Source organism: Pseudomonas sp. GW821-FHT03A09, assembly GCF_059421065.1.
The window spans coordinates 115,343-166,988 of record NZ_JBWKUX010000013.1 but is presented as its reverse complement, the minus strand read 5'-3'; the positions used below and the strand labels follow the sequence as shown (position 1 = coordinate 166,988).

Below are 51,646 nucleotides of genomic sequence, written 5' to 3'. Positions count from 1 at the left end.
CGAATGCGGTGTGTCAGCCAAAGATGTTGTGACTGATCCACCGCATTCGCGAGCAAGCCCGCTCCCACATTTGGATCTTTGTTTTGCCAACTAGGTATTCATGCTCTGGAAGTGCGCCAACATGCGGTCTGCATCCGGAGCCTCACCACTGAACAGCTCAAACGCCTTCACTGCCTGAAACACCGCCATGTTGCCGCCATCCAGGGTGCGGCAACCCAAAGCGCGGGAATCACGTAGTAGTTCGGTTTCCAGCGGGAAGTACACAATTTCCGCGACCCATAATTCAGCCCGCAGCAGGGCTGGCGGCACCGGCGTGCCGGGCAGCTTGGCCATGCCCATCGGCGTGGTGTTCACCAGGCCATCCGCCTCGGCCATAGCACTTTCCAGATGGTTGCCGACCTGGGCACGACCGACACCGAAGCGCTGCGCGAGGTTATCCACAAGGTCGCGGGCGCGGGTGGCGTCCACGTCAAAAATACTCAATTGCTGCACGCCCTCCGACAGCAGCGCGTGTGCTACCGCTGCACCTGCACCGCCAGCGCCCATCTGGACGACACGCTGGCGCGCCACATCGTTCATGTTGCGCCGAAAGCCTTCGGCAAACCCCAGGCAATCGGTGTTGTGGCCGATGCGCTTGCCATCCTTGAACACCACGGTATTGACTGCGCCAATGCCACGGGCCTCATCGGATAATTCATCGAGCAACGGCAGGATTGCCTGCTTGCACGGGTAGGTAATGTTCAGCCCGGTGAAGTGCATCAATTCGGCGGCGTGCAACAGGTCGGGCAGGGCGTTGGTGTCCAGGTGCAGTGGCGCCAGGTCGATCAGGCGATACAGGTAGCGTAGGCCCTGGGCGTCACCTTCCTGTTCGTGAAGCGCCGGGGTGCGGGAAGCCTGGATGCCCGAGCCGATCAGGCCGGCAAGGATGCGCGGTTTCATCAAGCTCATCCTTTTAACGTATGGCTGAAGTGTTCCAGTGCCAGGTGGTAACCATGGCTGCCGAAACCGGCCAGCACCGCCTTGGCGATGGGTGAAACGAAGGAGTGATGCCGAAACGCCTCGCGGGCATGCACGTTGGACAAGTGCACTTCGATCACCGGTACTTCACTGGCCACCAGTGCGTCGCGAATGGCCACCGAGGTGTGGGTCCAGGCGGCCGGGTTGATCACAATGCCGGCGCAACGGGCGCGGGCGCCGTGGATCCAGTCGAGCAATTCGCCTTCGTGGTTGGTCTGGCGGAACTCGATTTTCAGCCCGAGTTTTTCCGCGCTGCGCCCACACAGCGCGGCGACGTCAGCCAGGGTTTCATGGCCGTAGGTGGCGGGCTCGCGGGTGCCGAGCAGGTTGAGGTTGGGGCCGTTGAGCACCAGCACGATGGGCGGCATGGGAGGGTCTCCACAGTTATTGTTAGTTGTGGAGATAAAATGTACTGAATGGTTAATTTGGTCAATTGATACGGTGGGATGTGTTCGATTATCGAACCCTTCTCGATGTGCAGAACAATTTATCAACAGATGTGTGAAAGCCAATGTGGGAGGGGGCTTGCCCCCGATAGCGATGTACCAGCTACTGATAAGCTGGTTGATACACCGCCATCGGGGGCAAGCCCCCTCCCACATTTTTGATTTGCTGTGTTTTGCAGAGTTAGCGCCGGGTCAACAGCACGCCGGATTCCATATGGTGCGTCCACGGGAACTGGTCAAACATGGCGCACTGGGTAATGCGGTGCGTGTCATGCAGTTGCGCGATGTTGGCCGCCAAGGTCTCCGGATTGCAGGAGATATACAGGATATTGTCGAAGCGGCGGGTCAGTTCGCAGGTGTCTGGGTCCATGCCGGCGCGAGGCGGGTCGACGAACACGCTACCGAACTCGTAGCTTTTCAGGTCGATGCCCTGCAGGCGGCGGAACGGACGCACTTCATTCAGCGCCTCGGTGAGTTCTTCGGCAGACAGACGCACCAGGGTGACGTTATCCACCGCGTTTTCATCGAGGTTGCTCAACGCCGCGTTCACCGAGGTCTTGCTGATCTCGGTGGCCAGCACTTTGCGCACGCGAGTCGCCAACGGCAGCGTGAAGTTGCCGTTGCCGCAGTACAGCTCCAGCAAATCATCCGGGCGATCGCCCAAGGCTTCATACGCCCAGTTGAGCATCTTCTGGTTCACCGTGCCGTTGGGCTGGGTGAAGGCGCCTTCGGGTTGGCGATAGCTGAAGGTACGGCCGCCGACGACGAGTTTTTCCACGACGTAGTCATGGCCGATCACATCGCGCTTGCCCTTGGAGCGGCCGATGATGCTGACATTCAAGTCGGCAGCGAGCTTATTCGCAGCGGTGTGCCAATGCTCGTCCAGAGGACGGTGATAGCACAGGGTGATCATCGCATCGCCGGCCAATGTGGTGAGGAACTCCACTTGGAACAGCTTGTGGCTCAGGGCGGCGCTGGCTTGCCAGGCGGCCTTGAGCTGCGGCATCAACTGGTTGATGCGCAGGCTTGCGATGGGGAACTCTTCGATCAGGATCGGCGTGCGTTTGTCGTCCTGGGAGAACATCGCGTAGTGGCGTTCACCGCCTTCGCGCCACAGACGGAACTCCGCGCGCAGGCGGAAGTGTTGCAGCGGCGAATCAAAGACCTGCGGCTCGGGCGCGTCGAACGGTGCCAGCAGGTCACGCAAGCGCGTGACCTTGTCTTGCAGTTGAGCGGTGTAGCGTGCGGCGTCAAAAGTCATGCGTTGAACCAGCCCAGCTTGATCACGAACAGGATCGACAGGATCACCAATGCCGGGTTCAGCTCACGGTAGCGGCCCGAAAGCAGCTTGATGGCGGTCCAGGCGATGAAACCGAAGGCGATGCCGTTGGCGATGGAGTAAGTGAAAGGCATCGCCAGGGCAGTGACTACCACCGGCGCTGCAACCGTAATGTCATCCCAGTCGATTTCCGCCAAGCCCTGGGTCATCAGCACAGCGACGAACAGCAGCGCTGGCGCAGTGGCGTAGGCCGGTACGCTGGCGGCCAGTGGCGAGAAGAACAGCGCCAGCAGGAACAGGATCGCGACCACGATGGCGGTCAAACCGGTACGGCCACCGGCACTCACGCCGGCGGCGGATTCGATGTAGCTGGTGGTGGTCGACGTACCCAGCAGCGAACCGGCCATGGCGGCGGTACTGTCCGCGATCAGTGCACGGCCCATTTTCGGCATGTGACCGTCCTTGCCCATCAGGCCGGCGCGCTTGGCCACGCCAATCAGGGTGCCGGAGTTGTCGAACAGGTCAACGAACAGGAAAGCGAAGATCACGCTGACCAGGCCGATATCCAGCGCGCCCTTGATATCCAGTTGCAGGAACGTCGGGGCGAGGGACGGTGGTACCGAGGTCACGCCGATGAAGGGCGTGAAGCCCAGAACGATGGAAGCAATAGTGACCGCGAGGATGCCGATCAGCACCGCGCCGCGTACCGCGAGGGCTTCCAGTGCAACGATCAGCACAAACCCCAGGGTGGCGAGGATGGGGGCGGGTTGTTTCAGGTCGCCCAGGCCGACCATGGTGGCCGGGTTGCTGACCACGATGCCGGCGTTGTGCAGGGCGATCAACGCCAGGAACAGGCCGATACCCGCCGCAATCGCCGAGCGCAGTGGCAGGGGAATGGCGTTGATGATCCACTCACGGATACGGAAGATCGACAGCAGGAAGAACAGCACCGCCGAAATAAACACCGCCCCCAGTGCCACTTGCCAGGTATGGCCCATGTGCAGGACCACGGTGTAGGTAAAGAAGGCGTTGAGGCCCATGCCCGGTGCGAGGGCGATCGGGTAGTTGGCGATCAGACCCATGACGGTCGAGCCGATAGCGGCCGCCAGGCAAGTCGCGACAAATACCGCGCCCTTATCCATGCCGGTTTCGCCCAGGATGCTCGGGTTCACGAACAGGATGTAGGCCATGGCCAAAAAGGTCGTGATACCCGCGAGAATCTCGGTGCGCACGTTGGTGTTGTGTGCTTTGAGTTGAAACAGCTTTTCCAGCATGCCGGCTCCCTGTGACGCTATCTTGCGTCGTTATTTGTTGACCTCTAAGTCAAAGCACAAACTGCGCCAAGCGCCTGTGGTTTCAGAGAGGATCGGAAAAAGCGGCGCATCATACCAGCAGCCGAGGCCGTGTGCCCTACGGGCTGCATATTCTGAATCATGGCCTTGAGGCATACTGCGTCGACGTTCAAGACAAGGTCGTTAACAGCATGAAAAAAGCCAACGCGTGGAGTCTAGCTCTGATCGCCAGTATCAGCCTGTGGTGGGGCGTGGCACCGGTGTGGGGCGCGACTGCACCGCCCTTGAGCGAGGTGCGGGTGTTCAAGGTCGAGTCGGCGCGTTGCAGCGAGAAAGTCCCGGAGGGCGCCCAGAGCACTGAGATGTGCCAGCACCGTGGCCCGACCAAAGTCTCGGTGATGGAAGTCGGCCTGGGCAACAGCCCCATGGGTCGCTTCGATGGCGCGGAGCTGGATGGACAGCGCACGCCGATATGTCAGGTCGGCAACATCAGCGAGGCGTGCAATGGCGTGGGTACATTGATGGGCTACATCTATGTGTTCGTGGTGAATGTCGAGGCCCAGGGCTGGTTCGAGTTCAGCAACACCTCGATCAATGGCCCGCAGGTGACCTTGAAGACGATGTTCAACATCCGCTGATTCACACCTTCGTTTCTTCCTCTGGTACATGCATCCGGTCACGGTTGGCCAGGGTCGGGAACAGCTTGATCCACACCCCGGTCACCAACAATGTACCGATCCCGCCCATGACCACCGCTGGCACGGTGCCAAACCAGTGGGCGGTGATCCCGGATTCGAACTCACCCAGTTGATTGGACGCGCCGATGAACAGGCCGTTGACGGCACTGACTCGCCCGCGCATTTCATCCGGCGTCTCCAATTGCACGAAGGACGCGCGGATCACCATGCTGATCATGTCCGCCGCGCCCAGTACCACCAGCACCGCCAGGGAAAACCAGAACGAGGTCGACAGGCCGAACGCGATGGTTGCCACGCCGAACACGCCGACTGCAGTGAACATTACACGGCCTACGTGCCGGTCCACCGCGAAGCGCGCCAGCCACAACGACATCAACAACGCGCCCACCGCCGGTGCCGAGCGCAGCAGGCCCAGGCCCCAGGCGCCGGTCAGCAGGATGTCCTTGGCGAACACCGGCAATAACGCGGTGGCGCCGCCCAACAGCACGGCGAACAGGTCCAGGGAAATGGCGCCGAGGATGTCCGGGCGGCTGCGGATAAAGCGAATTCCGGCCAACAGAGAGTCCATGGTGGCCTTGGCTTTGTTCAGCGGCGTCTGGCGGGCGGGCAGGTTCAGGGTCAGCACGCAGGCGATCAGGTACAACGCCACAGTCGGGCCATACACCCACACGCTGCCGAATGCATACAGCAAACCGCCAAGGGCCGGCGCGACGATGGTCGCCAACTGCTGGGCCGATTGCGATGAGGCCACGGCGCGGGGGAACAACGCGGTGGGCACGATGCTCGGCAGCAGCGCCTGGGTGGTGGGCATTTCAAAAGAGCGCGCGGCGCCCAACAGGAAGGCGAGGATGAAGATCATCTCGCGGGTCACGTTGCCGGTCAGGCCGCCGATGGCCAGGCTCAGGGCAATCAGCGCCTGCACGGTCTGGCAGATGGCGGCCACTTTGCGCCGCTCATAGCGATCGGCCACATGCCCGGTGTGCAGCATGAACAGCACGCGCGGTACGAATTCGACCAAACCGACCAAACCCAGGTCCAGCACGTTGCCGGTCAGTTGGTAGAGGTTCCAGCCGATGGCCACGGTGAGCATCTGAAATCCGCTGGCGGTAAAGATCCGCGCCAGCCAGAACGCGATGAAAGGACGATGGTGACGCAACAGCAACGCGGGTTCGGTTGGCATCGGGAATTCAGGTCAGGGCTGGAGGATGGGCCGAGATTATCATCAAGCTGTAACAGATGGTTGCAAGAACTGAGCTGAGGCAGTCTGTCACGCGGCAAAAGACCACGCCGTCCTACACCGAAAATGGGACTACTCTTTCAGCAATGCTTGATCCAGATCAAAACCGGCCCCGGGATTGTTCTGGCGGCCTTAGGGCCAGATTCCCTGCGTGTTGGGTTAAAAAAGAAACGAATTGGAATTCGCCAGACTCCATATCCGTGGGGGCAGTGGGTGCAGGCTCCCGCCAGCAGCCGGTATTACCTGACAGAGGAAGACTTATGTTCGGTTTGGAGGCGCTAGATCTCGCCCGAATTCAATTCGCGTTCACCATCTCGTTTCACATCCTGTTCCCGGCGATCACCATCGGCCTGGCCAGTTACCTCGCGGTGCTGGAAGGCTTGTGGCTCAAGACCCACAACGACACCTACCGTGACCTCTACCATTTCTGGTCGAAGATCTTTGCCGTCAACTTCGGCATGGGCGTGGTTTCCGGGTTGGTCATGGCCTACCAATTCGGCACCAACTGGAGCCGCTTCTCGGACTTCGCCGGTGCCGTGACCGGGCCGCTGCTGACGTACGAAGTGCTCACGGCCTTCTTCCTGGAGGCCGGTTTCCTAGGGGTGATGCTGTTCGGCTGGAACAAGGTGGGGCGCAAGCTGCACTTCTTCTCCACCGTGATGGTCGCCGTTGGTACGTTGATCTCCACGTTCTGGATCTTGTCGTCCAACAGCTGGATGCAGACGCCTCAGGGCTTTGAAATCATCGACGGGCGCGTGATCCCGACCGATTGGTTCGCCGTGGTCTTCAACCCGTCGTTCCCCTATCGCTTGGCGCACATGGCCACGGCGGCGTTCGTGGCTACGGCGTTCTTCGTCGGCTCCTCGGCGGCCTGGCACTTGCTGCGTGGCAAGGACAACCCGGCGATCCGCACCATGTTGTCGATGGCCATGTGGATGGCCCTGATCGTCGCGCCTATCCAGGCGGTCATCGGCGACTTCCATGGCCTCAATACCTTGAAGCATCAACCGGCAAAAATCGCCGCGATTGAAGGCCACTGGGAAAATATCGGCAACGAGCCGACGCCGCTGATCCTGTTCGGCTGGCCGGACATGAAAGCCGAAAAAACCAAGTACGCCGTTGAGATCCCGTACCTGGGCAGCCTGATCCTTACCCACTCCCTGGACAAACAGGTGCCGGCGCTCAAGGAGTTCCCGCCTGAGGACCGCCCCAACTCGACCATCGTGTTCTGGTCGTTCCGGGTCATGGTCGGCCTGGGCTTCCTGATGATCTTCACTGGTCTGTTCAGCCTCTGGCTGCGCCGTGGCGACAAGATGTACACGTCCAAGCCGTTCCTGTACCTGGCGTTGTGGATGGGGCCATCCGGCCTGATCGCGATTCTCGCTGGCTGGTTCACCACTGAAATCGGCCGTCAGCCGTGGGTGGTCTATGGCTTGATGCGCACGGCGGATGCGTCCTCCGGGCATAGCCTGGCGCAGATGACGATTACTCTGGTGTTGTTCGTGGTGGTGTATTTCGCCCTGTTCGGCGCTGGCCTGGGTTACATGATGCGTCTGGTGCGCAAAGGGCCGCAGATTCATGACGGCAGCGAGCCAACCCATGGTGGCCCGGGCCAGAAACGCACACCGGCACGTCCGTTGTCCGCCGCTGATGACGGCAGTGATGACGACCACACCCACATCCAGCACAAGGGGAATTGAGATGGGTATTGATCTTCCGCTGATCTGGGCCGTGATCATCATCTTCGGCATCATGATGTATGTGGTGATGGACGGCTTCGACTTGGGTATCGGCATCCTCTTTCCGTTTATCCCGGGCAAAGTCGACCGTGACGTCATGATGAACACCGTCGCCCCGGTATGGGACGGTAACGAAACCTGGTTGGTACTGGGCGGCGCAGCGTTGTTCGGCGCCTTTCCGCTGGCTTATTCGGTGGTGCTGTCGGCGCTGTACCTGCCACTGATCCTGATGCTGATCGGGTTGATCTTCCGTGGCGTGGCCTTCGAGTTCCGCTTCAAGGCCAAGGATCACAAGCGTCATCTGTGGGACAAGGCGTTCATCGGCGGCTCAATCGCGGCGACGTTCTTCCAGGGCGTGGCGCTGGGGGCGTTCATTGACGGTATCCCGGTGGTGAACCGCCAGTTCGCCGGCGGCTCGCTGGACTGGCTGACGCCGTTCACGATGTTCTGCGGCGTGGCCCTGGTGGTGGCGTATGCCTTGCTGGGTTGCACCTGGCTGATCATGAAGACCGAAGGCAAGTTGCAGGAGCAGATGCACAACCTGGCGCGGCCATTGGCCTTCGTGGTGTTGGCGGTGATCGGTATCGTCAGCCTGTGGACGCCGCTGGCGCACCCGGAAATCGCTTCGCGCTGGTTCACCCTGCCGAATCTGTTCTGGTTCCTGCCGGTGCCGATCCTGGTGTTGGTGACCATGTACGGGCTGATCCGTGCGGTGGCGCGTAATGCGCACTACACACCGTTCCTGCTGACGCTGGTGCTGATCTTCCTTGGCTACAGCGGCCTGGGCATCAGCCTGTGGCCGAACATCATTCCGCCGTCCGTGTCGATCTGGGACGCCGCCGCGCCGCCGCAGAGCCAGGGCTTCATGCTGGTGGGCACGCTGTTCATCATTCCGTTCATCCTGGGTTACACCTTCTGGAGCTACTACGTGTTCCGCGGCAAGGTCACCCACGAAGACGGCTATCACTAGGAGGGTCGTTTTATGTCCGGCAAACCGACGTTGCACGAGATTGAACAGGCCGAGAAACAGCCATTGTGGCGGCGCCTGGGGTGGTTGGCGATGATTTGGACTGGCAGCGTGCTGGCCCTGTTCGTCGTGGCCAGCTTGATGCGCATGTTCATGAATGCGGCCGGCTTGACCACCCACTGACATCCCAATCCGGGCTTCACGGTCCGGTTTTTCAGCCCTGCCTTTCGCGAGAAAGGCAGGGTTTTTTATTTGCGCGCTTTGAGAATCACGAATTTTGGCGTGGTGGCGACTTGCTCGACGCCCCGGAACAACCGGGCCAGCTTGGTGTGGTAGCCCAAGTGACGGTTACCGACGATGTATAGGGCACCGCCTACCACCAGGCTTTCCCGTGCTTGCTGGAACATGCGCCAAGCGAGGAAGTCGCCGACCACCTGCTGCTGGTGGAAGGGTGGGTTGCACAGCACCACGTCCAGCGATTGCGGTTCCTGGCCGGCCAGGCCATCGCCGGCGCGCACCACAACATGGCGATCACCCAGCGCGGTTTGCCAGTTCTCGGTGGCCGATTGCACGGCCATGTAGGACTCGTCTACCAAGGTGTATTGCGCGTCGGGGTTTTGCAGCGCGCTGGCGATCGCCAAGACGCCGTTGCCGCAGCCCAAGTCCGCCACACGAGCGTTACCCAGATTTTTCGGCAGGTGGGGCAGGAAGGCGCGGGTGCCAATATCCAGACCCTCACGGCAGAACACGTTGGCGTGGTTGAGCAGCTCGATGGCCGGGGTGTCGAGGGTGTAACGGGTGGGGTAGGGTGAGGCTGCTGCTGGGCGATCCTCTACGGTCGCGATCAGCAGCCGGGCTTTTTTGACCGCAAGCGAGGCGTGCATCGGCCCGATGTAGCGCTCCAGCAGTTCACCCGCCGCCCGTGGCAAATGCTTGATCATCGCCCCGGCGATCACCTCGGCGCCTGGCGCCAATTGGCCTTGCAGACGGATCAGTTGCTCCTCCAGCAAGGCCAGGGTTTTCGGCACACGGATCAATACTCGGTCGAACGGCCCCATGGGTACCTGGCTGGCCGGGATGAACGGCACCGCATCAAACGTCTTGCCGTTGCGCACTAGGTTTTTTTCCAGCCCCAGGGCGGCGAGAAACGAATCGCCGCTGGAGGTGAGGTGTACTCGCCCCTCAAGGCTGGCCGCCAGGGCACCAAAGCTGTCATTGAGCACCAATACGCGGGTGGCAGCGGCCGGCTGTTGCTGCGCCAGGTAGCCGAGCAAGTACTCGTCGGCAGCATCGAAGGCCTGCAGCGGATCGTTATGTTGCTCGGGTTGGCGGATCAGATCGAGCTGGGCGAAGGGGCTGTCGAGCAGGGGCATGGCGGGGGAGGCTCTGGGTAATCATTGGCGGAACCGTCTGAGTGAACGGCGAGGTGACACCTGAAGGCGTAGCTCAACACTCAGAATGGGATCGTAAATGTTACTTTTTTTTGAGCCTGATGACATGCGGTGTTTCCGTGCCAGCTAAAAAAGATAGCCCTCTTTGTAGGCTCTGAGTACCGCGGCGATCTTGTTGTTGACCCCCAATTTGTTGAATGTGCTTTTGATGTGAAAGCCTACGGTGCGCTCTGATAGGCAAAGAATCACAGCAATGTCCCCGGCGGTCTTGCCCAGGGCTGACCATTTGAGTATTTCCGTTTCCCGTTTTGTCAATTTACAGCATGGCGACGCATTGGGCCCAGCGGCGTATTTGGGTGCAGTCACCGAGTGCAGCACATTGCAGAGCCATAACACTCGGCCGGCTTTTTCATAGAGTTCTTCCGGGCTCACTTCACTGTCACTGCGTGCCAGAGTCAGCATGCTGTACTTCCCTTGGGCGTCATGAAAGGGCTGCGTCCATGCCCTATGTACACCAAACGATTGGGCCAACGACCATAAGTCGGGTGCTGAAATGAATGTTTTTTCCTCCCATACGATGGGGAGTACGCTGCTTTTACAGTGGGTAACAACCGGATCTACATCGAAGAAGTGAGCCTGTTGATACAACGTGTTCCACTCGTTCGAATAGTTGTCGATCTGGATGGGTTTCGTTTGGCTATCCGCCAGTTGGGAACTCATTGTAAAGGAACAGAATGTGAAGCCAAGTTCATAGGTTTGAGTTAGGACCATCTCAAACACACTAGTGATCTCGTTTTCACCTTCCAGTTTGGGGAGCCGAGTATTGCGCCAGGTCACCATTTGTAAATCTCCATGGGGTTTGCGTGGCGTGGGTACGTCCTCATCCCAGCGGCACGAAAATCAGTGTAGGACATCGCCTACTTACAAACGTGAAAAAAATGTCATATGTAACTAGAGCTTAGTCTCTAAATAACCTGTACGATTTTTACAATGTTGTATAGGTGATTAGAGGGGGTAATAAATTCTTGATTGAATTTAAGGGGTTGTGGGTGGTGCCAAAGTGATAGCGCTTAGATGCGATGTTCCATCTATCAAAGGGTGGCAAGTGGGTTAATAGCCAAATGGTTGGTTAGAATTAGCTTGCTACTATGCGCTCAGTATTTTGAGGATTTAACGCATTCTCTCACTGCGGGTCACTGCCGCCTGCTCCTGTCGAAATACCACTACCAATCAGCGGTGTTTGCGCGCGCTGGTTTGAGGGACACTAGGGGCCTGTGCAAAACGGAGTTCCCCATGACGGCCAGTGCTGAGAAATTCACCCGCCAGACCTTGCTCGACGTGCAATCGCTGACCCCCAGCCTGTTTACCCTGCGTACCACCCGTGACCCAGGCTTTCGGTTCACTGCTGGCCAATTCGTGCGCCTGGGGGTGACCAAGGCGGATGGCAGCACCGTATGGCGCGCCTATTCCATTGTGTCTTCGCCCTTTGACGAGCACCTCGATTTTTTCTCCATCGTCGTTCCGGGCGGCGAATTCACCAGTGAGTTGAGCCGCCTGCAGGTGGGGGATACGCTGATGGTCGAGCGTCAGGCCACGGGGTTCCTGACCCTGAACCGCTTTGTGGACGGGCGTGATCTGTGGTTGCTGGGTACCGGGACCGGGGTGGCGCCGTTCCTGTCGATCCTGCAGGATTTTGAGGTCTGGGAGAAGTTCGAGCGTATCGTGCTGGTGTACAGCGCCCGGGAGGCCAAGGAATTGGCTTACCAATCGCTGATCCATGAGTTGGGCGAGCGTGAATACCTGGCCGAGCACGCCCACAAGCTCACCTACCTTCCCATCGTTACCCGTGAACAGCACCCAGGGGCGCTGAACGGGCGCATCACTACCCTGATCGAAAATGGTGAGCTGGAGCGTGCGGCCGGTGTCGAGTTGACCCCGGAACACTCCCGTGTGTTGATTTGCGGCAACCCGCAGATGGTCGATGACACCCGGCAATTGCTCAAGCAGCGGGAGATGCATCTGAGCCTTAGCCGTCGCCCGGGCCAAGTGGCCGTCGAAAACTACTGGTAGAAAAAAGGCGCCTCGAAAGGCGCCTTTTTGTTCCGCGGGTTAAAGCGGTTTGTTGTTCTGAGCCTTGAGCAAGTCCCGGATCTCGGTGAGCAACTCTTCTTCTTTGGTCGGTGCCGGTGGTACGGTTGGAGCCACGGCTTCCTCGCGCTTGAGGCGGTTGATGGCCTTCACGCCCATGAAGATCGCGAACGCGATGATCACGAAGTCGATGATGCTCTGGATGAATTTGCCGTAGGCCATTACCACCGCTGGAGCATCACCTTGCGCTGCCTTGAGCGTCACCGCCAAGTCCGCAAAGTCGACGCCACCGATCAGCAGGCCGATGGGAGGCATCACCACGTCCCCTACAAACGAGGAAACAATTTTGCCGAAGGCAGCACCGATGATGATACCGACGGCCATGTCGACCACATTACCTTTGACCGCGAAGGCCTTGAACTCACTGATCACGCCCATAGGTTATTCCTTGTTACAGATGAGAAGGGTGGAGCTCAGTGTAAGCCAGTCGTAGAAGGCTTGCGCGACACAACTGTTAACACTGTCGATTTTTATCGACACATTAAAACGCAAATAGTTTTCAAAGTGCCATCAATCGCGCGCGATTTACCTCTCACTTCAGCCACTTACCACATTTTTTTCTTAATCGGTCCTGTGGTGTTTTTCTATTTATCTTCTGGCTCCCGGGTCACTAGCCTCTGACGTGCACAACTGAATGTGCACTAAAAAAACCAGAGGAAACCTCGATGAAGAGTCCAATGAACCGTAGGCCGATACTGGCGCGACATGTGCTGGTATTGGCGACCGCCAGCCTGCTTTCCCTCTCCGTGCAAGCCGCCAACCTGACCCGGGACAACGGTGCAGCCGTCGGCGACAACCAGAACTCACAAACCGCCGGGGCCAACGGTCCGGTACTGCTGCAAGACGTGCAGTTGATTCAGAAACTGCAACGCTTCGACCGCGAACGCATTCCGGAGCGTGTAGTACACGCCCGTGGCACCGGCGCCCATGGCACCTTCACCGTCACCGATAACCTCAGCGACCTGACCAAGGCCAAGGTGTTCGCTGCCGGCGAAGCCACCCCCGTGTTTGTACGGTTCTCGGCGGTAGTGCACGGCAACCACTCCCCGGAAACCCTGCGTGACCCACGCGGCTTCGCCACCAAGTTCTATACCGCTGAAGGTAACTGGGACTTGGTCGGTAATAATTTCCCGACATTCTTTATTCGCGATGCCATCAAGTTCCCTGACATGGTCCACGCGTTTAAACCGGACCCGCGCACTAACTTGGACGACGACTCGCGCCGTTTCGACTTCTTCTCCCATGTTCCAGAGGCCACCCGTACGCTGACCGAGTTGTACTCCGACTCAGGAACTCCGGCCAGTTATCGGGAAATGGACGGCAATGGTGTACATGCCTACAAGTTGATTAACGCCAAGGGTGAAGTGCACTACGTCAAGTTCCACTGGAAGAGCCTGCAAGGCATCAAGAATCTCGATCCCAAGCAAGTGACTGAAGTGCAGGGCCGTGATTACAGTCATATGACCAATGATTTGGTCACCCATATTAATAAGGGCGATTTCCCTAAGTGGGATTTGTATGTGCAAGTGCTCAAGCCAGAAGATTTGGCCAAGTTTGATTTCGATCCGCTGGATGCCACTAAGATCTGGCCGAATGTGCCTGAACGCAAAGTCGGCCAGATGGTGTTGAACCGCAACCCGGCCAACGTCTTCCAGGAAACCGAGCAAGTCGCCATGGCCCCGGCCAACCTGGTGCCGGGCATCGAGCCGTCTGAGGATCGCCTGCTGCAAGGCCGGGTGTTCTCCTACGCCGACACGCAGATGTATCGCCTGGGCGCCAACGCGCTGCAACTGCCGATCAATGCCCCACGGGTGACCGTCAACAACGGTAACCAGGACGGCGCGATGAATTTCGGCAAGACCACCACTGGCGTGAACTACCAGCCGAGCCGCCTGATGTCACGGGAAGAGCCGCAAGCGGCGCGCTACAGCCAGTCGGCCCTGTCGGGCAGCACCCAGCAGGCAAAGATTCAGCGTGAGCAGAACTTCAAGCAGGCTGGTGACTTGTACCGGTCCTACAACAAGAAGGCGCGTCAGGACCTGATCGATAACTTCGGTGGTTCCCTGGCGACCACGGATGATGAGAGCAAGCACATCATCCTGTCGTTCCTCTATAAGGCCGATCCTGAGTACGGCACCGGTGTTGCCAAGGTGGCCAAGGGCGACCTGGCTCGCGTGAAGGCGCTGGCGGAAAAGCTGACTGACTGACCCCGTTGGTTGTGGTCGGCGCCCCTGAAAGGGCGTCGACCTTTGGCAGGAGAGTTTCCATGCGTATTTCAATCGGTTTACTGATGGCCATGCTGGCCTTTGTTGCCCATGCCGAGTCCCCCGAGCCGGCCGCGCTCAAAGCACAGCTGCAGGATTACTATTTCGATGCCGCCCGCCGTGGTGACGTCGACATGCTCAACACCTTTATCGAGTCCGGCTACAGCCTCAATACCCAGGACGACAAGGGCTACACCGCGTTAATCCTTGCCGCATACCACGGCCAGGGGCCTTTCGTGGAGCGTTTGCTCAACGCCGGCGCCGACGCCTGTGTGCAGGACAAGCGTGGCAACACCGCCCTGATGGGCGCGATCTTCAAAGGTGAGTTGAAGATCGCCCAGCGCCTGCTGTCCACCGACTGCAACCCCGATCAACGCAATGGCGCCGGGCAGACGGCTGCCATGTACGCCGGGCTGTTCAAACGTATCGAGCTACTGGACGAGTTGAAGGCCAAAGGCGCCGACCTCAACGCCGAAGACCCGATCGGCAACAGTGCCTCACGCTTGGCCAGCGGTGAAATCCGGACCCCGGCGCCACGCTGAGCTATCATCGCGGTTTTTCAGTTGGAGGTTCTCAAATGGCAAAGGCCAAGCGCATGTACGGCTGCACAGAGTGCGGCGCGACCTTTCCCAAGTGGGCCGGCCAGTGCAGCGAGTGCGGTGCATGGAACACCCTGACTGAAACCATGATCGAAAGCGGCGGTGCGGCGGCCCCGACCGGCCGCGCCGGCTGGACCGGGCAACAGGCGCAGATCAAGACCCTGGCCGAAGTCAGCGTTGAAGAAATCCCGCGTTTTTCCACGGCGTCCGGTGAGCTCGACCGCGTGCTCGGCGGCGGCCTGGTGGACGGCTCGGTGGTGTTGATCGGCGGTGATCCGGGTATCGGCAAGTCGACTATCCTGCTGCAAACCCTGTGCAGCATCGCCAGCCGCATGCCCGCGTTGTATGTCACCGGTGAAGAGTCCCAACAGCAAGTGGCCATGCGTGCCCGGCGCCTCGGTTTGCCCCAGGACCAACTGCGGGTGATGACCGAAACTTGCATCGAAAGCATCATCGCCACGGCCCGTATCGAAAAGCCCAAGGTCATGGTGATTGACTCGATCCAGACCATTTTCACCGAGCAACTGCAATCGGCGCCGGGTGGTGTGTCCCAGGTGCGTGAGAGTGCGGCGCTGCTGGTGCGTTATGCCAAACAGAGTGGCACGGCGATCTTCCTGGTTGGTCATGTGACCAAGGAAGGGGCGTTGGCAGGGCCACGGGTGCTTGAGCATATGGTCGACACCGTGCTGTATTTCGAAGGCGAATCCGATGGCCGCCTGCGTTTGCTGCGGGCGGTGAAGAACCGCTTCGGTGCGGTCAACGAACTGGGTGTGTTCGCCATGACCGACAGGGGATTGAAAGAAGTCTCCAATCCGTCGGCAATTTTTCTGACGCGTGCCCAGGAAGAAGTCCCTGGCAGCGTGGTGATGGCAACGTGGGAAGGTACGCGCCCGATGCTGGTGGAAGTCCAGGCGCTGGTGGATGACAGCCACTTGGCCAACCCGCGCCGGGTCACGCTCGGCCTGGATCAGAACCGCCTGGCGATGTTGCTGGCGGTATTGCACCGACACGGCGGTATTCCTACCCATGACCAGGACGTGTTCCTCAACGTGGTCGGCGGGGTCAAGGTGCTGGAAACCGCTTCCGACCTGGCCTTGATGGCGGCGGTGATGTCCAGTCTGCGTAACCGGCCGTTGCCTCATGACCTGCTGGTGTTCGGGGAGGTCGGTCTGTCAGGTGAGGTGCGCCCAGTGCCGAGTGGTCAGGAACGCCTGAAAGAGGCGGCCAAGCACGGCTTCAAACGTGCCATCGTGCCCAAGGGCAATGCGCCGAAGGAGTCGCCGCCGGGGATTCAGATCATTGCGGTGACACGCCTGGAACAGGCGTTGGATGCCCTGTTCGAGTAATCAGCAACACTGCAAGGTCAATGTGGGAGGGGGCTTGCCCCCGATAGCTGAGTGTCAGTCAGCACATGTAGGGCTGACCCACCGCCATCGGGGCAAGCCCCCTCCCACAGTTGATTTGTGTTGGCTGTTAGATTTCTAGCAAGGCCGCCAACTCGCGGTGCAGTTCATCCTCGTCACCCAGGTTCAACTCGATCAGCCGCCGCAAATGACTGATCGAATCCAAGTCAATGTGTTGGCACACGAACCCCAACTGGCCATGATCCTCGTGGGTCAGTCGCACCTGCATCTTGATATGGGCCTTGGGGTCCAGGCGGATGTCGACGTCAAAGGGTAGGGCTTTATTCCCCTTCCAATCCTCGGGGCGTTGCACCAACAACCCTTTTAGCGACAGATCCACCAATTGTGCCGGCCATTCCCTGCCGTTTTGCCGCAGTTCGGTCTTGGCATCAAAGGCAATCCGGCGAAAACGGCGGCGGTCAGACGGTTGTTCGGTCATCGTGAAGCCCTCTGTGGATAAGGGGATTGTAGCGCTGGGCCATCTTTGGGCCTTTATTTCTTCTTTTTTTGCCAACAGAAGGCTCTAGACCAACGTAGGGGGGTGGTCTTTGAAGCCAACAGCGCTAAACTCGGAACGGCTGTCCTTTCTGTCCACCCTGGCTGGAATATAAAAATGAAAAATAATAATAGCCTGCTACGCCACCTGCCCTGGCTGGTGCTGGCAATTGTAGGAGCGTGCGCCCTTGGCGTAGTGGCCTTGCGCCGCGGCGAGGCGATCAACGCCTTGTGGATTGTGGTCGCTGCTGTGGCCATCTACCTGGTTGCATACCGCTACTACAGCTTGTTCATCGCGAATAACGTGATGCAACTCGACCCACGGCGGGCCACCCCCGCAGTGATCAACAATGATGGTCTGGACTACGTGCCGACCAATAAACACATCCTTTTCGGTCACCACTTTGCGGCGATTGCCGGTGCAGGCCCCTTGGTCGGCCCGGTACTTGCGGCGCAAATGGGCTACCTGCCCGGCACGCTCTGGCTGATTGCCGGCGTGGTGCTGGCGGGCGCGGTGCAGGACTTCATGGTCCTGTTCCTCTCCACGCGTCGCAACGGCCGTTCCCTGGGGGATATGGTCCGCGAAGAAATGGGCCGCATCCCGGGGACCATCGCGCTGTTCGGTTGCTTCCTGATCATGATCATCATCCTCGCGGTGCTGGCGCTGATCGTGGTCAAGGCCCTGGCGGAAAGCCCATGGGGCATCTTCACCGTGATGGCGACTATCCCGATCGCGATGTTCATGGGCGTGTACATGCGCTACATCCGCCCGGGCCGCATCGGTGAAATCTCGATCATTGGCGTGTTCTTGTTGTTGGGTTCGATCTGGCTGGGTGGGCAGATCGCCGCTGACCCGGTCTGGGCCAAAGCCTTCACTTTCACCGGCATTCAAATTACCTGGATGCTGATCGGCTACGGTTTCGTGGCTGCGGTATTGCCGGTGTGGCTGATCCTCGCACCGCGTGACTACCTGTCGACCTTCCTGAAAATCGGCACCATCATCGCCCTGGCGATTGGCATCTTGGTCACCATGCCAGAGCTGAAAATGCCGGCCCTGACCCAATTCATCGACGGCACCGGCCCGGTATGGAAGGGTGGCCTGTTCCCGTTCCTGTTCATCACCATCGCCTGTGGCGCGGTATCGGGTTTCCACGCACTGATTTCCTCGGGCACCACGCCCAAGCTGCTGGATAACGAGACCAACGCCCGCTACATCGGTTACGGCGGCATGTTGATGGAGTCGTTCGTGGCCATCATGGCCATGGTTGCTGCGTCGGTGATCGAGCCGGGCGTGTACTTCGCCATGAACAGCCCGGCTGCCGTGGTCGGCGGCGATGTGATGGCCGTGGCGCAAACCGTCAGCAGTTGGGGCTTTGCGATTACGCCTGAGGCGCTGCAAGCCGTGGCCCACGACATCGGTGAGACCACTATCCTGGCGCGTGCCGGTGGTGCGCCGACCCTGGCGGTGGGTATCGCGCAGATCCTGCACAGCGTACTGCCGGGTGAAAACACCATGGCGTTCTGGTACCACTTTGCGATCCTGTTCGAAGCGCTGTTCATCCTCACAGCCGTCGACGCAGGCACCCGTGCCGGTCGCTTCATGCTGCAGGACCTGCTGGGCTCCTTCGTACCCGCGCTCAAGCGCACCGAGTCCTGGACAGCCAACTTGATCGCGACTGCAGGTTGCGTGGCGATGTGGGGTTACCTGCTGTACCAAGGCGTGATTGACCCTCTGGGCGGCATCAACACCTTGTGGCCGCTGTTCGGTATCTCCAACCAGATGCTCGCCGGTATCGCGCTGATGCTCGGCACCGTTGTGCTGATCAAAATGAAACGCCAACGCTACATTTGGGTCACCCTGCTGCCGGCAGTGTGGTTGCTGATCTGCACCACCACCGCAGGCTTCATCAAGCTGTTCGACGCCAACCCGGCGATTGGCTTCCTGTCGCTGGCCAAGAAGTACAGCGATGCCCTGGCCAACGGCCAGATCCTGGCCCCGGCCAAGAGCATCGACCAGATGCAGCACGTGATCTACAACGCCTATACCAACGCAACGCTGACGGCGCTGTTCCTGTTCGTGGTGTTCAGCATCTTGTTCTATGCGCTCAAGGTCGGCGTCGCCGCCTGGGGCAACAAAGAGCGTACGGATAAAGAAGCCCCATTCCAGGCAGTACCGGACGCGTAATCGAGGGTTGCAACCATGTTCAATGACATCAGTCGCCTCGGTAAATACCTCGGTCAGGCTGCACGCCTGATGGTCGGCATGCCCGACTACGACACCTACGTCGAGCATATGCAAACCAAACACCCGGACAAACCGGTGATGGACTACAAGGCGTTCTTCCGAGAACGCCAGGAAGCCCGTTACGGCGGCAAGGGTGGGCCTAAGTGCTGCTAGCCCGGTAGTTCGAGCTAGCGCATGCCCTTGTGGGAACACGGCTTTATGTGGGAGCTGGCTTGCCTGCGATAGCATCACCTCGGTCTGACTGAAAAACCGAGTTGTCTGCATCGCAGGCAATCCAGCTCCCACATTTGCTTTGTGTTCCTTCATTTTCTTTCGTCAAAAAAGGAGAATTTTTTGTCCTCTCCCATCCCGGTAACGGTCCTCAGCGGCTTCCTCGGCGCCGGCAAGACCACCTTGCTGCGCCATCTGCTCAAGGCCGAGCACGGCTTGAAAATCGCCGTGATCGAAAACGAATTCAGCGACGCCGGCATCGATACCCAGTTGTTGGGCGATGAACCGGTGCAAGTCATGACTCTGTCCAACGGCTGCGTGTGCTGCACCATCCACACCGACCTGACCAAGGCCCTGTACCTGCTGCTCGAACGCCTGGACAGCGGCGAGATCGCCTTTGATCGCCTGGTGATCGAATGCACCGGGCTGGCCGACCCGGCGCCGGTGGCCCAAACCTTCTTCATCGATGAAGAACTGCGCGAGCGTTACATCCTCGACGGCATCATCACCCTGGTGGACGCGGCCCACGCCGAACATCACTTGACCCAGACCATCGCCCAGGCACAGATCGGTTTCGCCGACCGCTTGCTGGTGAGCAAGCGCGACCTGGTGGACGACGCCACCTTCGATGCGCTCAGCGAGCGCCTGACCCGCATCAACCGCCGAGCGCCGATTCGTGTGGTTGACCACGGCAACATTGACCTGGCCGAACTGCTCGATGTGCGCGGTTTCAACCTCAACGCCGGCATGACACTGCGCCCGGTCAGCACCGCGCCGTCCATCGACCGCATCTCAAGCTTGGTGCTGCGCACCGAACAGCCTCTGGATATCGATCGCCTCAGCGAGTTCATGAACGAATTGCTGGAAGATCACGGCAAGCAGTTGCTGCGCTACAAAGGTGTGCTGAACATTGCCGGTGAAGGCCGACGCATGGTGTTTCAGGGCGTGCTGAAGTTGTACGGGTTCGATTGGGATACCGAGTGGGCCGAGGGCGAGGTGCGGGAGAGTGTGATTGTGTTTATTGCCGATGAACTGCCGGAGCAGAAGATTCGCGATGGCTTTGCCTGCGTATACCAATCTTGACTTGAAAATGCAGTCAGTGTGGGAGCGGGCTTGCTCGCGAATGCGGTGTGTCATTCAGCGCATATGCTGGCTGATCTAGCGCTTTCGCGAGCAAGCCCGCTCCCACTTTGATTGCATTTCAGGTTAAGAAAGCAGCGTTTCAGGCATAAAAAAGCCCGGCTCAAGAGCCGGGCTTTTCGTTCAAGCAACTGCTATCAAGCGCCGTATACCGGCAGCTTCTTGCAGATGGCCTTGACCTTCTCACGGACCGCGTCGATCACGGCTTCGTTGTTCAGGTCAGCCAGGATGTCGCAGATCCAGCCGGCCAGTTCCTTGCACTCTGCTTCCTTGAAACCACGAGTGGTCACCGCTGGGGTGCCGAAGCGCAGGCCGGAAGTGACGAACGGCGAACGTGGGTCGTTCGGTACGGAGTTTTTGTTCACGGTGATGAAGGCTTTGCCCAGGGCAGCGTCAGCATCTTTACCGGAAATGTCCTGCTTGATCAGCGACAGCAGAAACAGATGGTTTTCAGTACCGCCAGACACTACGTCAAAGCCGCGCTCGATGAACACGCTGGCCATGGTCTGGGCGTTCTTGACCACCTGTTGCTGGTAGGTCTTGAACTCAGGCTGCAGGGCTTCCTTGAAGCAGATCGCTTTAGCGGCGATCACGTGCTCCAGCGGGCCGCCTTGGGCGCCTGGGAATACCGCAGAGTTCAGCTTCTTCTCGATGTCGGCGTTGGCGCGAGCCAGGATCAGGCCACCACGTGGACCACGCAGGGTCTTGTGGGTGGTGGTGGTCACGACGTCAGCGTAAGGCACCGGGTTCGGGTAGACGCCAGCGGCGACCAGACCGGCTACGTGAGCCATGTCGACGAACAAGTAAGCGCCAACCTTGTCGGCGATCGCGCGGAAGCGTGGGAAGTCCAGGATCTGCGAGTAGGCAGAGAAACCGGCCACGATCATTTTTGGCTTGTGTTCAACCGCCAGGCGCTCGACTTCGTCGTAGTCGATCAGGCCGTTGGCATCGATACCGTATTGAACGGCGTTGTACAGCTTGCCGGAGGAAGAAACGCTGGCGCCGTGGGTCAGGTGACCGCCATGGGCCAGGCTCATGCCCAGGATGGTGTCGCCGCCTTGCAGCAGGGCCAGGTACACGGCGCTGTTGGCTTGGGAGCCGGCGTGCGGCTGGACGTTGGCGTAATCGGCGCCGAACAGTTCCTTGGCGCGGTCGATGGCCAGTTGTTCAACCACGTCGACGTACTCGCAACCACCGTAGTAGCGCTTGCCTGGGTAGCCTTCGGCGTACTTGTTGGTCAGAACCGAACCTTGAGCCTCCATTACCGCAGGGCTGGTGTAGTTTTCCGAAGCGATCAGCTCAATGTGCTCTTCCTGGCGCACGGCTTCTTGCTCCATGGCGGCGAAGAGATCGGCGTCGTACTTGGCAATAGTCAAATCACGGCTGAACATGGCGGTCCTCAAGGATCGGGGGCAGAAAAGGAGGGCATTCTAACCCAATGGGTTTTAGATGGCATATGAAAGGACATCATGTCGCGGACAAGCGGGATTCACTTAGGGATGAGTGGTGCCTGTACTGGCCTCATCGCAGGCAAGCCAGCTCCCACACTTGAATGGGTTCACACATCAAAATGTGGGAGCCGGGCTTGCCCGCGATGAGGCCATCCGCCCCACTGCAATATCTCAGTCGAACATGAAGAGGGCATCGTTGCTGAACTGCGCCTCGAACCGGTTCGCCGGCATCGGCCGCCCGAACAGGTAACCCTGTACTTCATCGCAGCCATGCTCACGCAGGAAGTCCAGTTGCTCATGGGTTTCCACGCCTTCGGCGATCACCGCCAGGTTCAGGCTGTGGGCCATGGCGATAATGGCGCGGGCGATCTGGGCGTCCTGCTCGCCCGATGGCAGCCCGTCGACGAAGGTGCGGTCGATCTTCAGTACGTCGATGGGGAATTGCTTGAGGTAGTTCAGCGATGAATAGCCGGTGCCGAAGTCGTCTACCGCAATGCTCAGGCCCAGGTTTTTCAGGCTGGCGAGGATCTGCATGGCCTCGTTGACCTCACGCATCAGGATGCTCTCGGTCAACTCCAGTTCCAGGCACGCCGGCGGCAGGCCGGTATCCTTGAGGATGGTGGCGATGCGTTCGCCCAGCTGACCATCCGAGAACTGTCGCGCCGAGATGTTGACCGAGACCTTCGGTACCCGCACCTTGTTCTGGTGCCAGGTCTTGAGTTGGCGACAGGCTTCACTGAGCACCCAGTCACCCACATCCACCACCAGCCCCAATTCTTCCAGTACGGGGATGAAGTCGCCCGGTGGCACCAGCCCGCGGCGTGGATGGCGCCAGCGCAGCAAGGCCTCGGCGCCGGTCAGGCGCTTGCCGTCGCCGCTGAATTGCGGTTGGTAATAAAGCACGAATTCGTTCTGGTCCAGGGCGTGGCGCAGGTCGCTTTCCAGCTCCAGGCGTTCCAGGGCGCTGGCGTTCATGTCGGCTTGGTAGAACTGGAAGTTGTTCTTGCCGCGCTCCTTGGCGTGATACATCGCGGTGTCGGCGTTTTTCATCAACTGACTGAGCTCGTTGCCGTCCTGCGGGCTCAAGGCGATGCCGATACTGGCGGTCACGAAGAACTCGCGGCCTTCCAGCACAAACGGTCGCACCAGGCTGGCAAGAATCTGCTCGGCTACCGTGATTGCACGGTTCAGCGCCATGTCACGGTTGACCCGGGGTTGCAGGAGCAAGGTGAACTCGTCGCCGCCCATGCGCGCTACGGTGTCGTCCTCAGCCACGCAGCCTAACAAGCGTGTGGCCATTTCCTTGAGCATGCGATCGCCGGCGGCGTGGCCCAGGGAGTCGTTGATCGGTTTGAAACGGTCGAGGTCGAGGAACATCAGCACCACCCAAGACTTCTGCCGCTCGGCCGACTGTAGCGCGGTGTGCAGACGGTCCTGGAACAGCGTGCGGTTGGGCAGGTGGGTCAGGGCGTCGTAATACGCCAGGCGGTGGATGCGCTGTTCGCTGGCCTTGCGCTCACTGATATCACTGAAGAAACACACGTAGCTGGCCAAGTCGCCTTCATCGTCGAACACGGCGGTAATGCCGACCCAGGCCGGGTAATGCTCGCCATTGCGACGCTTGAGCCACACTTCGCCTTCCCAGGTGCTGTGCTGGTGCAACTGCTTGAGCACGTAGCGCAGATGGGCTTCCTGTTGTTCATCGACGGTGAGCATGTTTGGCAACTGGTCGAGCACGTCCGCCACGGCATACCCGCTGACCCGGCTGAACGCCTCGTTGGCCTGCACAATGTAACCGGCCGGGTCGGTGATCAGGATCGCCGACGTTGAGTGTTCGAATACCGTGGCCGCCATGCGCAGGTCTTTCTCGGCGCGGCGTTGCTGGCTGATATCGCGGCCGACGCCGAGGATGCCTTCGAACGTGCCGTGTTCATCCCACACCAGCACCAGGCGCAACTCGATCGGCACCTTGCGACCATCGGCGCGCAGGCAGTCGAACAGGAACAGCTGGGTCTGCACCTCATCGCGCAGGGTGTTCAGCGCGTCAACATCGCCCAATGCGCGGCTGACTTGCTCCATGAGGGTATAAATGCCGGTCAATTGCTGCGGGTTGGCGATGATCGACTGCCAGCCGTTCTTGAACACCCAGTCCACGTCGTACCCGAGCACGGCGTTGACCGACGGGCTGATGTAATTGAGGGCCAATCGGCTGTCGGTGGAGCAGATCACGTCGCTGATGCTTTCGGCCAGCATGCGGTAGCGCTGCTCGCTGTCGCGCAGGGATTCGCTGGCTTCGATCTGGTCGGTGATGTCCTTGGCTACGCCGATGATCCGGGTGACCACCGCACTCTTGTCGCGGGCCAGGGCTTGCTCGCGGATATCGAAGCGTCGCCACTGGTTGTTGCGATGACGAAAGCGCAGTTGGCATTGCAGTTGGGTCGAGTAGCCCGCTTGGCGTTGTTGCTGGCGCAGGTCGTGGTAGTACTCGGCATCTTCGGGGTGCAGCAGGATCTCCCAGAAGTACTCGCCCATTTGCTGCAGTTCGACCCTGTTATAGCCAAGGGTGTGGCCCAGGTGGTGGTTGCTGAAAATCATGCGCTGGCTGATGACGTCCTGCACATACAGGTGGTCGGGCACGGTGCGCACCACGTCCGACCAGAAGCTTTCGCGCTCCACCAGCGATAGCTCGATCAGCTTGCGGCTGGTGATATCGCTGGTGCTGAGGATCACCGCCTTGAAGTCGTCCTGTTGCTCCGGCAGGCGCATGACCAGCCACAGGTATTGTTCGTTGCCGGCCACATCGTTGAGGCGGATTTCCATCTCCAGCTGTTTTTGCTGGGTCAACACGGCTTCCAGTACCTGGCAAGCGATGGACGTGACATTACGTGGGCAATCGTCGATCAGGCGTTCCCAGGCTTCCTCGCAAGAACCGACGTTCAACAACCGCACCGCCACTTGGTTGACCTCGGTGACACGCAGCTCCTTGAACAGTTGCTGGCGCTCGGCGGGGTTGTCGTTCAGCCAGGCATGCAGCTGTTCGCGGGTCTGCATCCGGGTCTTGGCGAAGAACGCTTTGAGGCCCGACAAGTCGAGCACGCACAGGGCCACGCCGGTGCCTTCGAATATGTCCTGATAACGGCGCCGGCCTTCATGGACCTGGCGTTGGCGGCGGCGCATGTTCAGTAGCACGATCACCGGGATCAGCGAAAAGGCCAGGCCCAGCAGGCATTTACCGATAAACGCCGGCAGCAGTTGCTCCAGCACGGCGCTACGGTCGAAGAGCCCGCGCAATTGCCAGTCGCTTTTGCTCAAGGGCGTGACCAGTACGCTTTTATTCAGCTCGTCCGGGGTCAGCGCCGCAGACCATTGAGCCGACATGCCACTGTCGCGGCTGACCACGCGGTGGTTCACACGGTTCTCGATCGCCCACATCGGGCGCTGGCCCTGGCCGTCTTGAGGGGTGAGGTTGCTCAGGTAGCTGGGGGCCAGGCGCAGGGCCCAGTACATTTTCGAGCCGCCGCTGGGTTGTTGCAGCAACAGATAGATCAGCGTGCCGTCGGGGCTATTGCTCAGGTAATAAGGTTGCGAGTGGCTGCGTTGCACCAGCTCTTCAAGCCACGCGCGGTCCTGGCTGTCTTTAGCACTGTCACTGATCATTGCGCCGCTGGGGGCGAGCAGGGCGACACTGCGCAGTTCCGGCAACGAGCGTTGCAAGGTGCGTATCAAGGTTTGCTGCTGTTCGTCGTTGCGCGGCGGCTCGACCATCGGTAGCAGGTTCAGGGCGATTTTTGCGCTCAGGGCCATGTTCAGGCTGATCTGTTCAGCCAGGTCCGCGCTGTAGTCGATGGTGTATTGCTGCTGGTTTTTCTGGTTTTGCTGCAGTTGGTCCAGCAATTGCCAGAACAATAAGGCAAGCAGCATGAGGACAAGCGTCGCCAACGCGCCTTTGAGGGTGCCGTGCAGGGGCGCTCCCGGCGCAATATGAGCGGCGCGCAAGGGAGTTGGCGGCGTGACTTTGGACAAGCTGTGATCCTGCGGTTTGGCTGGACTGGCGCGCGACGTGCACTATAAGCCGGACGCCCGAAGGGCGGCTAGCATGCCTTGAGTTGTGGCAAAGTGCCAGTCCCGCCTGGCTGGACTGCCCAAGCGCATTGAGGTAGCTTTGCCGGTTACGCGGGGGCGTTCCAGCCCCAGACATTCAGGCTTTTTCCGCACGCAGGCATTGATTTCCGTCAACGGCCCGCGCGGCGCATGGCCTGCACGGGCTTCGCCCGCTTAATCCATCAGTCACTGACGCTAGGTTCACCATGGCTCAATACGTCTTCACCATGCATCGGCTGGGAAAAGTTGTTCCGCCGAAGCGGGAAATCCTGAAAAACATTTCGCTGTCTTTCTTCCCTGGCGCCAAGATCGGCGTGCTCGGCCTCAACGGCTCGGGTAAATCCACGCTGCTGAAAATCATGGCTGGCGTCGACACCGAGTTCGAAGGCGAAGCCCGCCCGATGCCGGAACTGAACATCGGCTACCTGCCACAAGAACCGCAACTGGACCCAGCCAAGACCGTGCGTGAAGTGGTCGAAGAGGCCGTCAGCGTGATCAAGGACGCCCAGGCCCGCCTGGACGAGGTCTACGCCGCCTACGCCGAGCCGGATGCCGACTTCGACAAGCTCGCCGCCGAACAGGCCAAGCTGGAAGCCATCCTGCAGGCCGGCGACGGTCACAACCTGGAGCGCCAGCTGGAAGTCGCCGCCGATGCACTGCGCCTGCCGGCGTGGGACGCCAAGGTCGAGCACCTGTCCGGTGGTGAGAAGCGCCGCGTGGCCTTGTGCCGCCTGCTGCTGTCGGCCCCTGACATGTTGCTGCTCGACGAGCCAACCAACCACTTGGACGCCGATTCCGTCGCCTGGCTGGAGCACTTCCTGCACGACTTCCCAGGCACCGTGGTTGCGATCACGCACGACCGGTACTTCCTGGACAACGTAGCCGGCTGGATCCTCGAACTCGACCGCGGCGCCGGTATTCCTTACGAGGGCAACTACTCCGGTTGGCTCGAAGCCAAGTCCGACCGTCTGGCCGCCGAATCCAAGCAGCAATCGGCCCACGAAAAAGCCATGAAGGAAGAACTGGAGTGGGTGCGCAAAGGCGCCAAGGCCCGCCAGTCCAAATCCAAGGCACGTTTGCAACGCTTTGAAGAAATGCAGTCGCAGGAATTCCAGAAGCGCAGCGAAACCAACGAGATCTACATCCCCGCCGGCCCGCGCCTGGGTGACAAGGTCATCGAATTCAAGAACGTTACCAAAGGCTATGGCGACCGCGTGTTGATCGACAACCTGTCGTTCTCTATGCCAAAAGGTGCGATCGTCGGCGTTATCGGTGGTAACGGCGCGGGTAAATCCACGCTGTTCCGCATGCTGATGGGCAAGGAAACCCCGGACTCCGGCAGCATCGAGATCGGCGAAACCGTGCAGTTGGCCTGTGTGGATCAGAGCCGTGACGACCTCGACGGCAGCAAGACCGTGTTCCAGCAGATTTCCGACGGTTCCGACCAGATCCGCATCGGCAACTATGAAATCCCGTCGCGCACTTACGTGGGCCGCTTCAACTTCAAGGGTGGCGACCAGCAGAAGTTCGTCAAGGACCTGTCCGGTGGTGAGCGCGGTCGCTTGCACTTGGCCCTGACCTTGAAAGAGGGCGGCAACGTGTTGCTGCTCGACGAACCGTCCAACGACCTCGACGTTGAAACCCTACGCTCCCTAGAGGAAGCCCTGCTGGACTTCCCGGGCGCCGCCATTGTGATCTCTCACGATCGGTGGTTCCTTGACCGCGTCGCGACCCACATCCTGGCGTACGAAGACGACTCCCAAGCGGTGTTCTTCGAAGGTAACTACACCGAGTACGAAGCGGACCGTAAAAAGCGTTTGGGCGAAGCTGCTGCCCAGCCGCACCGTGTACGGCACAAAAAACTGGCCTGATCGGGCTGGTTTGAACAAAGCGGAGCCTTCGGGCTCCGTTTTTTTTTTGCGTTTTTTCAGGGCGACCGAGGTGGATTCATTCGCGAGCAAGCTCGCTCCCACATTCGACCGCGTCGCGCCGAATGTACGCTGTCAAATGTGGGAGCTGGCTTGCCTGCGATAGCGGTTTACCTATTGGTGCATAGCTTGGATTGAAATCCCTGTTTGGGTGCAGAAAAGGTGGATTATTTATATCAAGTGCACCATTTAAATTCACAAACGCGACACTTTGCGCTTTTCAGGTGCGAAATGAATTGTTAAGGTCCGGCTCAATCTCTTTTAAAAACAATCAATTTTCCGAGATTTTTCATGATCGAATCCGTCGAATCCTTCCTCGCTCGCCTCAAGAAACGTGACCCAGACCAGCCAGAATTCCATCAGGCCGTAGAAGAAGTCCTACGCAGCCTGTGGCCGTTTCTCGAAGCCAATCCCCATTACCTGACCTCGGGCATCCTGGAGCGCATCTGCGAGCCGGAGCGTGCGATTACCTTCCGGGTGTCGTGGGTGGATGATCACGGCAAGGTCCAGGTCAATCGCGGTTTCCGTATCCAGATGAACAGCGCCATCGGTCCGTACAAGGGCGGCCTGCGTTTCCATCCGTCGGTGAACCTGGGTGTACTGAAGTTCCTCGCCTTCGAGCAGACCTTCAAGAACTCCCTGACCTCGCTGCCCATGGGCGGCGGCAAAGGTGGCTCGGACTTCGACCCCAAGGGCAAGAGCGATGCCGAAGTCATGCGCTTCTGTCAGGCGTTCATGAGCGAGTTGTACCGTCACATCGGCGCAGATGTGGACGTACCGGCGGGCGATATTGGCGTGGGGGCCCGGGAAATCGGCTTCCTGTTCGGCCAATACAAACGCCTGAGCAACCAGTTCACCTCGGTGCTGACCGGCAAGGGTATGACTTATGGCGGCAGCCTGATCCGCCCGGAGGCCACGGGGTTTGGTTGCGTGTACTTCGCCGAAGAGATGCTCAAGCGCAAGGGGCAGCAGGTTGAAGGCAAGCGCGTGGCAGTCTCGGGTTCAGGTAACGTCGCGCAGTACGCCGCACGCAAGGTGATGGACCTGGGCGGCAAGGTGATTTCCCTGTCCGACTCCGAAGGCACCCTGTACGCCGAAAGTGGTTTGACCGAAGAGCAATGGTCCGCCCTGCTGGAGCTGAAGAACGTGCAGCGCGGTCGCATCAGCGAGCTGGCCGAGCGTTTCGGCCTGGAGTTCCGTAAAGGCAAAACTCCATGGGAGCTGGCTTGCGACATCGCCCTGCCATGCGCGACCCAGAACGAGCTCGACGCCGAGGCCGCCCGGACCCTGCTGCGCAACGGTTGCATCTGTGTGGCTGAAGGCGCCAACATGCCGACCACCCTTGAAGCTGTGGATATCTTTATCGAGGCCGGCATCCTGTTCGCGCCGGGCAAAGCGTCCAACGCCGGTGGTGTCGCCGTGAGTGGTCTGGAGATGTCGCAGAACGCCATGCGCCTGCTGTGGACGGCCGGTGAGGTAGACAGCAAGCTGCACAACATCATGCAGTCGATCCATTACGCTTGCGTGCATTACGGCGAAGAAAACGGCCGGATCAACTACGTGAAGGGCGCGAACATCGCAGGCTTCGTCAAGGTCGCCGACGCGATGCTCGCCCAAGGCATCGTCTAAGCCTCGGGCTCGATGCGCAGCACTTCGATCAACTGATCGCCGACGGGGCGCTTCCACAGCACCTCGTCACCCACTTGGGCGCCCAGCAGCGCTCGGCCCAGGGGCGAGCCCCAGTTGATGAGGTTGGCATGGGCATCTGCTTGGTCTTCCCCAACCAGTTGAATACGCTGCTGCTCGTCCAGCTCATTGGCGAAAGTCACCCAGCTGCCGATCTTCACCTTGTCGGTGGACAGAGCGGGCGCCACGACTTGAGCGCTTTGGACGCGGTGGTTGAAATAGCGCAAATCCCGTTCAAGGTCGGCCTGGCGCTGTTTATCGGCCTGCTCGCCTTTGGCTGATTCGAGGCTGTGCTCGTGTTGCAACTGCGCAACTTTGGCCTGCAACTGCGCCAGCCCCTGGGCGGTGAGACGGTTGGGTTGCCCGCTGACCTGACGCTCCACCGGCTGATCGGCCTGGGCAGCGGCGCTGTCTTCATTCACAAAAGCTCGGCTCATGACGTTCTCCCTCTATAGCGCTTGGGCCATGTTCGCCGCGCTTTAGTTTCGACGGATGTCTGAGAACGACCTATTGCGACCGATAGGCCCTGGCGGCGTCGCGATCTTTTTCCTGTTGCCAGGCACGCTCACGGTCATCCCAGTGATTGTCCTTGTAGTCGCGCAGTTCTTCGTTCTCACGCATGGCCTTGCACTGGCGAAAACCGTCTTCCCAGCCTTCGGCATATTCACGGTCTTTCAGATAGCGCGGTACATTTTTGCGAAACTCTCCAGTAATCACCCCTGCAGCCTGGCGACCGCTGCTGCAACCGTCATCAAAGCCATCGGCAAACGCCGGAGGATAACCTTTGGCCAGCAACTCCTGATGGGTCGACTGGCAACCCGACAGCCACACTACCGCACACAGCATTACCGCATACCGCCACATTGCTTGCTCCCTGGCCGTTTCACGGCTGATAGGGGAAGTCTAGAAGGGGATTTGTTGGGGCGGTGTGAAAGGGAGGTGAGAGAGTTGTTGGGCTCTGAGGTGGAGCTGAATAGAGGCGGACCTAATGTGGGAGGGGGCAAGCCCCCTCCCACATTTTTGATCTTCGCCAGTCTTTGGTCAGTAGTGATACCACTTCACTTCGAGCATCACTTCATTCATCGGCGTCGACAGGTGGCTGTACTCGCGCTGGGCACTCAAGCGCAGCCCCAGGTTACGCGATAATTCCCACTGCTGGTTCAGGCTGATACTGCGCCGTACTTCGCCATTGGTGAAGAAATCCCCCTTGGCTTCCAGGCTCAGGTTGCCCAGCGGATTTTTCCACAACACGCCTGTATTGAACCCGGCAGCCGGGGAGATGGCTTCGCTGAAGTCGTTGTTGTGTTCCACGCGCACGGTGCCGAGGGCAAAGCCGAGCATGTCGTCGGTCAGTTGCCAGGTGCCGCCGGCACCACCGTTGACGTGGGCGACCAGGGTTTGGTCGTCGTGTTTGCCCGGCACGCGTTCCAGGCCACCGGTGACTTGCCAGGACCAGGGTTGCAGCAAGGCGTTGCGCGGGGTCAGGGAGCGGATGGTGGCCAGGTCCAGTTGCTGCAATTGCCAGTGGTTGCCTTCGTACTGGCGCAGTTTCATTTGCAGGATTTCGATCTGTGCGCCGAGGGGGAAGCCTTCGGCGTTGTCGTTGAGGTCGTGGTAGGCCATGCGCAGGCCGTACTCGCCGAAGGTCTTGCTGCCGCGTGTGCCAATGCCGGCTTGCCAGGTGCGTGACTCGTGGCCGTTCTCGGGCAGGCCGGGGCGTTCGATCTTGAGGTCGGGCGCGGGGTTCTGGTTGATGGCGCGCAGCAGTTCGAAGCTGCGTTGGGAGCGTTCGCTGTCGCGCTCCAGGCCATTGGCGCGGTAGCGACCGAGCCGGTAGGCGGCGTCGATGATCAGGGCCTGACGCTCGCGGGGCAGGTTTTTGAAGGCCGGCTCCTGCAATTGCTTCTGGTCATCGCTGATCTTCAGCACCCACTGCTGTTCATCGCTATCCAGTGGCTTGGCGCGTTCCAGCAATTCGCGCTCGCGGGATGGGCGGTAGTCGATCTTCTCTACCAGACCGGCATCTTTTACCGCCTTGACTGTGTCGGTGGGAATGGCGGTCAACGGGAATTGTTCGGTGAGGCGCAAGCCGGGGCGAGCCACTTGCAGCAGTTCCAGCAGGCGGTACGAGCAGTTTTCGTCGAAGAAGAAGTAGTCGAACTGGATCTGCTTGAGTTCCCACACATGCTCGACCATGCGTTCGGTCTCGACCTGGGTCAGGTTCAGCCTGTATTCCCACAGATCGCGGTTCTCAAGGTTGCGGTATTCCGAGAGTTTTTCCTGATAGGGCACCAGGGCGAACAGGCCGGGATAACCGCCCATCAAGCCCTTCCAGGCGTAGAGAATGCTGTTGTCCGAACCTTCGATGTAGGCGCCGAAGTTGATTGCGTAGCTGAGCAGGGCGGTGTTGTCGCTCTGGACGTCGGCCTGATCGATGCGCAGCAGGGTGTGGCCAAACATCGACGACGGACTGTTGAGGTAGGCCGCTGGGAAGATCATCACCGCGCTGTGGGGCGCGACGTCCTTGAACCATTGCTTGAATTCGGTGCAGTCCACAACGGGCAGGTCGGTCAGGTGCAACTGATCCTTGAGCCAGCGGGTCCGTGCGGGGTACACGCATTGGGCGTGTTTTTCACCTTGGCTTGCCGGAGCATACAGCGCTTCAACGGTGGCCTTGAGTTCGGCATCCGGGTGGTGGGCGCCATCGGTTGCGAGGAAGAATTTCTTGTCGCTGACATAACTGCGCCAGCCACTGATTTTGCCGGCTTCGTAATGGCCCAAGGACAGCCAGAACGGATCATTGGCCAGTTGCTGCAAACGTTGATCATCAATAGGCGGGGCCGCGTACAGCGGGGCGCAAGCGAAGAGTGCCAACCAGGCAAAGCGTTTGAGCATAGGGGCAACTTAAGTCGGAAAAAGTGAGACCCAAAGGGAGGCGGGTCCAAAATAAAGCCCGCGCCTCGAAAGGCGCGGGCGGGTCGAGCTTAAGCCTGGGTAGCGTACTTCGCCAAGCGGGCATCGTTTTTCAGGACGGCGAGGGTGTTGGTGTGCACATCCTCGGCGGTCACGTCAGCTTTGCTGAAGATCTGCTGGAAGTGCTCGTGGGTCACGGCAGCGAAGTGCTCGCGATCTTCAGGGGCGACGCCCAGTACCACCGCGTAAGTGGTCAGCGCTTCGCCATTACCTTTGGCCATGTCTTCGGACAGCTCGTTCATCATGCCATTCATGGCAAACCAGGACTTGCCGCCGTAGGTCAGCTTGCTGTTGGTGTTACAGCCGTTGGTGCCCGAGGTCATGCCGAAGGTGGCGTTACCCGAGGTGCCGTTGGTGGTGGAAGCGAGGAAGTGAGCTGGAGTACCGCGCTGGCCTTCGAACATCATGTTGCCCCAACCGCAGTTCGGGCCGCCTGGCGCTTCTGCCATTGCATTGAGGGAAACGACGGTGAAGAGAGTACCAAGAAGGATCCGTTTCATAGCTTTGTTCTCTTTGTGTGCAAACCAATGGACAAGGGGTTCAGGCGCTTCGCAGCGCCCTAGGGGCCAGTTATTAGTCCAACCCGCGCAGTTTGGAGTTTAGGCACGATCCTGGGGTTCCGTTATTTTTTATAAAACAATCAGAGTTGCTGTCGAGAGTGGTCGCTATTTTTTTGTAAGGCGCCGACCGCGTCTAAGCTTTCCCAACGCCGCGCCTTGCCATAGCGCGTAACCGGGAGCCAGAATGCCGTCATCTGCCCCGCCTGATGTAAGGAAGCCCGATGCCTGATCCTGTTGCTGCCAGCTTGCGTCTAGCGCCCGAAGCGCTGACTCGCCCTTTCTCCGCTGAACAGTTCAGCTTCTCGACCACCAATGATTTGGAGCCCTTTCGCGGTGTGCTTGGCCAGGAACGTGCGGTTGAAGCCTTGCAGTTCGGTGTGGCCATGCCACGCCCCGGTTACAACGTGTTTGTCATGGGCGAACCCGGTACTGGCCGCTTTTCGTTCGTCAAACGCTATCTGAAGGCCGAAGGCAAACGCCTGCAGACCCCGGCGGACTGGGTCTATGTGAATAATTTCGATGAACCACGTGAACCGCGTGCCCTGGAATTGCCGGGCGGCGCGGCAGCGGCGTTCATCAACGATATCAACGCCCTGATAGACAACCTGGCAGCTACTTTCCCGGCGGCCTTCGAACACCCGACTTACCAGCAGCGTAAAAGCGCCATCGACCGCGCTTTCAACCAGCGCTATGACAAGGCTTTGGACGTGATCGAACGCCTGGCCCTGGAAAAAGACGTGGCGCTGTACCGCGACAGCTCCAACATCGCGTTCACGCCAATGCTTGACGGCAAGGCCCTCGATGAAGCCGAGTTTTCGCAATTGCCGGAAGCCGACCGCGAGCGCTTCCATACGGATATTTCCGAGCTGGAAGAACGCCTCAACGAAGAACTGGCCAGCCTGCCGCAGTGGAAGCGTGAGTCCAACAACCAATTGCGCCAATTCAACGAAGAAACCATCACCCTGGCCCTGCAACCGTTGCTCGCGCCGCTGTCAGAAAAATACGCGGAAAACGCAGCCGTTTGCGGTTACCTGCAGGCCATGCAGGTATACCTGCTTAAAACCGTGGTCGAGCAATTGGTGGACGACGCCAAGACCGACGCCCAGGCGCGCAAGCTGCTCGAAGAGCAATACTGCCCGAGCCTGGTGGTCGGCCACCCGGTCAACGGCGGAGCACCGGTGGTGTTCGAACCGCACCCGACCTACGACAACCTGTTCGGTCGTATCGAATACAGCACCGATCAGGGGGCGCTCTACACCACCTATCGTCAGTTGCGTCCGGGCGCCTTGCACCGTGCCAACGGTGGTTTCCTGATCCTCGAGGCGGAAAAAATGCTCGGCGAGCCGTTCGTGTGGGACGCGCTCAAGCGTTCCCTGCAATCGCGCAAGCTGAAGATGGAGTCGCCGCTGGGCGAACTGGGCCGCCTGGCCACCGTGACCCTCAACCCGCAGATGATCCCGTTGCAGGTCAAGGTGATCATCATCGGCTCGCGTCAGCTGTACTACGCCTTGCAGGACGCCGATCCGGACTTCCAGGAGATGTTTCGCGTCCTGGTGGATTTCGACGAAGACATCCCGATGGTCGACGAAAGCCTGGAGCAGTTCGCCCAGTTGCTTAAAACCCGTACGTCGGAAGAAGGCATGGCACCGCTGACGTCGGACGCGGTGGCGCGCCTGGCCACTTACAGCGCTCGGCTGGCGGAACACCAAGGGCGCTTGTCGGCGCGGATTGGTGATTTGTTCCAACTGGTCAGCGAGGCGGACTTCATCCGGCATTTGGCTGGCGATGAGATGACCGACGCCGGCCACATCGAGCGCGCGCTCAAGGCCAAGGCCACGCGCACTGGTCGAGTGTCGGCGCGGATTCTCGACGACATGCTCGCCGGGGTGATCCTGATCGATACTGCCGGCGCGGCGGTGGGCAAGTGCAACGGGTTGACGGTGCTGGAAGTGGGCGATTCGGCCTTCGGTGTGCCGGCGCGGATTTCCGCCACGGTATACCCGGGCGGCAGCGGCATTGTCGACATCGAGCGTGAGGTAAACCTCGGCCAGCCGATTCACTCCAAGGGCGTGATGATTCTTACGGGTTACCTGGGCAGCCGGTACGCCCAGGAATTCCCGCTGGCGATCTCGGCGAGCATCGCGCTGGAGCAGTCCTACGGTTATGTGGACGGCGACAGTGCGTCTTTGGGCGAGGCGTGCACCTTGATTTCGGCGCTGTCGAAGACGCCGCTCAAGCAGTGCTTTGCCATTACCGGTTCGATCAACCAGTTCGGTGAAGTGCAGGCGGTGGGCGGGGTCAACGAGAAGATCGAGGGCTTCTTCCGTCTCTGCGAGGCGCGTGGCTTGACCGGCGAGCAGGGCGCGATCATCCCACAGGCCAACGTCGCCACGTTGATGCTCGACGAGAAGGTGCTGAAAGCGGTACGGGACGGCCAATTCCATATCTATGCCGTGCGTCAGGCGGACGAGGCATTGAGCCTGCTGGTGGGCGAGCCTGCCGGTGAGCCGGATGCGGATGGGCAATTCCCGGAAGGCAGCGTGAATGCGCGGGTGGTTGAGCGTCTGCGGGTGATTGCGGAGATGATCAGCGAGGAAGACCTGAAGGAAGCGGAGAAGGAGCTGGCGCAGCACGCGCAGGCTGAAACCCAACCCACCTGATTTTTGGTTCGACGCGGTGAGTGTGGGAGCTGGCTTGCCTGCGATGGCGGTGGGCCAGTCAGACTATCTGCTGCTGACACTCCGCCTTCGCGAGTAAGCCCGCTCCCACATTGGTTCAGTGGTGTATTTGGAGTATTCGCCACAAAATTGACGTCATTTCGGGGCCAACGCCCGTTGGTCCCTACAACCTTGGTTTGTTGCGGTTTTCTTCTATTCTGACTTCAAGGGATATCCACAGGAGTCGCAGGATAGAAACAGCCTCGCCGTATGATTGAGGCTGAACACCGATCTACCGAGGGGCGCCGCCATGTCGCGCAACCTTTGCCTTACCCGCCAATGCCTGGGCCTGGTCACCCGTATCGAATGCTCCATTCGTCCTCTGGCCGGGGATAACGGGATGTGGACCTTGTTGTTTGCCGCCGGAATGACCGGCGAGCAGCCTTCCACCATCAAGTCCCAAGGCCCGTTTCATGGGCCCTTCGTGGCAGAAACCATTCTTCAGTCGATTGTCGACAGTCTCACCCTGCACGGATACGCACTGGCTGATGATCCGCAGATCTGGTGCCTGCACATGCAGGCACATCTGCGACAGCTCAATGGTGGGCAGGAGCGCCTCGCCCTGTAGAGCGGCTATTTGCTCTCGGGTTTGTCCAACTTGACCTCAAAGCCGTATTGCACGGTGTTCAGGTCGGTACGCTGGTAGCTTTCCAGGGTGGTCGGCTGACCGTAGAAGTAATGCACGTCGAACATCGCCGTGCCGTATTCCTCCGCACGGTGGCTGACGCCGAGGATTTCCTTGAGGTAGTTGCCGCTGGCGTCCTTGGCGTAGAAACGCCAACTGTCAGAAGGGAACATTTTCTGATCGATGATCAGGGCGTTGTCCTTGAGCGTCAGGCCCTTGGGCAGTTTGGCGACGTCAACCGTGCCCTTCTCGATGGTTGCCAGGAATACTGGGATCGAGCCCACCACAAAGGCTGGGGTTTCCGGGAACAGGTTGAGGTCGTAAGTGAGGGTGCCACGCGCCGCATCCAACTCAAATGCCTCGCTCGGCAGCTCGATGGGCTCGTCACGCTCGCCCTTGTCGTCCGCGGTGAAGAAGGTGATGGGTTCGTCGCTGCTGTTACGCTCGGCGCCCACCAGCTCGTCATTGAAGGTAAAGGGGTGGTCGAACACGAGCTTGGCGGCGCTGGCATCGTCGGTCGATTGGCTGATGGTGACGCTTTTTTTCAGTTGGTCTTCGGTCATGGCCGCATCTTTGAGCCAGCTGGCGGCGCTGTCGTCATACACCGTGACGGGCATCGGCAAGGCTTGCACGGTCTTCTGCAGGCTGTTCCTGTCGAAGCGCATCACCGGCAGGTCAAGGTCCTTGTGGGTCAACGTGGCTGTGGAAAAGTCCAGGACGTCAACCTGCAGGTTGTCGATCACGCCATTGAAATACACCTTGGCGTAATGGCTGGTTTGCTTGTGTTCGAAGGCTTTCTGCTCGTCGGTCAGTTGCGTTTCAAAGGCATCGGACCACGCCTTCTGCTTCTGCATCTCGGCCAGTTGTTTCTCATAGAACGCCACTTGGGCTGCACTTTCGTTGATCGAGCCCGAGCGCGTCAGGAACTGCCCGGTGCTGTCCCGTGCTTGTACCAGCAAAGGGTTTGGCGAGTCGTCGCCCACTTCTGCGGCCAAGGGCGCGCTGTTGGTCAGCTCGATCTCGGCGTAGTTTTTTTCCAGCAACACCAGGTTGAGGGTGATGTTGCCCTCGGTGCGCTTGCGCCCCACGTCCTTTTTTGACAGGTCGAAGGTCAGCACCTTGCCCGGTGCCACCACTTCAACCGTGCCTTTGAGGCTCACGGGTTGAGGCTGGCTCTTGTTGTCCGTCTCGACGCCTTCGATGAAGGGGTAGGTCACCGTCAGGTCGTCGGGGTTGGTCAGGTTGGAACTGCTGGGGCTCAGTTGAATGCCTGGGTCGGTCTCCGACCATTCCGGCTGGAAGGGGATGACCTTGTTGTTGCTCAAGGTCACCGACTGCCATTCCAGGCCGTGGGGGAAGGGGAACTGGTCAGGGCTGTTGAAGGTGAACGGGAAGACCGGCTGCAGATCCGTGAGGTAGTCGGAGTGGGAGGCTTTGCGTAGCACGAACAGGCCGTTGATGTAGGTGTCCACCAAGGCTTGGGGCGTTGGGTAGTGCTTGAGCAAGGCCAGCGTGTCTTCGCCGTATTCTGCTTCGATCGGCTTGTTGGCGAGCTTGATGCGTGCACGTTCAAGTAACAGCAGCGAGCCGCCAAGGTCGGCGATGGCATCCCGCAATTTGGGGTCTTGGATACTGTCCAGCGACTGTTCGAATTTTGTGGTTTTCTCTTCGAGTGTTGCCTGCTTCTGCTCTTCTTTGGGGGAGCAGCCGCTGGCTATCAGCAACGCCGCACACAGGCCGATGCTGGCCAAAGGGGATCGCACATCCATCATCTGAGTCTTCCTGTCCGACATCATCGAGCCAAGTGAATGGTCTCGACACTAGCAGAAAAACTCTCTTACAGATGCCACCTGGGTCAGTTTTCTCGCGGTGACAGGCGCTGGGTACTGGCTGGTATACTCGCGGCCATTTTTAGCCACGCTGTGTGAGATCCAATGGAACGTTTTATCGAAAATGCTATGTACGCCTCGCGCTGGCTGCTGGCGCCCATCTATTTCGGCTTGTCCCTGGGGTTGCTGGCGCTGGCGCTGAAATTCTTCCAGGAAGTGATTCACCTGCTGCCGAGCGTGTTCTCGATGGCCGAGTCCGAGCTGATCCTGGTGCTGCTGTCGTTGATCGACATGGCCCTGGTTGGCGGCTTGCTGGTGATGGTGATGATTTCCGGCTACGAGAACTTCGTCTCGCAGCTGGATATCGATGAAAGCAAAGAAAAGCTCAACTGGCTGGGCACCATGGACTCGTCTTCGTTGAAGATGAAAGTGGCGGCATCCATCGTGGCGATTTCGTCCATCCACTTGCTGCGTATCTTCATGGACGCCAAGAACGTCGATCCACAACACCTGATGTGGTACGTGATCATCCACATGACCTTCGTGATCTCGGCGTTCGCCATGGGGTATCTGGACAAGGTCACCAAGCACTGATGACCCGCGCCGGCCTTACTGCTCCGCGAAGTAGTAAGGCTGGCGGCCGATTGCCATCTGCTTGATCACCGTGACCTTTTCATTCAGTCGGTCGGTGTGATCCATCAACGCAACGTTGCCCGGTTTGGCCGTGAGGAACGCACGTAATTCGGCTTCGGTGTTCAGGATGGGCACGTAGGCTTGCATGTAGAACACCCCGGCGCCGGCAATCCGTTCGTTAGGCTGATACATCGCGACTTCCCGACCTTCTGCCTGCAGCGCCTGGAGATGGCTGATCACTGGCACGAAGGACTCGACGGCGTCCGCCTTGGGCGCGAACCAGAATGCGGCGCTCAGGTAGCAGGCAATGAGCACGCCGAATACGCCGCCGATCACCTGCCGGTGGTAGCGGTACAGACCAGGCTTACGGTCTTTCAGGCATTCCAGCAGTACCCGCGCATATTCGGCCGCGAGCACGGCGGCGGCAGGGGTAAGCGACATCAGGTACACGGTGCGCTTGCTGGAGGCCAGGGTCAGCAGGGTGAATTGCGCCACCAGCCACACACTGAAAAACAGACGGTAGCGATTGCGCATCAGGCTTTTGCGGAAGTGCCACAGGCCCAGGTACACCAGGATGTTCCAGGGTAGAAACGCTTCAGGCAGTTTCGCGAGGTAGTAGTAGAACGGCTCGTAATGCCCGGCTTCCACGAACGAGCCGCTGAAGCGTCCGACGCTGTTGGTCCACAACACCTCACCGACCGCCTGCATCCCGCCACGCTGGTACAGGAAACCCAGCCAGATCAGCAGCGGCACCAGTGCCAGCAGCGTGAACAAGGCCGGTTTGAGCCAGTCGCCGATGCGTAGGCGCTTATCCATCAGGCTGGTCACGACCAGGTACACGAAGATCACGATACCCGGCATCGCCAAGCCCAGCACACCTTTGCTCAAGGTGGCGATGACCATCCCCAGGGTAAACAATGCCCAGGCCCACACAGTGGAGCCTTGGCGCTCGGATTCGGGCCGCATCGCCTGGTAGAACGCCAGCAGCGCAGTGGTCACGCCGAGGCTGAGCAACGAGTCTTCACCCACGCCCCGCACATTGCCCCAGTAACTGGCCATGGTCGCCAGGATCATCGCGGCGCAGAACGCCAGCGACTTGGGACGGCCAAACTTGCGCAACATCCCGTAGAACAGCATCACGCTGAACAACCCGGCAAACGCCGAAGCCAGGCGCACCGCCCAGGTCGAGGCGCCGAACAGGCGAATCGCGCCGGCGTCCAGCCATAGGCTCAGGGGTGGTTTTTCCAGGAACGGTTCGCGGAACAGGCGCGGGATCACCCAGTCATTGTCCAGGTGCATGGCCATGGCGATCCCGGCCACGCGGGCTTCGGTGGAGCCTTGTAGCTCATGGCCGCCAAGGGCGAAGAAAAATAACAGACCAGCGAGAAGGAGCAGCAGAGAGGCGGGGCGCGTCATGGATTCTGGCTACCGGGGAAAGGGACCGCTCGGGGGAACGGTCGTGGGCGATCAAGCAGTATACGAGAGCGATTCTTAACATTTCGTGAATCAATGTGGGGTTTTTGTAAGGCTGGCCGAGCCCGCTTTTCAGGGCTGTTTCAAGCGGGGTAGCGCCGCCTTGCCTGGCTCGGTCAACACCGGTGCCAATTGCTCCCAGGTGAAATTCAGTTCGTTATCGCAGCCGTCACCCGTGGCGCGCGTGGAGAGTTGCAAGCCTTGGGTGTTGAAGCTCAGGTCGAAGGTGGAATAGCTGGTGATCGCCGGGCAACCTTCATCAGTGCTGGTTTGCTGGGCCAGCCAGCGACTGAATTCGGTCGGCAGCTTCACGTCGCCGGAGAAGGCGTCATACCACTCCTGATGCCCGCCGAACCACGTCCAGGGGTCGACGCTTGCACCGGTTTGCAGGTTCCAGGAGTGCAGGCCCCAACTGATCCCCCTGGCGCCGGTGCCGGCGGCCCAACGGTAAAACCTGACAGTGATGTATTGGGAGGACCAGTACGTGGGCTCCACGTCTATTTCGCTGGTGTAGGCCGAACCGTTGCGGCCGAGGTACTCGCGCCGCTCTTGCAGGTAGTTCACCTGGTCATCGTCGCTGACGGCCAGGGCGGCGAGTTGCTGGTTGATCTTCTGGAACGCCGGGCTGTCGCCTTCGAGCTTGAGCGTGACCCGAGCGCCTTGGGTCTTGAGCTGATAGCGGTGCTCGCCGAAGGTTTTCTGCTCGGTCTTGATCGGTAGAGGCGCGGCTTCCATGGGCGCGTTGTAGGCGTCGCTGCCACAGCCTTGCGCATCGATACGTTGCAAGTTGAGTGGCAGCGGTGCACCACCTGGGTTTTTGCTCCATGAGCCTGTGAGCGTATCGCCCTGCGGCTGTTGCAACGCCCAGAAACCGGTATTGCCCGTTTCCACCCAGGGCGCGTTGTCGCTGGCTTGGGTCAGTTGGATCGGCGTGAGGATGCGCTGGTAGTAATAGCTGCCGTGCTCGCCATCGGCGCCATTGAAACAGGCCACGATGGCGGATTTGCCCAAGGTACCTTTCCACACCCCGGCCAGGTCGGCAGCGCTGGCAAAGAAAGGCGTACAGGCAAGGGCAATGACAGCAAGGGGCTTGAGCACGGGTATCTGACTTCCGGTTGTCTGATAAAGGCCGTCAGGGTAATGGGTCGTGTGGTGCGATTCCAGTAGGCGAGCGTCAGGTTTACCGGTCGTCCTTTGCCTTTGACAGGGAGGGGGCTGCCACCTAGGTTTTAAATCACGCTCAAGAGACGTGAACGGTTCTTGCGCTTGTATGACGGCCTTGTCACGGCCGTTACTATGCAGCTATCGGTTCCAGCCCTTGGGTGATGAACCGTCTATGGAGTGATCATGGCTATAAAGCGCAAGGTTCCAGGCGTACGTAACTATGATGGTCCCGCAGGCGGGTGGGGGGCGCTCAAGGCGACCGCGACAGCGGTGCGTGAGCAGATGGACACACTCAAAGCGCCTATTACCCTGATGCGCACCAATCAGCCGGATGGATTCGATTGCCCCGGCTGCGCGTGGCCGGACAAAGAGCACAAATCCACCTTCCAATTTTGCGAAAACGGCGCCAAAGCCGTGACCTGGGAAGCGACCAGCAAGCGCGTGACGCCTGAATTCTTTGCCAACCATCCGGTCTCGACGTTGCTGCACCGAAGTGACTTTGAACTCGAAGACTTGGGGCGCCTGACGCACCCTCTCGTTTATGACCGGGCAAGCGACACCTATCAGCCTGTGGCGTGGGAAACGGCCTTCGCACGCATCGGCGAAATACTGCGTGGACTGGAGCCTGATCAGGTCGAGTTTTATACCTCAGGCAGAGCTTCGAATGAGGCCGCCTACCTGTATCAACTGTTCGCCCGTGAATATGGGACCAATAACTTTCCGGACTGTTCAAACATGTGCCACGAGCCCACTAGCGTTGGGTTGCCGCGCTCGATCGGGATGGGCAAGGGTTCTGTTTCACTGGATGACTTTGACCTGTGTGAGTTGGTGCTTTCCATCGGGCACAACCCCGGCACCAACCATCCGCGCATGATGGGAACGCTGCACGAAATATCCCGGCGCAAAGTCCCCATCATGGTGTTCAACCCTCTGCGCGAACGCGCACTGGAACGCTTTTGCGATCCGCAAGACATGATTGAAATGGCCACCTATGGCTCCACCCGCATTGCGTCGACTTATCTACAGGTCAAGGCGGGTGGGGACGCTGCGGCGATCAAGGGCGTGATGAAAGCGTTGCTGGAGTTGGAGGCGTCGGTCGGCGAGGTCATCGACTATGCGTTTATCGAGCAACACACCAACGGCTTCGAGGCGCTCAAGGCGGACTTGTTGGCGACCCTATGGCCAGACATCGAGTCCGCAAGTGGATTGCTCAAGGCCGACATGGAAAAAGTGGCCGCCGCCTATGCGAAATCCAACGCCACCATCGTGACCTACGGCATGGGGATCACCCAGCATAACGAAGGGACTGCCAACGTCCGGCTGATCTGTGACCTGTTGATGTTGCGCGGCAACATCGGCAAACCCGGTGCCGGCATTTGCCCATTGCGGGGCCATTCCAACGTGCAAGGCAACCGAACCGTCGGCATCACCGAAAAACCTTCCAGTGCCTTTCTTGGCAAGCTCGAACAGGTGCTGGGCTTCAAGCCCCCGCCTGCCCACGGGCACGATGCGGTGCAGGCGATGCAAGCGATGATCGCGGGGGAGTCCAAGGCGCTGTTCTGTCTGGGAGGCAACTTTGCAGTGGCACTGCCTGACCCGGGCCAGTGCTTCCCGGCCATGGGCAAATTGGACTTGAGCGTGCATATCGGCACCAAGCTCAACCGCACCCATCTGCTGGTGGCCAAGGAAACCTACCTGTTCCCCTGCCTGGGCCGCACCGAGCTGGATCTTCAGAATGGTGCCCGTCAATCGATCACGGTCGAAGACTCCATGTCGATGGTGCATGCCTCGGCCGGCAAGTTGATGCCAGCCTCTGAGTTCCTGCGTTCAGAACCGGCCATTGTGGCGGGCCTGGCGAGCGCTGCATTGCCCGACAGCAAGGTGCCTTGGACGGAGCTGGCGGCTGACTATGACAAGATTCGCGACCTCATCGAAAAAACCATCCCGGGGTTCGATGACTACAACGAGCGCATTCGTGTTCCAGGTGGTTTTCGCATGCCCCTGCCGGCTACCGAGCGTATCTGGATGACACCCTCGGGCAAGGCTGAGTTCTTTGTGTTCCCCGGTTTGCATGAGGATAAGGAAGTCGATGGTGATGACGTCCTGCGGCTGATCACCCTGCGCAGTCATGACCAGTACAACACCACGGTCTATGCGCTCGATGATCGCTATCGGGGGGTGTTCGGGCGAAGGGATGTGTTGTTCATGAGCCCGGCCGACCTGGAATCCAGGGGGTTGGCTCACGGTGACCTGGTCGACATCGAAACGGTCACCCAGGGGCGCAAGTTGCGCTACGAGAAGATCACCGCCATCGAGTACAAGATATCCACAGGCTCGGTGGGCGCCTATTACCCGGAGGCCAACCAACTGGTGCCGTTGGATTACATCGATGTCGACAGTGGCACGCCCTCCTACAAGTCGGTGCCGGTGAGGGTGATGCGCTCGCAGGTCAATTGAGCCCGGCTGCGTCAGATCGGGCTGTAGATCCGCGGTGCGTTCCGGTGAGGCACGTGGATCAGGTTGAGATGGTGTTTACGTGCCCATTGCACGGTTAATACGGTGGGTGCCGACAAGCTGACCAAGGTGCCCAGCTTGGCCCTGACCGCCTTGTGGATCAGCTCCAGGCTGCAGCGGCTGGTGACTACCGTGAAACCGCTGCGTGCATCGACTTGCGCCTGTTGCATCGCCCCGATCAATTTATCCAGCGCGTTGTGGCGGCCGATGTCTTCACGGCACAGCAGGGCTGAGCCGTCGGCGCCGAAGTGCAGAGCCGCATGCAAGGCGCCAGTGCTTTTCCCCATGACCTGGGCCTCTTCGATGCGCTCACGCAAGCCCTTGAGGTGATGCGCGGGCGGCAGAGGCGCGGGTTGCAGAACGTCCAATTGGGGCAGCGCCTGTTCCAGTGCTTCCACGCCGCACAGCCCGCAACCGCTGGTGCCCGCCATTTGCCGTCGGTGATCCTTCAAGGCCCAGAACGCACGACTGGAGATTTGGACGTCGGCCTGGCATGCCTGGTCAAAATGCGCGAGTTGGATGTCGTAAATCTCGCCCAGGTGGTCGATGATCCCATTGCTGATGCTGAAGCCCCGGATGAAGTCTTCGATGTTGCCGGGTGAAACCATCATCACGGCTTGGCTCAAACCGTTGTAACTGATGGCCAGGGCGATTTCCGCCGCCAGCGCCGCTTGGGACACCTGCGCGCCCTCGTCATAGTCTCGATAAGCGACATTGATTGGCTGTGGTGCCGGTGCATTGGCATCGCTGAGTTCAACGGGCTGTTCGATTCGGCAAATCATAAACAAACCTCCAATACCCTAGACCGCAGCCTTGGCAGCAAACAGTTGCTTGGCGTGCGCAAAACACTTTTCGGCAATGGCCGAGCGTGGCTCGGTCTTGCGCATGACCAGGCCCAGAGGCGCGAGCACGCTGGCATCCGGCAGGTTGATAAACGCCAGGTTCTCGATCGGGCTCTCCAGGCCGCTGTCCAACGGCATGATCGCGCAGCAAAAACCTTCGTGGATCGCCTGGAACAGCTGATACGTCGAATCGCTTTCGAGTATGGGCTGGGGGTCGAGGCCGCGGCTGCGGAAACTCAGGTCAATGGATTTTCGATAGTGCATGCCATTGCTGATCATCCCCAGGGGCAACTCGGCGGCGTCTTCCCAACTCATTTCCGTACCTTCGAAATGGAAGTGGCGCGTGTCGTACAACAGGCCCACACGGGTCTCACCCAGTTCGAAGAACTCCAGGTAGTTGGGGTTCAGGTGTTCCAGGTAGCACACGCCCAAGTCCAGTTGGTTGGTACCCAAGGCTTCGATGATCTTGTCCGAACTCATGGACGACAGGCTGAACTTGAGCTCCGGGAATGAGTGGGACAGGCTCTGGACGTAGCTGATCGGATTGAATCCGCTGAGTGGCACCAGGCCCAGGCGCAAGTTACCCACCAACTGACCGCGACACGCAGCGGCTTCGGCGAACAACCCGTCATGGGCGGCGAGCAAGGTTCTGGCCCAGGCCAGCACGCGCTCACCGGCCTGGGTGAAACCTTCGAAGCGCTGGCCACGAGTGACCAGCTCCAGTCCCAGCTCATCCTCCAGGTTGCGCAAGCGCATCGACAGGGTCGGCTGGGTGATATGACAGCGCGCGGCTGCCTGGCCGAAGTGACGGGTCTGCTCCAGCGCGATCAGGAATTTGAGTTGCTTTATGTCCATCAAGGCACCTGCCTGGGAAGAAGTAAGAGGTCGTTATGCGTGCCAGTGTCTAAAACCCGCAGAGCGAGCGGGTGAGAGGAGCAGACCATCTCATTGTAGGGCCTGCGCGTCCAATCACCTGTATTGAAGGCGTGATCGATTCACTCGATAACCGGCGAATTCAAGGCAGGAAAACCGCTGATAGAAACGCTCGATAACCCGGTCAGCCGTAACGATTAGACAGCCTGTGTTTGCGCGCTTTAGCCTCGGGTAATTGTTTTGATAATGGCCTGCCGGAGAACCCCATGAGCGTAACGTCGGATGCGTTGTTTGTACCGTTGAACATTGCAGTGTTGACCGTCAGTGATACCCGGGAATATGCCAACGATACCTCCGGGCAATTGCTGGTCAGCCGCCTGTTGGAAGCCGGACACAGCCTCAGTGAGCGCAACCTGCTCAAGGATGACCTGTACAAGATCCGCGCGCAGGTCGCGACCTGGATCGCCAGCGAGCAGATTCAAGTGGTGTTGATTACCGGGGGCACCGGCTTCACCGGCCGCGACAGTACGCCCGAAGCGGTGAGCTGCTTGCTGGACAAGCAGATTGACGGTTTTGGTGAGCTGTTCCGTGCGATCTCGATCCTTGATATTGGCACCTCCACGGTGCAGAGCCGTGCCTTGGCCGGGTTGGCCAACGGGACGTTGGTATGCTGCCTGCCGGGCTCGACCGGTGCCTGCCGCACAGCCTGGGAAGGCATTCTTGCCGAGCAGCTCGATGCGCGCCACCGGCCGTGCAATTTCGTACCACATCTCAAGCCGGTGGCACTGTGCGGGACGCGGGGATGAGCCGTTCACCGCTGATGTCAGTGGAAGAGGCGATTGCTTCGCTGCTGGCCATGGCACAGCAGCAACGCCTGCAAGACAGCGAACCGGTCGCCCTGAGTGAGGCGCGGCAACGGGTACTGGCCAATGACCTGGTTGCGACCCTGGACCTGCCGCCGTGGCCGAACAGCGCCATGGATGGCTATGCCCTGAATGTCGACGATTGGCAGGGCCAGCCGCTGACGGTGTCGCAACAGATCTTCGCCGGCGTTGCGCCGCAGGCTCTGCTACCCGGCACCTGCGCGCGAATCTTTACCGGCGCACCGGTGCCCGAGGGCGCCAACTGCGTCGAGATGCAGGAAAACGTCGACGTGCAGGACGATGGCCGTGTGCGATTCACGCAGCCGTTGCGCGTGGGCCAGAATATCCGTCCGCAAGGCCAGGAAAATCGCGCCGGCCAGGTGCTGCTCGCCGCCGGCAAGCGTCTCGGGCCTTTCGAACTGGCCATCGCGGCGGCGCAGGGCTGCACGCATGTGTCGGTGGTACGCCGGCCCCGGGTGGCGCTGCTGTCCACGGGTGACGAACTGGCTGAGCCGGGAACGCCACTCAAACCCGGCTGCATCTACAACAGCAATCGCACCTTGCTCAGCCACTGGTTGAGCGCGCTGGGATGCGACGTCATCGATGGCGGCATTCTTCCCGATCAGCCACAACGCACACGCCTCAAACTGGAACAGTTGCAACACGCCGCCGACCTGATCCTGACCACTGGCGGTGTCTCTGCCGGCGATGCCGATTGCCTTGGCCAGGTACTGCGTGAATGCGGCAAACCGCTGTTCTGGAAACTCTCGATCAAGCCAGGCAAACCCCTGACCGTGGGCTACTTTGGCAGCGTGCCGGTCATCGGCCTGCCGGGTAACCCGACCTCGGCATTGGTGACGTTCGGCCTGCTGGCGCGGGCTTACCTGTTGCGTATCCAGGGCGTCGAAGATGTCACGCCCCTGAGCTTTGCGGTGAGCGTAGGTTTTGACTGGCCGAAAGCCGGCAATCGCCGCGAGTACCTGCGGGCCAGGCTGGAGCAGGGAAGGGCGGTGTTGTATCCGAACCAGAGTTCAGGTGTGCTGCTGGGCGCCTCGTGGGCGGATGGACTGGTGGAAATCCCCGAGGGCTGCACCCTGCAAGCCGGTGAGATGGCACGGTTCATTCCCTTCAGCGATTTGTTCTGAGACCTCTAGCGTCCCAGCGCTTGGCCGCCTGCCGATCACTTTCCCTGCCGTCTACCCAGCGCTCACCGGCCGGCGTCTGTTCGCGCTTCCAGAAGGGCGCGCGGGTCTTCAGGTAGTCCATCAGGAACGCGCAGGCATCGAAGGCGGCCTGTCGGTGTTCGCTGGCGACGCCGACAAACACGATGGGCTCACCCACCTTCAACACCCCCACGCGGTGGATGAGGGTCACCCGCCGCAAGGGCCAGCGTGCCTGGGCCTGGTCGACGATCCGTTGCAAGGAGCGCTCGGTCATCCCCGGGTAATGCTCCAGGAATAGCTCGCTGACCTGATCCCCTTGGTTGATATCGCGCACATACCCCACGAACGTGGCCACGGCGCCCACGCCCGGGTCTTCGGCGTGGACGCTGCGGGTCATTTCACCCACGTCAAATAGCTCGGCCTGGACCTGAATCGACATGGCTCAACCTCCGGTCACTGGAGGGAAGAACGCGATTTCATCGAAGTCTTCTATCACGGCGGCGGGTGTACACAGCTCGTGGTTCAGCGCGCACATGAGGCTATTTTCTCCAAGCACTTGCTGCCAGATCGGCCCTCTGGCGCACAGATGCAGTCTCACGTCCTCAATCGTGCGCAACGAGCCGTCCAGCGCTATTTTTTCGCCGCCGACACCCAGTTGGTCCCGATAGCGCGCAAAGTAGCTGACCAGAATCATTGGGCGTCTCCGGCGACAAAGGAGCCTGACTTCCCACCCTGCTTTTTGAGCAACTGGATCTGGTCGATGACCATTCCGCGGTCCACGGCCTTGCACATGTCATAAATCGTCAAGGCCGCCACGCTGGCGGCGGTCAGGGCCTCCAGTTCGACGCCGGTCTGGCCGTTGAGCCGGCAGGTGCTGACGATCCGGACGCGGTCGGGCTCCACAGCGCTCAATTCGAGGTGAATCGAGCTGAGCATCAGCGGGTGGCAGAGCGGGATCAGTTCGTGGGTTTTCTTTGCCGCCATGATTCCGGCAATACGGGCGACCGCAAACACGTCGCCCTTGGGATGCCCATTGTGTTGGATCAGCTTCAGTGTGGACGGCTGCATGCGCACCCATGCCTGGGCTTGTGCTTCGCGGGTGGTTGCGGCCTTGTCCGTGACGTCGACCATGTTGGCCCGGCCGGCGGCGTCCAGATGCGTGAGAGAGTTGGGGCGTTCGTTCATGGGTAACCTCGGATCAATTCAAGAGAAAACCGGCACGACTAGCCGCCGGTCATGTTCATGAAGCGGACAACCTGCACGTCATCGTTGAGTTCGAAGTTGTGCCGATACGGTTTGATTTTCATCGCTTCGATAATGGCGCTCTCCAGGCGTTTCGGTTCACCCGGATAACGGCGCAGGACGTCCTTGAGATCGACCGAATGCTCGTTGCCCAGGCACAGCAGCAGCCGGCCTTCAACGGTCAGCCGCACGCGGTTGCACGTGCCGCAGAAGTTGTGGCTGTGCGGGGAAATGAAGCCCAGGCGGATATGCGGTGCCTCGGCCAGGCGCCAGTAACGTGAGGGGCCTTGGGTCGACTCTGCGGAGTCGATCAGCGTGTAGCGTTCGGCGATACGCTCGCGCACTTGTGCGCTGGAATAGAACGCTTCGGCACGGCTGTGCTCGCTGATGACGCCCAGGGGCATTTCTTCGATAAAGGAAATATCCAGCCCGCGGTCGATAGCGAACGCCACTAGGTCGTTGATTTCGTGATCGTTGCGCCCTTTCATCACCACGCAATTGAGTTTGGTGCGTTGAAAACCGGCGGCGTTCGCAGCGTCGATGCCGGCGATGACGTTGGCCAGGTCGCCGGTGCGCGTCAGTTCACGAAAGCGCTGGGGGTCAAGACTGTCGAGGCTGATGTTCAGGCGCTTGAGCCCGGCCTCGAACAGCGGCACGGCCAGCTTGCCCAGTTGCGAGCCGTTGGTGGTCATGCACAACTCGCGCAGGCCAGGGAGTGCGGCGATGCGCTTGCACAGTTCAACCACGCCTGGGCGAATCAATGGCTCACCGCCGGTCAGGCGGATTTTTCGAGTGCCCAGCCCCACAAAACTTTCAGCCAGTTGATAAAGCTCTTCCAGCGTCAGGATGCGCTGGCGGGGCAGGAACTCCATGTCTTCGGCCATGCAATAGACACAACGGAAGTCGCAGCGGTCGGTCACCGACATTCTGAGGTAGTCGACCCGGCGAGAAAAACTATCCAGCAAAATCTGGTCGGTCATTAAAACCTCCGGCAGCGACTCAGTGAGTGTCTTCATGGCGCTGGTTTTTAGGCAGGCAATAGAAGTAATTGCCTTGTTTAAGTGGAGGCTAAAGTTGTTTTTTATCGCCGTCTAATCACTATTAATTAACGGATGATCGACGAGATCTATGACGGTTTAATTAGGTCTTTTAGTTGTGTTTTTATTTTTATATTGTTGAAAATTAAGAATAATTTTCTTGATAGATCATTTCGATGGCTTGGTCATTATTTGTGATTAGACAGGCTGTTTGCGCCCGGAATAGTCTGAAAGCGTAACCCGATAGTAAGCCCGTGAAACGGGTCGGCGCGACGCCTATTCAGTGAGCTTTAAATAGGTTCGCGTTTTACGACGCCTGAAAAACAATCACCAATAACGGCTTTAAGTTAGGCCGCCGCCTACGTGTGAAGTCTGGAGAAGAACTATGAGCGAAGTTGAGCGTTATAAACCGTACAAGGGGGCGGCCGCTGGTTGGGGCGCGCTGATTGCGGTGACGAAAAACTGGCTGGGCAGTGAAAACGCGTTCAAGAACATCCGCGCGATGCTCAAGACCAACCAGAATGGCGGCTTCGACTGCCCGGGTTGTGCGTGGGGCGAGTCGCCGGAAAACGGCATGGTCAAGTTCTGCGAAAACGGCGCCAAGGCGGTTAACTGGGAAGCCACCGGGCGCCTGGTCAACCCGGCGTTCTTCAATAAATACACGGTGTCGTCACTGGCGGCGCAAAGTGACTATTGGCTCGAATTCCAAGGGCGCCTGACTCACCCGATGCGTTACGACGACTCGCTGGATCGTTATGTCGAAACCAGTTGGGACGACGCCTTTGCCCTGATCGCCAAGCACCTGAACGAGCTGGAGTCACCGGATCAGGCGGAGTTCTATACCTCGGGCCGGGCCAGTAACGAAGCGGCTTATCTGTATCAGTTGTTCGTTCGCGCCTATGGCACCAACAACTTTCCCGACTGCTCGAACATGTGCCACGAAGCGAGCGGCCTGGGCATGGACGACAGCGTCGGCGTGGGTAAAGGCACGGTGACGTTTGATGACCTGGAAGAAGCCGATGCGATTTTCGTGATCGGGCAGAACCCAGGCACCAACCACCCACGCATGCTCGAACCGCTGCGCGAGGCGGTGAAGCGCGGCGCCCAGGTGATCTGTTTCAACCCGCTCAAGGAACGTGGACTGGAACGTTTCCAGCATCCGCAGCACCCACTGGAGATGCTCACCAACGGTTCCGAACCGACCTCGTCGGCGTACTTTCGCCCGGCACTGGGCGGCGACATGGCGGCCTTTCGTGGTATCGCCAAGTTCTTGCTGAAATGGGAGCGTGAAGCCCTGGAAAACAATGGCGAGGCCGTATTCGACCGTGCATTCATTGCCGAACACACCTCGGGCCTCGAGCGCTACCTGGCGGAAGTCGACGCCACCTCGTGGGAACACATT

General features: G+C 59.6%; 44 protein-coding genes and 1 pseudogene (1 of these 45 only partly in view). 20 read left to right on the top strand and 25 right to left on the bottom strand.

Features of this window, described 5'->3' with window-relative positions; genetic code table 11:
* Positions 1 to 90: 90 nt before the first annotated feature.
* The 4 genes from AC07V4_RS21950 to AC07V4_RS21935 form a co-directional block, all read right to left on the bottom strand.
* Entirely contained in the window at positions 91 to 939 is an 849-nt protein-coding gene (locus AC07V4_RS21950) for a shikimate dehydrogenase (RefSeq protein ID WP_492638200.1), read from the bottom strand.
* Positions 940 to 944: 5 nt separating this feature from the next.
* The gene (aroQ, locus tag AC07V4_RS21945; protein WP_017253796.1) at positions 945 to 1,385 is read right to left on the bottom strand and encodes a type II 3-dehydroquinate dehydratase; all 441 of its coding nucleotides are present in this window, start codon (positions 1,383 to 1,385) and stop codon (positions 945 to 947) included.
* 259 nt (positions 1,386 to 1,644) lie between these two features.
* Positions 1,645 to 2,724 carry a tRNA (uridine(54)-C5)-methyltransferase TrmA gene (trmA, locus tag AC07V4_RS21940; RefSeq protein ID WP_492638199.1) on the bottom strand — a complete coding sequence of 360 codons (1,080 nt, stop codon included), beginning with the start codon at positions 2,722 to 2,724 and terminating at the stop codon, positions 1,645 to 1,647.
* Positions 2,721 to 4,016: an NCS2 family permease gene (locus AC07V4_RS21935; RefSeq protein ID WP_122728019.1), complete on the bottom strand. Its 1,296-nt coding sequence runs from the start codon at positions 4,014 to 4,016 to the stop codon at positions 2,721 to 2,723. The genes trmA and AC07V4_RS21935 overlap by 4 nt, the downstream gene beginning before the upstream one ends.
* Positions 4,017 to 4,225: 209 nt before the next feature.
* On the opposite strand from AC07V4_RS21935, the gene AC07V4_RS21930 reads away from it, so the two are divergent.
* Entirely contained in the window at positions 4,226 to 4,672 is a 447-nt protein-coding gene (locus AC07V4_RS21930; protein ID WP_492638198.1) for a DUF4879 domain-containing protein, read from the top strand.
* A 1-nt stretch (position 4,673) separates the two neighbouring features.
* On the opposite strand, the gene AC07V4_RS21925 is transcribed toward AC07V4_RS21930, so the two are convergent.
* A complete protein-coding gene (locus AC07V4_RS21925) occupies positions 4,674 to 5,912 on the bottom strand; it encodes an MFS transporter (RefSeq protein ID WP_431753090.1) in 1,239 nt (412 codons plus the stop codon).
* Positions 5,913 to 6,229: 317 nt separating this feature from the next.
* On the opposite strand from AC07V4_RS21925, the gene AC07V4_RS21920 reads away from it, so the two are divergent.
* From AC07V4_RS21920 to AC07V4_RS21910, 3 genes are read left to right on the top strand one after another with little or no spacing between them, the layout of a single operon-like run.
* Positions 6,230 to 7,669 carry a cytochrome ubiquinol oxidase subunit I gene (locus tag AC07V4_RS21920; RefSeq protein WP_492638197.1) on the top strand — a complete coding sequence of 480 codons (1,440 nt, stop codon included), beginning with the start codon at positions 6,230 to 6,232 and terminating at the stop codon, positions 7,667 to 7,669.
* A 1-nt stretch (position 7,670) separates the two neighbouring features.
* On the top strand, positions 7,671 to 8,678 hold the full coding sequence (cydB, locus tag AC07V4_RS21915) for a cytochrome d ubiquinol oxidase subunit II (RefSeq protein ID WP_431749101.1): 1,008 nt from the start codon (positions 7,671 to 7,673) through the stop codon (positions 8,676 to 8,678).
* Between the two features lie 12 nt (positions 8,679 to 8,690).
* Positions 8,691 to 8,858: a DUF2474 domain-containing protein gene (locus tag AC07V4_RS21910; RefSeq protein ID WP_010562540.1), complete on the top strand. Its 168-nt coding sequence runs from the start codon at positions 8,691 to 8,693 to the stop codon at positions 8,856 to 8,858.
* A 65-nt stretch (positions 8,859 to 8,923) separates the two neighbouring features.
* Here AC07V4_RS21910 and AC07V4_RS21905 read toward each other — a convergent pair whose 3' ends face one another.
* Both AC07V4_RS21905 and AC07V4_RS21900 read right to left on the bottom strand, forming a co-directional pair.
* On the bottom strand, positions 8,924 to 10,048 hold the full coding sequence (locus AC07V4_RS21905; RefSeq protein WP_492638196.1) for a methyltransferase: 1,125 nt from the start codon (positions 10,046 to 10,048) through the stop codon (positions 8,924 to 8,926).
* A gap of 144 nt (positions 10,049 to 10,192) precedes the next feature.
* Positions 10,193 to 10,906, bottom strand: coding sequence for a helix-turn-helix transcriptional regulator (locus AC07V4_RS21900; RefSeq protein ID WP_492638195.1), 714 nt, complete (start codon positions 10,904 to 10,906; stop codon positions 10,193 to 10,195).
* Between the two features lie 453 nt (positions 10,907 to 11,359).
* On the opposite strand from AC07V4_RS21900, the gene AC07V4_RS21895 reads away from it, so the two are divergent.
* Positions 11,360 to 12,136 carry a ferredoxin--NADP reductase gene (locus AC07V4_RS21895; protein ID WP_492638194.1) on the top strand — a complete coding sequence of 259 codons (777 nt, stop codon included), beginning with the start codon at positions 11,360 to 11,362 and terminating at the stop codon, positions 12,134 to 12,136.
* A 39-nt stretch (positions 12,137 to 12,175) separates the two neighbouring features.
* Here the strand turns inward: AC07V4_RS21895 and mscL are convergent, their stop codons facing one another.
* The gene (gene mscL / locus AC07V4_RS21890; RefSeq protein ID WP_431749069.1) at positions 12,176 to 12,592 is read right to left on the bottom strand and encodes a large-conductance mechanosensitive channel protein MscL; all 417 of its coding nucleotides are present in this window, start codon (positions 12,590 to 12,592) and stop codon (positions 12,176 to 12,178) included.
* A 287-nt stretch (positions 12,593 to 12,879) separates the two neighbouring features.
* On the opposite strand from mscL, the gene katB reads away from it, so the two are divergent.
* Genes katB through radA form a run of 3 tightly spaced genes read left to right on the top strand, consistent with a single transcriptional unit; the run spans position 12,880 to position 16,423 of the window.
* Positions 12,880 to 14,421 (top strand): catalase KatB, encoded by a 1,542-nt coding sequence (katB, locus tag AC07V4_RS21885; RefSeq protein WP_492638193.1) that lies wholly within the window; start codon positions 12,880 to 12,882, stop codon positions 14,419 to 14,421.
* Between the two features lie 59 nt (positions 14,422 to 14,480).
* Positions 14,481 to 15,020 carry an ankyrin repeat domain-containing protein gene (locus AC07V4_RS21880; protein ID WP_492638192.1) on the top strand — a complete coding sequence of 180 codons (540 nt, stop codon included), beginning with the start codon at positions 14,481 to 14,483 and terminating at the stop codon, positions 15,018 to 15,020.
* Positions 15,021 to 15,055: 35 nt separating this feature from the next.
* Positions 15,056 to 16,423 (top strand): DNA repair protein RadA, encoded by a 1,368-nt coding sequence (gene radA, locus AC07V4_RS21875; RefSeq protein ID WP_431751004.1) that lies wholly within the window; start codon positions 15,056 to 15,058, stop codon positions 16,421 to 16,423.
* Positions 16,424 to 16,550: 127 nt separating this feature from the next.
* On the opposite strand, the gene AC07V4_RS21870 is transcribed toward radA, so the two are convergent.
* Positions 16,551 to 16,919 (bottom strand): PilZ domain-containing protein, encoded by a 369-nt coding sequence (locus AC07V4_RS21870; RefSeq protein ID WP_492638191.1) that lies wholly within the window; start codon positions 16,917 to 16,919, stop codon positions 16,551 to 16,553.
* 174 nt (positions 16,920 to 17,093) lie between these two features.
* On the opposite strand from AC07V4_RS21870, the gene AC07V4_RS21865 reads away from it, so the two are divergent.
* The 3 genes from AC07V4_RS21865 to yjiA all read left to right on the top strand — a co-directional run bounded on the left by AC07V4_RS21865 (position 17,094) and on the right by yjiA (position 20,513).
* A complete protein-coding gene (locus tag AC07V4_RS21865; RefSeq protein ID WP_431751006.1) occupies positions 17,094 to 19,160 on the top strand; it encodes a carbon starvation CstA family protein in 2,067 nt (688 codons plus the stop codon).
* Positions 19,161 to 19,175: 15 nt separating this feature from the next.
* Entirely contained in the window at positions 19,176 to 19,373 is a 198-nt protein-coding gene (locus AC07V4_RS21860; protein WP_003194308.1) for a YbdD/YjiX family protein, read from the top strand.
* 180 nt (positions 19,374 to 19,553) lie between these two features.
* Complete coding sequence (gene yjiA / locus AC07V4_RS21855) at positions 19,554 to 20,513, top strand: GTPase (protein ID WP_492638190.1); 960 nt, start codon at positions 19,554 to 19,556, stop codon at positions 20,511 to 20,513.
* A gap of 19 nt (positions 20,514 to 20,532) precedes the next feature.
* Here the strand turns inward: yjiA and AC07V4_RS21850 are convergent.
* The 3 genes and pseudogenes from AC07V4_RS21850 to AC07V4_RS21840 all read right to left on the bottom strand — a co-directional run.
* Positions 20,533 to 20,625, bottom strand: a pseudogene (locus AC07V4_RS21850) (metal ABC transporter ATP-binding protein); the annotation flags it as partial.
* Between the two features lie 82 nt (positions 20,626 to 20,707).
* Entirely contained in the window at positions 20,708 to 21,961 is a 1,254-nt protein-coding gene (gene glyA, locus AC07V4_RS21845) for a serine hydroxymethyltransferase (RefSeq protein WP_017737423.1), read from the bottom strand.
* A 231-nt stretch (positions 21,962 to 22,192) separates the two neighbouring features.
* Entirely contained in the window at positions 22,193 to 26,044 is a 3,852-nt protein-coding gene (locus tag AC07V4_RS21840; protein ID WP_492638189.1) for a sensor domain-containing protein, read from the bottom strand.
* 284 nt (positions 26,045 to 26,328) lie between these two features.
* Between AC07V4_RS21840 and ettA the strand changes: the two genes are divergently transcribed.
* Together ettA and gdhA are read left to right on the top strand one after the other, a co-directional pair.
* The gene (gene ettA, locus AC07V4_RS21835; protein WP_123715805.1) at positions 26,329 to 27,993 is read left to right on the top strand and encodes an energy-dependent translational throttle protein EttA; all 1,665 of its coding nucleotides are present in this window, start codon (positions 26,329 to 26,331) and stop codon (positions 27,991 to 27,993) included.
* 348 nt (positions 27,994 to 28,341) lie between these two features.
* Positions 28,342 to 29,679 carry an NADP-specific glutamate dehydrogenase gene (gdhA, locus tag AC07V4_RS21830; RefSeq protein WP_492638188.1) on the top strand — a complete coding sequence of 446 codons (1,338 nt, stop codon included), beginning with the start codon at positions 28,342 to 28,344 and terminating at the stop codon, positions 29,677 to 29,679.
* Here the strand turns inward: gdhA and AC07V4_RS21825 are convergent.
* From AC07V4_RS21825 to AC07V4_RS21810, 4 genes are all read right to left on the bottom strand, one after another.
* Positions 29,676 to 30,173: a GreA/GreB family elongation factor gene (locus AC07V4_RS21825; protein ID WP_492638187.1), complete on the bottom strand. Its 498-nt coding sequence runs from the start codon at positions 30,171 to 30,173 to the stop codon at positions 29,676 to 29,678. The two genes, gdhA and AC07V4_RS21825, sit on opposite strands and share 4 nt — an antisense overlap.
* Positions 30,174 to 30,243: 70 nt before the next feature.
* The gene (locus tag AC07V4_RS21820) at positions 30,244 to 30,600 is read right to left on the bottom strand and encodes a hypothetical protein (RefSeq protein ID WP_431749929.1); all 357 of its coding nucleotides are present in this window, start codon (positions 30,598 to 30,600) and stop codon (positions 30,244 to 30,246) included.
* Between the two features lie 177 nt (positions 30,601 to 30,777).
* On the bottom strand, positions 30,778 to 32,631 hold the full coding sequence (locus AC07V4_RS21815) for an Lnb N-terminal periplasmic domain-containing protein (protein WP_492638186.1): 1,854 nt from the start codon (positions 32,629 to 32,631) through the stop codon (positions 30,778 to 30,780).
* A gap of 89 nt (positions 32,632 to 32,720) precedes the next feature.
* A complete protein-coding gene (locus AC07V4_RS21810; protein WP_431752793.1) occupies positions 32,721 to 33,209 on the bottom strand; it encodes a DUF3015 domain-containing protein in 489 nt (162 codons plus the stop codon).
* Between the two features lie 281 nt (positions 33,210 to 33,490).
* Here AC07V4_RS21810 and AC07V4_RS21805 point away from each other — a divergent pair, with 281 nt between their 5' ends.
* Together AC07V4_RS21805 and AC07V4_RS21800 are read left to right on the top strand one after the other, a co-directional pair.
* Positions 33,491 to 35,929: a Lon protease family protein gene (locus AC07V4_RS21805; RefSeq protein WP_492638185.1), complete on the top strand. Its 2,439-nt coding sequence runs from the start codon at positions 33,491 to 33,493 to the stop codon at positions 35,927 to 35,929.
* Between the two features lie 307 nt (positions 35,930 to 36,236).
* Positions 36,237 to 36,554 carry a PA4575 family protein gene (locus AC07V4_RS21800; protein WP_431749659.1) on the top strand — a complete coding sequence of 106 codons (318 nt, stop codon included), beginning with the start codon at positions 36,237 to 36,239 and terminating at the stop codon, positions 36,552 to 36,554.
* Between the two features lie 5 nt (positions 36,555 to 36,559).
* Here the strand turns inward: AC07V4_RS21800 and AC07V4_RS21795 are convergent, their stop codons facing one another.
* Positions 36,560 to 38,383 (bottom strand): hypothetical protein, encoded by a 1,824-nt coding sequence (locus tag AC07V4_RS21795; protein ID WP_492638184.1) that lies wholly within the window; start codon positions 38,381 to 38,383, stop codon positions 36,560 to 36,562.
* 162 nt (positions 38,384 to 38,545) lie between these two features.
* Between AC07V4_RS21795 and AC07V4_RS21790 the strand changes: the two genes are divergently transcribed.
* Positions 38,546 to 39,034: a TIGR00645 family protein gene (locus tag AC07V4_RS21790; protein WP_016976786.1), complete on the top strand. Its 489-nt coding sequence runs from the start codon at positions 38,546 to 38,548 to the stop codon at positions 39,032 to 39,034.
* A gap of 15 nt (positions 39,035 to 39,049) precedes the next feature.
* On the opposite strand, the gene AC07V4_RS21785 is transcribed toward AC07V4_RS21790, so the two are convergent.
* Both AC07V4_RS21785 and AC07V4_RS21780 read right to left on the bottom strand, forming a co-directional pair.
* Positions 39,050 to 40,489 carry an ArnT family glycosyltransferase gene (locus tag AC07V4_RS21785; RefSeq protein WP_492638183.1) on the bottom strand — a complete coding sequence of 480 codons (1,440 nt, stop codon included), beginning with the start codon at positions 40,487 to 40,489 and terminating at the stop codon, positions 39,050 to 39,052.
* 129 nt (positions 40,490 to 40,618) lie between these two features.
* Positions 40,619 to 41,644 carry a hypothetical protein gene (locus tag AC07V4_RS21780; protein ID WP_492638182.1) on the bottom strand — a complete coding sequence of 342 codons (1,026 nt, stop codon included), beginning with the start codon at positions 41,642 to 41,644 and terminating at the stop codon, positions 40,619 to 40,621.
* A 249-nt stretch (positions 41,645 to 41,893) separates the two neighbouring features.
* Between AC07V4_RS21780 and AC07V4_RS21775 the strand changes: the two genes are divergently transcribed.
* Positions 41,894 to 44,167 carry an FdhF/YdeP family oxidoreductase gene (locus tag AC07V4_RS21775; RefSeq protein ID WP_492638181.1) on the top strand — a complete coding sequence of 758 codons (2,274 nt, stop codon included), beginning with the start codon at positions 41,894 to 41,896 and terminating at the stop codon, positions 44,165 to 44,167.
* 11 nt (positions 44,168 to 44,178) lie between these two features.
* Here the strand turns inward: AC07V4_RS21775 and fdhD are convergent, their stop codons facing one another.
* The gene (gene fdhD, locus AC07V4_RS21770) at positions 44,179 to 45,006 is read right to left on the bottom strand and encodes a formate dehydrogenase accessory sulfurtransferase FdhD (protein ID WP_492638180.1); all 828 of its coding nucleotides are present in this window, start codon (positions 45,004 to 45,006) and stop codon (positions 44,179 to 44,181) included.
* Between the two features lie 18 nt (positions 45,007 to 45,024).
* Entirely contained in the window at positions 45,025 to 45,921 is an 897-nt protein-coding gene (locus tag AC07V4_RS21765; protein WP_492638179.1) for a LysR family transcriptional regulator, read from the bottom strand.
* Between the two features lie 284 nt (positions 45,922 to 46,205).
* On the opposite strand from AC07V4_RS21765, the gene moaB reads away from it, so the two are divergent.
* Together moaB and AC07V4_RS21755 are read left to right on the top strand one after the other, a co-directional pair.
* The gene (gene moaB, locus AC07V4_RS21760) at positions 46,206 to 46,745 is read left to right on the top strand and encodes a molybdenum cofactor biosynthesis protein B (protein ID WP_492638178.1); all 540 of its coding nucleotides are present in this window, start codon (positions 46,206 to 46,208) and stop codon (positions 46,743 to 46,745) included.
* The gene (locus AC07V4_RS21755) at positions 46,742 to 47,947 is read left to right on the top strand and encodes a molybdopterin molybdotransferase MoeA (protein WP_492638177.1); all 1,206 of its coding nucleotides are present in this window, start codon (positions 46,742 to 46,744) and stop codon (positions 47,945 to 47,947) included. The genes moaB and AC07V4_RS21755 overlap by 4 nt, the downstream gene beginning before the upstream one ends.
* On the opposite strand, the gene moaE is transcribed toward AC07V4_RS21755, so the two are convergent.
* The 4 genes from moaE to moaA are packed head-to-tail and all read right to left on the bottom strand — an operon-like array spanning position 47,931 to position 50,187.
* Positions 47,931 to 48,404 (bottom strand): molybdopterin synthase catalytic subunit MoaE, encoded by a 474-nt coding sequence (gene moaE, locus AC07V4_RS21750; protein ID WP_492638176.1) that lies wholly within the window; start codon positions 48,402 to 48,404, stop codon positions 47,931 to 47,933. The two genes, AC07V4_RS21755 and moaE, sit on opposite strands and share 17 nt — an antisense overlap.
* A 3-nt stretch (positions 48,405 to 48,407) precedes the next feature.
* Positions 48,408 to 48,659 (bottom strand): molybdopterin converting factor subunit 1, encoded by a 252-nt coding sequence (moaD, locus tag AC07V4_RS21745; protein WP_492638175.1) that lies wholly within the window; start codon positions 48,657 to 48,659, stop codon positions 48,408 to 48,410.
* Positions 48,656 to 49,150, bottom strand: a complete 495-nt coding sequence (moaC, locus tag AC07V4_RS21740) for a cyclic pyranopterin monophosphate synthase MoaC (RefSeq protein ID WP_492638174.1) — start codon at positions 49,148 to 49,150, stop codon at positions 48,656 to 48,658. The genes moaD and moaC overlap by 4 nt, the downstream gene beginning before the upstream one ends.
* Positions 49,151 to 49,188: 38 nt before the next feature.
* Positions 49,189 to 50,187 (bottom strand): GTP 3',8-cyclase MoaA, encoded by a 999-nt coding sequence (gene moaA / locus AC07V4_RS21735; protein ID WP_492638173.1) that lies wholly within the window; start codon positions 50,185 to 50,187, stop codon positions 49,189 to 49,191.
* A gap of 442 nt (positions 50,188 to 50,629) precedes the next feature.
* On the opposite strand from moaA, the gene AC07V4_RS21730 reads away from it, so the two are divergent.
* Positions 50,630 to 51,646: the 5' end (the start) of an FdhF/YdeP family oxidoreductase gene (locus AC07V4_RS21730; RefSeq protein WP_492638172.1), read on the top strand. Its footprint extends 1,308 nt past the window's final position; the window shows 1,017 of its 2,325 coding nt (coding positions 1-1,017); the start codon lies at positions 50,630 to 50,632; the stop codon falls past the right edge of the window.

What these genes read in the sequence shown, in the direction of transcription:
- AC07V4_RS21950 (WP_492638200.1), bottom strand. Translation starts at nt 939, where the DNA reads ATGAAACCGCGCATCCTTGCCGGCCTGATCGGCTCGGGCATCCAGGCT.
- aroQ (WP_017253796.1), bottom strand. Translation starts at nt 1,385, where the DNA reads ATGCCGCCCATCGTGCTGGTGCTCAACGGCCCCAACCTCAACCTGCTC.
- trmA (WP_492638199.1), bottom strand. Translation starts at nt 2,724, where the DNA reads ATGACTTTTGACGCCGCACGCTACACCGCTCAACTGCAAGACAAGGTC.
- AC07V4_RS21935 (WP_122728019.1), bottom strand. Translation starts at nt 4,016, where the DNA reads ATGCTGGAAAAGCTGTTTCAACTCAAAGCACACAACACCAACGTGCGC.
- AC07V4_RS21930 (WP_492638198.1), top strand. Translation starts at nt 4,226, where the DNA reads ATGAAAAAAGCCAACGCGTGGAGTCTAGCTCTGATCGCCAGTATCAGC.
- AC07V4_RS21925 (WP_431753090.1), bottom strand. Translation starts at nt 5,912, where the DNA reads ATGCCAACCGAACCCGCGTTGCTGTTGCGTCACCATCGTCCTTTCATC.
- AC07V4_RS21920 (WP_492638197.1), top strand. Translation starts at nt 6,230, where the DNA reads ATGTTCGGTTTGGAGGCGCTAGATCTCGCCCGAATTCAATTCGCGTTC.
- cydB (WP_431749101.1), top strand. Translation starts at nt 7,671, where the DNA reads ATGGGTATTGATCTTCCGCTGATCTGGGCCGTGATCATCATCTTCGGC.
- AC07V4_RS21910 (WP_010562540.1), top strand. Translation starts at nt 8,691, where the DNA reads ATGTCCGGCAAACCGACGTTGCACGAGATTGAACAGGCCGAGAAACAG.
- AC07V4_RS21905 (WP_492638196.1), bottom strand. Translation starts at nt 10,048, where the DNA reads ATGCCCCTGCTCGACAGCCCCTTCGCCCAGCTCGATCTGATCCGCCAA.
- AC07V4_RS21900 (WP_492638195.1), bottom strand. Translation starts at nt 10,906, where the DNA reads ATGGTGACCTGGCGCAATACTCGGCTCCCCAAACTGGAAGGTGAAAAC.
- AC07V4_RS21895 (WP_492638194.1), top strand. Translation starts at nt 11,360, where the DNA reads ATGACGGCCAGTGCTGAGAAATTCACCCGCCAGACCTTGCTCGACGTG.
- mscL (WP_431749069.1), bottom strand. Translation starts at nt 12,592, where the DNA reads ATGGGCGTGATCAGTGAGTTCAAGGCCTTCGCGGTCAAAGGTAATGTG.
- katB (WP_492638193.1), top strand. Translation starts at nt 12,880, where the DNA reads ATGAAGAGTCCAATGAACCGTAGGCCGATACTGGCGCGACATGTGCTG.
- AC07V4_RS21880 (WP_492638192.1), top strand. Translation starts at nt 14,481, where the DNA reads ATGCGTATTTCAATCGGTTTACTGATGGCCATGCTGGCCTTTGTTGCC.
- radA (WP_431751004.1), top strand. Translation starts at nt 15,056, where the DNA reads ATGGCAAAGGCCAAGCGCATGTACGGCTGCACAGAGTGCGGCGCGACC.
- AC07V4_RS21870 (WP_492638191.1), bottom strand. Translation starts at nt 16,919, where the DNA reads ATGACCGAACAACCGTCTGACCGCCGCCGTTTTCGCCGGATTGCCTTT.
- AC07V4_RS21865 (WP_431751006.1), top strand. Translation starts at nt 17,094, where the DNA reads ATGAAAAATAATAATAGCCTGCTACGCCACCTGCCCTGGCTGGTGCTG.
- AC07V4_RS21860 (WP_003194308.1), top strand. Translation starts at nt 19,176, where the DNA reads ATGTTCAATGACATCAGTCGCCTCGGTAAATACCTCGGTCAGGCTGCA.
- glyA (WP_017737423.1), bottom strand. Translation starts at nt 21,961, where the DNA reads ATGTTCAGCCGTGATTTGACTATTGCCAAGTACGACGCCGATCTCTTC.
- ettA (WP_123715805.1), top strand. Translation starts at nt 26,329, where the DNA reads ATGGCTCAATACGTCTTCACCATGCATCGGCTGGGAAAAGTTGTTCCG.
- gdhA (WP_492638188.1), top strand. Translation starts at nt 28,342, where the DNA reads ATGATCGAATCCGTCGAATCCTTCCTCGCTCGCCTCAAGAAACGTGAC.
- AC07V4_RS21825 (WP_492638187.1), bottom strand. Translation starts at nt 30,173, where the DNA reads ATGAGCCGAGCTTTTGTGAATGAAGACAGCGCCGCTGCCCAGGCCGAT.
- AC07V4_RS21820 (WP_431749929.1), bottom strand. Translation starts at nt 30,600, where the DNA reads ATGTGGCGGTATGCGGTAATGCTGTGTGCGGTAGTGTGGCTGTCGGGT.
- AC07V4_RS21815 (WP_492638186.1), bottom strand. Translation starts at nt 32,631, where the DNA reads ATGCTCAAACGCTTTGCCTGGTTGGCACTCTTCGCTTGCGCCCCGCTG.
- AC07V4_RS21810 (WP_431752793.1), bottom strand. Translation starts at nt 33,209, where the DNA reads ATGAAACGGATCCTTCTTGGTACTCTCTTCACCGTCGTTTCCCTCAAT.
- AC07V4_RS21805 (WP_492638185.1), top strand. Translation starts at nt 33,491, where the DNA reads ATGCCTGATCCTGTTGCTGCCAGCTTGCGTCTAGCGCCCGAAGCGCTG.
- AC07V4_RS21800 (WP_431749659.1), top strand. Translation starts at nt 36,237, where the DNA reads ATGTCGCGCAACCTTTGCCTTACCCGCCAATGCCTGGGCCTGGTCACC.
- AC07V4_RS21795 (WP_492638184.1), bottom strand. Translation starts at nt 38,383, where the DNA reads ATGATGGATGTGCGATCCCCTTTGGCCAGCATCGGCCTGTGTGCGGCG.
- AC07V4_RS21790 (WP_016976786.1), top strand. Translation starts at nt 38,546, where the DNA reads ATGGAACGTTTTATCGAAAATGCTATGTACGCCTCGCGCTGGCTGCTG.
- AC07V4_RS21785 (WP_492638183.1), bottom strand. Translation starts at nt 40,489, where the DNA reads ATGACGCGCCCCGCCTCTCTGCTGCTCCTTCTCGCTGGTCTGTTATTT.
- AC07V4_RS21775 (WP_492638181.1), top strand. Translation starts at nt 41,894, where the DNA reads ATGGCTATAAAGCGCAAGGTTCCAGGCGTACGTAACTATGATGGTCCC.
- fdhD (WP_492638180.1), bottom strand. Translation starts at nt 45,006, where the DNA reads ATGATTTGCCGAATCGAACAGCCCGTTGAACTCAGCGATGCCAATGCA.
- AC07V4_RS21765 (WP_492638179.1), bottom strand. Translation starts at nt 45,921, where the DNA reads ATGGACATAAAGCAACTCAAATTCCTGATCGCGCTGGAGCAGACCCGT.
- moaB (WP_492638178.1), top strand. Translation starts at nt 46,206, where the DNA reads ATGAGCGTAACGTCGGATGCGTTGTTTGTACCGTTGAACATTGCAGTG.
- AC07V4_RS21755 (WP_492638177.1), top strand. Translation starts at nt 46,742, where the DNA reads ATGAGCCGTTCACCGCTGATGTCAGTGGAAGAGGCGATTGCTTCGCTG.
- moaE (WP_492638176.1), bottom strand. Translation starts at nt 48,404, where the DNA reads ATGTCGATTCAGGTCCAGGCCGAGCTATTTGACGTGGGTGAAATGACC.
- moaD (WP_492638175.1), bottom strand. Translation starts at nt 48,659, where the DNA reads ATGATTCTGGTCAGCTACTTTGCGCGCTATCGGGACCAACTGGGTGTC.
- moaC (WP_492638174.1), bottom strand. Translation starts at nt 49,150, where the DNA reads ATGAACGAACGCCCCAACTCTCTCACGCATCTGGACGCCGCCGGCCGG.
- moaA (WP_492638173.1), bottom strand. Translation starts at nt 50,187, where the DNA reads ATGACCGACCAGATTTTGCTGGATAGTTTTTCTCGCCGGGTCGACTAC.